Below are 50682 nucleotides of genomic sequence, written 5' to 3' on the forward strand. Positions count from 1 at the left end.
GAACTCAGAATCGTCGAACGGATCCAGCAGGAACTGGGTGTCGTCATGCAAGCGGTCCGTTTGTTCAAGGGCCAGGTAGTAGCTGAAACCAATCAGGATAGCAGGTAGAAGAACCTGCTGATTCATTCTCGGGAGGTAACTATTCAGGTGCATTTCCCGGGAATCAGAATTGTAAATTTTAGAAATTTAAGAGATTTAAGAAATTACAGGCGGTTAGCGTGCAGGTCCTTAATTTCTAAAATTTCTGAAATCCTTAAATCTCTAAAATTTACGGGCTGGCACTCAAATTTAACATTACATTGCAGTCTGTTGCGCCTGATAAATTTTGACCTGAACAGTTACCTCTGGAGGAAAGAATATGCCGTCGTTTGATATTGTCAGTCAGGTGGATTTGCAGGAAGTGGACAATGCCATCAACAATGTGAAGAAGGAAGTGGATTCCCGGTACGATTTCCGGGGAGTGGCCACGGAAATAAGCTTCAACCGGAAGGACAAGCGGATACATATCCTCACCGGGGACGAGATGAAGATCAAGGCCCTGCGCGATATGCTCAGCGCCCATGCCGTTCGCCGCAAGATTGATCCCCGGATCATGGATTTCAAGGAGCCCGAGGGGACCTCCAAAGGGCAGCTTAAGCAGCAGGTCAGCCTGCGGGAAGGAATCGACAAGGAAACGGCCAGGAAATTGGTCAAACTGATCAAGGGATCCAAACTCAAGGTCCAGGCGGCCATCCAGGATGATCAGGTTCGGGTGACCGGAAAGAAAATCGACGAGTTGCAGGCGGTTATTAGCTTGATCAAGGAAGAGGAATTTGAGCAGCCCTTCCAATTCGTCAACATGAAATAGGGTTGTGAAAATTTAAGAGATATAGGAAATTTTAGGAATTTCAGAGATTTTAAAGCGTTAAGAAGGTTGGGAGAGTTGAGAGATTGGAGAGATTCTGATGCGGTGTGCAGTGATTTCCATCGTTTTGAGATTTCTCCCAACGCCTGAAAATGAAGCCGGAGTCGGTCCGGTGTACCGGCTGGAGACATGCTGAAGGGAAGGGCAAGAGTACCTTACTCGTGAAAGTCTGCCATAAAAAACAAGAAAATTTTATAACCGTTTGAACTTAAAACCTAAAACTGCGGCTTGGCCGCATGAGATTGTTTGTGGTTGCGCTCGGCATCGGCCAGGGCGAGGTAAAAGGCTCCCACAGCCAGTTCGGCACAGTGGAAATGGTCGTCAGGCAGTGTTTCAAGGTACGCGACAACGGTTTCCGGGTGAATGTCCCAGGCCTCTTCCAGTTTTTTGCCTTCGCTTAAAATGGCAACGGTGTTGGCTGTAGCACTGGTATGCATACACCCGTCAATATCCAGGGAGATATGGGTGATCCGGTCATCTTCCATGGTCAGGAAAAATTCGATGGTGTCACCGCACTGACCGGTTTTTTTGCCGTATCCGTCGGGATGTTCCAGCCGTTCCCTCCGTTCGTGACTGAGTGCCATCTTGAGGTAGTTGTCAGAATGATCCTGCCAAAAGTTCATGGATTGTTGGGTGTCGCTCATGATTCGTCCTTAATATCTGCATGTTCCCGTATAATCAAAACTTTTTCATGCCCACGTGGAGCCGAGCCGAAGCCTTGTACCTTTTGTGATCCTTGTGGGCAATAGAAGAATGAGGGGTAGAAAAGAATAATCGCGTCATGCTTGCCATCGCTTTGATATTTGGGCATACAGAAACACAATTTTCGTATGATTTTTCTCGTCTCATCCGGAGCAAAAGCAAGAGTCAATTACTGGAGTATTCTATGGATACAAAACCCTTGAGTCTGAAATATTCTTTGAGTGAGGAGATCGCCAGCAGTGTCATCCACGGTCTGGGTGTTCTCTTTTCCATTGCAGGATTGGGGATTTTGACCGCCTTTGCAACGGCCTTTGGCGATGAATGGCATATTGTCAGTGTGAGTATTTTTGGCGGGTCCATGATTATCATGTACACGGCCTCCACCCTGTATCACAGTATTTCTTCGCCCAAGGCCAAGACGGTCATGCGGGTTCTGGATCATTCCTCCATTTTTCTGCTCATTGCCGGAACATATACGCCGTTCACCCTGGTCAGTCTGCATGGGCCATGGGGCTGGACCCTGTTCGGCATCATATGGGGACTTGCCCTTGCCGGAATCGTGCTCGAACTGTCACCCTTTCGCAGATGGCGTATTTTTCAGGTCAGTCTCTACCTGGGCATGGGCTGGGCCATTATTGTGGCTATCAAACCCCTCCTGGCCAGTGTCCCCTCGGGTGGGATCAGGCTTGTTGTGGCAGGTGGGTTGTGCTATACATTCGGGGTCATTTTTTATGTGTGGCGAAGATTGAAGTTCAACCATGCCATCTGGCATCTTTTTGTTCTTTCCGGAACAATTCTGCATTTTTTTGCGGTTCTTTTATACGTGATCCCTGTGGTTTCCTCCTGAGATTTTTTTGTTTGTTATCGTTCCCCATTCCAAACGGGACACACCTCTTGGTACCTCATGTCTTTTTCCTCGTTTTCCAGTGATCCCTCTTCCCTTCCCAACGATGCCCTTTCCCTTGAGCTGTCCGCTATTGTTGAAGATTTTTGTGATGTTGTCTTATACGTCGATCCCGCTGGATCCATCGTGGCCACCAAAGGCCATGTGTCGACTTTTTTCAGGACGAAACAGGTACTTGGCAGAACAGTCTGGTCGGTTCTTGGCCTTAATGTGAAGAATGTTCAGGAAATGCTTGCCAAGTATCCTCCCGAAGATATTCAGGAAATCTTTTCAGCCCATGGCAGTGAAAGTTTCTGTCTCCGGGTTATCCCCCTGCCGGAACCGTTCTGTCCCTCCGGGGGATTCGTGGTCGTGGTTACCAGCAATTCCCCTTTGATAGATTTACGTGAGGCCTACGAACAGCGGCTTTCTGACAACATTACGGCCTGGGACGACAGCATGGCCCTTTTTCATGCTCTTTTTGAGACCACGGCTGATCCGACCTTTCTTGTTGATGCCAAGCAGCGGATGCTCTCAGCCAATAAGGCTGCCAAGAGCCTGTATGAGCAATCCTATTCGCCGGGCAAGAACTATCTTGAGATCATCCGTCCCACAGAGCCGGATATCCTCCGCGATGCCATGCGTACTCTCAGATCCGGAAAATCATGGACCAGTGAGATGTACGTCCAGGATGGCCCTGATGGACGTCTCCCCGTGGAACTGACATTGAGAAGGGTGGATCTCAACACCTCGCGGGTCTATCATCTCGTGCTTCGGGATCTTTCGGAGCTGAATACGCTGGAAAAGGGGCTGCACAAGACAAAGGCCCAGGTCGAGGGGATGAATGTGACCCTGCGCAATGTGCTTAATTCTGTTGAAAAGGAAAAGCAGGGACTGCGTGAAGAAATTTCCAAACAGGTCAAGGAGCAGATACTGCCTGCCCTGGATAGAATGGCGCGGGAGAAATGTCCCGAGGTCAGGGATGAGTATCATACCCTTCTCAAGGAACGATTGGGCGCAGTTACTCACGATCCTGCAGACCCTCTGGATGCGCTCATTCTCACCCTGACCCCCAGGGAACTGGAGATCGCCAAACTTATCGCCTCGGGGCAGAGCAGCAAGCAGATTGCAGAGCTTCTTGGCTCCTCGTTTGATACCATCCAGACCCACCGCAAGAATATCCGCAAGAAACTGGGCATCCGGGGTAAATCCGTCTCCCTGTATGCCTACCTGAACAGCCAGGGGTATCTTGGCGAATCCTGATCCATGTATTCAGATCATCCCCCTCGGACAGATCGTGGTTGTATCCGGCTGGATCGATCCCTCCGCACAGAGAATAAATACCTGATCGGGTAGAGACTCCTCCCCGATTCCTCCCCCATATATCACCTTGTTGGCAGGACTATTTCCTGTTCTTATCCCTATGCTCAAAATCTCGAAATTGAGGTAGATGGATTGTATTATGGTTGGAAAGTATCCACCATAATATGTTTTTCATCCATTGTGGAGTGCCTTCAAAACAAGGAGTTTTTCATGAAATACCGCGCTATTTTGTTGACCATGATTGTGTCATTGTCCCTTTGTATTGCTGCGTGTTCCAATGAACCTGAGAATTCACTTGAGCGGGTCACCAAGGCCGGCGAAATCAGTTTTGCCATGAGCGGTGGATATCCGCCTTTCAATTTCTACAATGACAAGAATGAATTGGTCGGATTTGATGTCGATGTGGCCAAAGAGGTAGCCAAACGGCTGGATGTGGCCTTCAAGCCGGTGACCACCGAATGGAGCGGAATTATCGAGGGACTCCGTTCAGGTACATATGATGGGATTCTAGGAAGTATGGCCGTGACAGCCAAGCGGCAGGAAGTAGTCGATTTTTCCGTACCGTATTATTTTTCAGGCGCCCAGATCGTTGCTCGGGCCAATGCCCCGGAAACGAGTCCGCAGGACTTCAAGGGACAGACCATCGGACTGGTAACCGGTACCACGTTTGAAGATGATGCCAGGAAACTCGGGGCCGGGGAGATCCGTCTGTACAAGGATGACACCCAGACCTTGATGGAATTGAATAACGGGGTCATCGATGCGGTCATCACCGACCGGGTCGTAGGAGCCAATGCCGTGAGAAGAGGTGCCTTTGACATCAAGCTTGTCGGGACTCCCGTCCGCAGTGAAGATATCGCAGTTGCCTTTCGCAAGGATGATACCGAGCTCAAGAACAAGGTCAATGCCATTCTCACCGATCTGCACGAAGAAGGGGTGCTTACGGAGTTGAGTCTGAAATGGCTTGGAGTGGATATTACTGTTCGGTAGTATAAATCAGATTGCAACTATTCAGGATGTCTGCTGTGTCGTAAACGGTGGGAAACGACCTGTTTCCCTTTACCTCACACAGGGCACGACGCATTGCTCTTCCTCTCGTGCCATCAAAGGATGTTCTGGATAGTTGCAGGTCTTTCACATTCTCATCCTCCCATCTCCTCATTACGTAAGGAAATATATCGATCATGCAATATGACCTTTCGGCAATAGTCAATTACTTCCCCTATTTTTTACCAGCCGCATGGATGACCATAGAGATAACCGTTCTCGGCATCGGCTTGGGGCTTGTTTTGGGATTGATTACGGCATTTATGCGTATTTCCACGAACAGGTTTTTTTTGTGGCCATCCCTTGCCTATATCTATCTGATCAGGGGAACCCCGCTTCTTCTGCAGCTTTTATTCATCTATTTCGGGATGCGCGGTCTGGTCGGTCTGGAGGCTCTTCCCTCGGCGGTTCTGGCCCTTGGCCTGCACAATGGGGCGTATATCGGGGAGATCTTTCGGGGAGCCATCGTATCTGTTGCTACCGGACAGATGGAGGCGGCCAGAAGCATCGGCATGTCCTACATGCGGGCCATGATCAGAATCATTCTGCCTCAGGCGTTCAAACGGGCTGTTCCATCTTTGGGCAACCAGTTCATCATTGCCCTCAAGGATTCATCCCTGGCCAGTGCCATTACCATCAATGAATTGTTGCTCAAATCCCAGCAGCTGGCGTCATCCAATTTCATGATGATGGAGATGCTGAGCATTGCGGCCTTTTTCTATCTTTTCTACACAGGCCTGTTTACCTGGCTGTTTCATCGTATCGAAACACGTCTCGATGTCAGCCAGTCCGGATAACACAAGGAGACGTCATGAATATTCAGCAACCAGCCATTGAAATTTCCGGTCTGCACAAGTGGTTCGACGATCATCATGTCCTCAAGGGTGTGGATATAACGGTTGACCCCTCTGATGTGATCGTAATCATTGGTGCCAGCGGTTCAGGAAAAAGCACTTTGCTTCGTTGCGTGAACCGGCTGGAAACATATGAAGAGGGTATCATCAAGGTCTATGGCGACGAGGTGCTCGAGGACGAACGATACATCAATAAATTGCGTGCCCGTCTGGGAATGGTTTTTCAGAACTTCAATCTCTTTCCCCATATGACCGTGCTTGGAAATGTCATCGAGGGACCCACCCAGGTGAGGGGGATGAAGCGAAAACAAGCCATTGAGATCGGTCGTCACTATCTCGACAAGGTGGGCATGTCGGACAAGGAGGATGCCTATCCGGCAACGCTCTCCGGCGGTCAGAAACAGCGCGCCGCCATTGCCCGGGCCCTGGCCATGGAACCGGACGCCATGCTGTTCGACGAGCCGACCTCGGCCCTTGATCCGGAGCTTGTGGGCGAGGTCCTGGGGGTCATGCGCAATCTTGCCGACGACGGCATGACCATGATCGTGGTTACCCATGAGATGGGGTTTGCCCGTGAAGTCGCCGATATGGTCGGTTTCATGGAAGAAGGCTCCATTCTCGAATCCGGGACCCCGGAAGAGATCTTCAGCAACCCCCGGGAACAGCGAACCCAGGAGTTTTTGGGTCAGATTGTGTAAAATTCGTTTTTTCTCCGGATTCGGCAGTTCGCTTTCCAGAAGATAGCTGGCGGCATATGATGAATATGCCGACTCAGCCAATTATTCCGGTTCGAGGATATCGGATCAAAAAACCCGGCTCATTGCGACGAAACGTCCACAGATGAGCCGGGTTTTTATTTCGAATTGCCAGGCCGGCGCGCTTGGTGAAACAGGAAGGTCCTAAAAATATAGTCCTTCAGAGCGTTCGGATCGATAGCCGGCAGGTAAGGAGGGTCCCTGGTCCATAATCTCCCGACAGTCGATGCAGTATGTAGTGTGCGGCATGGCCAGCAGACGTTTGATCCCTATGGGTTCCCCGCATAGCTTACAATGTCCATAGTTGGCATGTTCCATGTCGTTGAGGGCGGATCTGATCTGCTCGATGGTCTTTTTGTTTCTTTCATATTGGATCAGAGAGAGATCGTTGCACAATTCACTTCCCGCCTGGTCGGCAATGTCCGCATAGGCCATTGAAGAATTTGTGGCGATGCTGGCGGCAATCCTTGCATTGTCCTGTTCCAGGCCGGCGAGTCGCGCGGATAGGGCCGAGTGTATCTGATCGTGGAAGGTTTGTTTGGAAGACATGCTCATTCTCCTTAAAGGCAATGGGTCAAAGAGATGCTTGTATGTTACCGGTAAACGAGGCAAAGACATTTCATCGCGTCATTCTGCACACCTCTAGTCATGTTCTGTGGCGGTTGTATGTCCTAGTGGTTACGCTTTGATGGATTATGGTGAAAAATGGAGGGGTAGATGGTCAACGATGTGATGAAATGCATACTGGATAGTCTGGTCGAACCCATTGTTTTCATTGATACCGATCACATCATCCGGTATATGAATCCTGCGGCCTGTGTGCAGCTGCAAAAATACGGTGGTAGCAGCTGGCTGGAAAATCCCTGTTTGACTGTCACAACCAGATCTCGTGTCGTTCAATTAGTGAGTTTGAACTCGGATGCGGGATGTCCTTGAGGAAGCATATAGACCAAAGACGGCAATCGTACTTACATGCGGGCTATGCATGTGTGATGAACAGGGGAAGTTGTCCGGCTACTACGTGCGGTATAAAGGGATTGTTGACGATTGAACCGCCGGCCTGATCAGATTGAGCCGATGGTTCCCCTAACTTTGAACATTTTTTCCAAGTACCTGGAAAACAGAGCCACGCTGAAGGTCATGGCAAAATAGATCATGGCTACGGCTAGGTAAATCTCAAAGGGTCGGAAGGTACGGGAGTAGATCATTTGGCCGCTACGGGTCAGTTCGTTGATGGCCAACACCGAAACTAAGGACGTTTCCTTGAGCTGGGAAGCAAAGGCGTTCGTGATGGGGGGGATAGCAACCCTTACTGCCTGAGGAAGCACCACGTATAGCAACGTCTGCAAGCTGCTCAGTCCTGTGGATCTGGCTGCTTCCTCCTGTTCCCTGGGCACGGCCATGAGTGCGGCCCGGATGATTTCCGAGATATAGGCGCCTCCGCAGAGTCCGATTCCCACATAGGCTGCGGTCATGTTCTGTAGGGTCAGCCCGGTTGCCGGAAGGGCGTAATAAATGAAAAAGAGCTGGATAAGAAGCGGGGTGCCTCGGAAGAATTCCACATAGGGGGCAAGGAAGTAGCGCAATTTGCCCGGTCTTGAGCGGGCCACGCCCACGACGATGCCGATGGCAAGAGAGATGAGGAAGGAGACAAAGGTGATGTTGAGGGTGATCAATGCACCAGCTTTGAGCTCGGTCCAGCCCATGGTGATGATGCTGAACTGGAAATCGTTCATGGCATACGTCCCTTATGAGTGGTTGCGCAGCAATTCCCTGCTGACATTATCCAAGACCAGATAATCTCAGAAAAATCCGTAGAGGCAATTCCCGAATTGCCCGTTTTCTCGAGACCCGGTCAGCAAGAGAAAACAAGAGAATATTGCCTGAATCGGGATATTGCTGTTGGTTGTGGAGATATGCAAAGCCGACAAGGTGGTTATGGCCTTCCTTGTCGGCTTTGATTTTCAGACCCAGGAGCGGACAGCCCGGATCACGGTTTTTGCATCTTCCTATTTGACCACAAGCCACTTGTCGTAGATTTTTTGATATGTGCCGTTCTGCTTGATGTGGGCGAGTGCTTTGTTGATCTTTTCGGTCAGGGAATCGTGCCCCTTGGGAAGGACCATGACGATGTCGCTCTTTTTCAGCTTGTCATCGACGATCTTGAACGAGGGATCTTTTTTGAGCTGCATGACGGCATAGGGTTCTCCGCAGATAACCGCGTCGATGCGATGATATTTGAGATCCAGAAGGGCCTCTGTCGTATAGTTGTATTTCTTGATCTCCTTGCACAGGCCGGGCATTGATTCCACGGTATGTTCACTGCTCGTGGACATCTGGACTCCGACAACCTTGTCCGCGAGGTCCTTTCTTGATGAAATGGTGATGTTGTCCTTGGGAACCAGAATGATCTCGGGATGGTCGTAGTAGGGATCACTGAAGTTGGCGTTGTTCTTCCTGGCATTTGTCCTGCTCATGCAGGTGATAAGCATGTCGTAGTCCCCCTTGTTCATCCCGGCTATGAGACCGTGCCATTCACCGTCCTTGAAGGTTACGGGGACACCGAGATAGTTTCCCAGGGCCTTGCCGAGATCCACGTCGAATCCGTCGAAACTGCCCGAGGCTGTCTTTGACTCGAAAGGCGGGTACTGGGCGCAGAAACCGATGACTAGATCATTTTTCTGTTTGACGGCATTCCATGAATCATCCGCTGCCTGGACAAGGGGACTTATGCAGACAAGAAGGAACAGAGTGAAAATCGTTGTACGTATGGTGTGCATCGTGGCGTCTCCAATGGTTATGTGTGTTCTATCAAAGTCGACGGATTTTCCTCGTCAACGGCCATGAAAGGGGGATTGATGCCGTTTTCCGCGAGCATGGCCTTGAAAATGCGCATGAACACGCCCGTGCCCTCGGCAAAACGGCAGCTTTTGCTTTGATCGGGATCGGCACACCACATCCCGACTTCGCCTCCAGACAGTCCCACGGGAATCTTGGTGATACCGCAATTGGGGCTGCCGTCGGCACCGATGACGCCCACGATTTCATATCCCGCATCCCGGAATGCCTTCAATGTGTCCATGGTCGGGGCAAGAATCTCTCTGCAATGCTGTCTGAAACGGGAGTGATCGTATTGTTCCAGGCTCATGCCCCAGCGGTTCATGCCCAGATAGGAGGTTTCCGGGCAGGGCAGCTGGAGAATCCCGACGCCCTTATCGATGTAGGGTTGGACGACTTCCTTGAGGACCCCGAGATATGATCCCAGGGGAATGATCTTGGCGTTTGCATTGAGAATGCAGTTGGCAAGGACGATGATTTTTTTGCTTCTGTTCATGAATGCTCCTATATGGATAGTAGTGCGAAAAATCCGTATAAATTATCGTAAAAATAAATCAAATAGTAAGTTTTGATCTATTTGATTTCAATGAATAGGAAAAAACGATAGATCGGCAAAAGAGGTTTGCTGATTGCTCTTTCAAACTATAGGGTAGCCGACTCAAGAAGGCGGCTCAGAACTTCGTCACCAATAACCATGGGAGGATATTTTTATGAACATAGCCGATTCCATTCTGGATCTGGTAGGACGGACACCCCTGGTGCGATTGAATCGTCTGGGTGCCGGGACTGGTGCCCGGATTCTGGGCAAGCTGGAATTTTTCAATCCCTGCGGTTCGGTCAAGGACAGGATCGCCCTGAACATGATCGAAACGGCCATGGGCCGGGGCGATATCGGTCCGGATTCGGTGATCATCGAACCGACCAGCGGAAATACAGGGATCGGCCTGGCCTTTGTCTGCGCGATCAAAAAGCTGCGACTCATCCTGACCATGCCCGAGAACATGAGTCTGGAGCGCAGGAAACTGCTCAAGGGGATGGGCGCTGAATTGGTGCTGACTCCGGCCGAAGAGGGGATGCAAGGGGCCATTGCCAGGGCCGGGGAATTGCTGGCTGAGCACCCTGGCGGATTCATGCCCATGCAGTTTGAAAATCAGGACAATCCAGAGACCCATTATCGGACAACAGGACCGGAGATCTGGGCGGATACGGAAGGGAGTGTCGATATCCTGGTAGCCGGGGTAGGATCCGGGGGAACGATTACCGGAACGGGCAGGTATCTTAAAGAGCGTAATCCGGATATCCGGATCGTTGCGGTCGAGCCAGAGGATTCGGCTGTTCTTTCCGGGCACAGGCCGGGACCTCACCTGATCCAGGGAATCGGTGCCGGGTTTGTGCCCGGGATCGTGGATACGAAGGTGATTGACGAGATCATTGCTGTCAGCAATGACGCGGCCATTGAAACGGCCAGACAGCTGATGCGCAAGGAAGGGATCGTGTGCGGTATCTCTTCGGGGGCCAATTGTTTCGCAGCCCTTGAGCTTGCCAACCGTCCCGAAAACCGGGGCAAGACCATCGTTTTCATTGTCTGCGACACGGGTGAACGCTATCTGAGTACGCCTTTGTTTGAAGAGGATTAAAACCTTTCTTTACGCAAACCGCCAAGCAGTAGTTCATTAGAGCCACTGAAACTGAAAAAAACCATTTTTTATTCCAAACACCCAAAGCTGTGCCTGGAAGGAATGCATGACCAAAGAAAAAAATCCGACCACTCTCGATGCCATAGTCCACGCCCTGTGTGAACAAAATGCGGACAGCAAAACCTGCTTGCGTGAACACGGGGAAGCCCCCATGCCGTCGGTGGATGTGCTGGCAGACCTTGTTCAGGATCTCAGGTCTGTTCTTTTTCCCGGCTATTTCGGGCCTTCGGATATTTCCCACGCGACCACGCCCTATTATATCGGAGCGAGTCTGGATCGGGTGCACACGACGCTTGGAGAGCAGATTTTGCGGGGGGAATGCTTTGTCTGCCGCAATGAATCCGCCTCCGATTCCGAGTGCGCGCAATGCAAGGTGCGGTCCCGGGATCTTGCCTGGGAGTTCATCCGCTCCCTGCCACGAATCCGTCATCTGCTGGCAGAGGATGTGGACGCCGCCTATGTAGGGGATCCTGCAGCCAAAACTCCGGGTGAGACCATCTTCTGCTATCCCTCCATCAGGGCTCTGACCCACCACCGTATCGCCCATGAGCTCTACAACCTCGGTGTGCCCATCATCCCCAGAATCATCTCGGAAATGGCCCACTCCCTGACCGGGATCGATATTCATCCAGGGGCGTCCATTGGCGAGCATTTTTTCATTGATCACGGAACAGGAACGGTCATCGGCGAGACCTGCATCATTGGTAAAAATGTCCGCATCTATCAAGGGGTGACCCTGGGGGCCAAAAGTTTTCCCAAGGGGGAGGACGGATCCCTGGTCAAGGGTCTGGCCAGGCATCCCATTGTGGAGGACGATGTGACCATCTATGCGGGTGCGACCATCCTGGGACGGGTCCGGCTGGGTAAAGGTGCTACCATTGGAGGCAATGTGTGGATCACCCGTGATATTTCTGCTGGTGCACAGATCAGGCAGTCCCTGTCTCTGGATGCAACCTGCGAGCAGGAGGGTGGCTGTTGATCAACGTTGTCCTTGGGTATCAGACTCTTCAGGGAGCTACTTTTTAGTACCTTACTTGTGAAAGTCTGCCATAAAAAACAAGAAAGTTTTATAACCGCCTGAACGTAAAACTTAAAACCTAAAACTGCGGTTTGGCCGCATTAACCTGAATAGTTGCCATTTTTCTTGACATTCGTATAAATCTCGGACAGGCAAATTTCATGATCAAGGCAACGACTACCCATACAGTTTTGAACATTTCGTGGTGGTGGCTCTGGAATACAGGGCCGCGGCAATCCGGTATGGCGTAGATCAAGGCAGTACATCGAAAGAATAATACCGCGGCAGTGCAGACTGACCGCGGTTTTTTATGTGCAGTCCGCACCGCCCAGACCAAGGAGGAAACCATGCAGTCCACACCTGCCACAGAGGGGTTTTTCGGCGAGTACGGCGGACAATTTTTGCCCGAGTCCATCAAAAACATCTTAAACGATCTGGCCGCGACATTTTCCGCGTGCAAGGATGATCCCGCTTTCATCAAGGAATTCGAGTCCTATCTCAAGGACTATTCGGGTCGGCCAACACCTTTGTATCTTTGTGAAAATCTGACAAGGGCCCTGGGCGGGGCCAAAATCTATCTCAAGCGCGAAGACCTCAATCATCTGGGTGCGCATAAGATCAACAACACCATCGGTCAGATCCTCCTGGCCAAGCGGATGGGCAAGAAAAAAATCATCGCCGAGACCGGTGCTGGACAGCACGGGGTGGCCACCTCGGCCACGGCCGCGCTCATGGGCATGGAATGCACCGTCTACATGGGCTCGGAGGACATCAAGCGGCAACGGCTGAACGTCTTTCGCATGGAGATGCTCGGAGCAAAGGTCGTTCCGGCCCAAAGCGGGCAGCAGACGCTGAAAGAGGCGGTTGACGAGGCCATTGCGGCATGGGTCGAGGATATCGACTCCAGCTATTATCTTCTAGGCTCGGCAGTTGGGCCGCATCCCTATCCGACCATGGTTAAGTATTTCCAGTCGGTGATCAGCAAAGAGGCCCGGGAACAGATCCTGGAAAAGGAAAACCGGCTGCCCGACTATCTGGTTGCCTGTGTAGGCGGCGGGTCCAATGCCATCGGCATGTTCGCCGAATTCATCCGTGACGAATCGGTCAGACTCCACGGGGTGGAACCCGCGGGACGCTCCTTGAACCTCGGGGATCATGCGGCCAGTCTGACAACGGGTACGCCCGGCGTGCTCCACGGATTCAATTCCTATATGATCAAGGACGATGCAGGTGGTCCCGGCCCGGTTTATTCCATTGCTGCGGGATTGGATTATCCGAGCGTCGGGCCAGAACACAGCTTTTTGAAAGATCTTGGCCGCGCCGAATATTTCACGGTCAGTGATCAGGATGCGGTGAACGCCTTTTTCGTTCTTTCCAGAACCGAAGGGATCGTCCCGGCCCTGGAATCCGCCCACGCCCTTGCCCACGCCATGCGTCTCGCCCCCACTCTGGGCAGGGAGCAGATCATCGTGGTCAATCTTTCCGGAAGGGGGGACAAGGACGTGGCCCAGATCGAAGAGATGCTCGCCCAGGGCATCATCGCCAAACCCGAATAGACCGCTCCCACATGGTATGAACGGATGCGTGCACAAAAAAGAGTCATCAACAGTCTGAACTGTTGATGACTCTTTGGTTTTACTGGTGCCCCCGCCAAGACTCGAACTTGGGCTAACCGGGATTAGGAATCCCGTGCTCTATCCGCCTGAGCTACGGGGGCAAGGTCTCGAAAAATGAGGAGATCCGATTATACGTATGGGTTCCTGCTGTCAAGAAAATTGGCGAGAATACCCTCTGTGCGGGGATGGAATTTTTGGTTATCCGGCCACGAATTGGGTCCCGATGCCACCCTTGGTGAACATTTCCAGGATGATGGAATTTTCAAGGCGTCCATCCAGGATATGGGCCTTTTCAACCCCTGATTCCACGGCCTCCATGCAGCATTTGACCTTGGGGATCATCCCGCCGGTTATGATGCCCGAATCTAGGGCCCTGGCAGCTTCTCGTCGATCAAGGGTGGAAATTCTCTGGTTTGTGCCATCCAGAATGCCAGGTACGTCCGTGAGCAGGACAAGTTTTTTGGCCTGCAGGGCAGCTGCCACGCTGGAGGCCACGGCATCGGCGTTGATGTTGTAGGTTTCGCCGTATTCGTCAACGCCTACCGGAGCGATGATCGGGATGAATCCTTCCCGTTCCAGAGAGCGGATGAGTGATGTCTGGATATCGACCACTTCACCGACCTTGCCCAGATCGATGATCTCGGGTGGGGCGTCCTTTCGTTCCACGGCCATTTCCAGCTTTCTCGCCCGGATGGTCTCCCCGTCCTTTCCCGAGATTCCTACAGCCCGCCCCCCGTTCAGGTTGATCAGATTGACGATCTGTTTGTTCACCTTGCCGACCAGAACCATCTCCACAACATCCATGGTCGCCTGATCAGTGACCCGGAGTCCTTGCTTGAACTGGCAGGTGATGCCGAGCTGATCGAGCATGTTGCCGATCTGCGGGCCGCCGCCGTGAACAATGACCGGATTGATACCTATGTATTTCAATAGGATGATGTTCAGGGCGAAACTTTTTTTCAGCTGTTCGTCCTTCATGGCGTGACCGCCATACTTGATGACAACGGTCTGCCCGTAAAACTCCCGGATGTAGGGCAGGGCCTCCAACAAGACCCGTGCCTTGAAAATATCCTGCTCCACCCTGACACTCCTTTGAGTACCTTACTCAGCATGTTCTGTTATAAAAAACAAGAAAATTTTATAACCGCTTGAACTTAAAACTTAAAACCTAAAACCTAAAACCTAAAACTGCGGCTTGGCCGCATCAGAGAATATATCGCGACAAGTCCCTGTCTTCCTTGACGTCCTTGAGCTGTTCGCGAACAAAGTCCGAATCGATGAGCACCTTTTCACCCGATCTGTCCGGGGCATTAAAAGAGAGATCCGAGAGGATCTTTTCCATGATCGTATACAACCTTCTGGCACCGATGTTTTCGGTTTCCTCGTTGATTTCCTGAGCAAATCCGGCCAGCTCGAGCAGCGCCTCGTCCGTGAACTCGATTTCCACCTGTTCCGTGGCCAAAAGACCGATGTACTGGGTGGTCAGGGCATTCTGAGGTTCTGTCAGGATGCGATAAAAATCCTCTCTGGTCAGGGCCCGTAGTTCCACCCGCAGAGGGAAACGGCCCTGAAGCTCGGGAACAAGGTCCGAGGGTTTGGACATGTGAAAGGCCCCGGCGCCGATGAACAGAATATGGTCCGTGCGGATCATGCCGTACTTGGTATTGACCACACATCCTTCGACAATGGGCAGAAGATCCCGCTGAACGCCTTCGCGGGAGACATCCGCCTTGGAAGTGGCCTGGCTTCCTGAACAGATCTTGTCGATCTCGTCGATGAAAACGATCCCGGATTCCTCGACCCGTTCCTTGGCAATTTCCGTGACCTTGTCCATATCCACGAGCTTTTCGCTCTCTTCCTGGATCAGAATGTCATAGGCATCCTTGACCCGGACCTTTTTGGACTTGCGTTTTTTGGGAAAAACCCGGCTGAACATGTCCTGCATCTGCATTTCCATGCCTTCCATGCCCGGTATGGCCATGACCTCGATATTGGTGCCGGATGTGGTCACGTTGATTTCGACCATGCGCTCGTCCAATTTGCCGTCACGCCAGAGCTTTCGCAGTTTTTCCCGGGTGGAGTCTTCGCCGGCATCCAGAGGAATGGCATCTTCCGAATCAGAAGGTCCGGCTCCGTAAGTCGGCTGAGAAGGCGTGGATTTCTTGCGTGGAAGGAGGAGGTCCAGAAGTCGTTCCTCGGCGTTGGCCTCGGCCTTGACCGTGACCTTTTCTGCCTCTTCCTTGCGGACCATGGTGATCCCGATCTCCATGAGATCACGGATCATGGATTCCACATCCCGACCAACATAGCCGACTTCCGTGAACTTGGTCGCCTCGACCTTGAAGAAGGGCGATCCTGCCAGCCGGGCCAGCCTGCGGGCGATTTCCGTTTTTCCCACGCCGGTGGGTCCAATCATGATGATATTTTTGGGCACGACCTCGTCGCGCAATTCATCTGACAATTGACGCCGCCGCCAGCGGTTGCGGAGGGCTATGGCGACCATCTTTTTGGCCTCTTTCTGGCCGATGATGAATTTATCAAGTTCGGAAACGATTTCTCGTGGGGTAAGTGTACTGCTCATGAACATCCTCATTACTTCTTTTTAGGGGCCACTTCGACGATAATATTGTCATTGGTAAAGACGCACAGCTCGGCAGCAATGGCCATGGCTTTGGTTACGATTTCTTCTGCAGAAAATTCGGTATTGCGTACCAGAGCTCGGGCAGCGGACAACGCATAGGGTCCTCCCGAACCAATGGCCACAACGCCGTCATCGGGCTCGATAACATCTCCTGTACCTGTCAGGATGAGAACATGCTCGGCATCTGCGACCAGAAGCATGGCTTCCAGGCGCCGCAGATATTTGTCCATTCTCCAGTCTTTGGCAAGCTCCACGCTGGCTCGAACCAGATTGCCGGCGAACTCTTCCAGCTTGGCCTCAAAACGTTCCAAAAGGGTGAAGGCGTCCGCAGTGGCCCCGGCAAATCCAACAATGACCCGGTCTTTGTACATCTTGCGAACTTTTCTGGCTCCATGCTTCATGGCTATGGCCTGACCAAGAGTCACCTGGCCATCACCGGCCATGGCAACACCGTTTTCGTCCAGGACCGCCAGAATTGTTGTTCCGTGCAGTGCTTGTGTCAAAATCTCTCCTCCGTCGAATCTAGGTCGTCTCTCCATGAGATTGTGAAGTTTCAACTCTATTCTGCTCCGAAAAAACCCGTGCAGATTGTGTGCAGATGCGAAGGGATATCTGTTATCACGAAGCCGCAAATGTCAATGATGAATATCTTCCAGGGCTAGAATTTCAATGGAATCATGGCGACCTCGAATCTGCTGTTTTCCCTTGGGGATGAGGTCAAGAGGAAGAGAGGCAAGCCCTTTGATTACGTCGTGAGAGAGTACGAGCCGGGTTGCAAGCTGCCGGGTTTTTGTTTCCAACCGGGCCGCCACATTGACGCTGTCTCCGATGACCGTGTATTCGGAACGATCAGGCGATCCAATGATTCCGGCCAGGGCGGGACCGGTATGGATACCTATGCTGTTGATCAGTTTGAAGTCACCGGTAAGACAAAGTTTTTTATTGAGTTGATCACACTTCGCGAGCATTTCCCGGGCTGCATCCAGGGCTGCCTGCTGTTCGTTTGCAAGAGGAACGGGATGGCCGAACACCGCCATGACCTTGTCGCCGATGAATTTATCAACCATACCGCCGTGGGATTCAATGATTTTGACCATGGCGGAGAAATACTCGTTTAAGAGGCCCACGAGCATGGAGGGCGGCAGGTTTTCACTCATAGCGGTAAATCCTCTGAGGTCGCAGAAGAGAACCGTGACACTGACAACCTCGCTTCCCCGGGTGAAATCCGAAGCGAGCATCCGCTCAACGATTTCAGGGGGAACGATCTTGCCGAAGTTCGACTTCATCAGGGCCTTTTCCTTGAGTTCTCCGACCAGGATGTTGAAACGGTTGACCAGATCCCCGATTTCATCCTTGGACGCTGGTTCAAGAACAACGTTGTAGTCTCCTTCGGCCACGCGGTGAAAGGCATCCTGGAGTGACTTGACCGGTTTGACCACTTTGCGGCTGAAGAAAAATGTCAGGATGCAGGCCAGAAGCGTGGTCAGAGCGAAAGAAAAAATTCCAGCCTTTTCGATTTTTTTCAGTTTTTTAGCCACTTGAGTGATACTCATATCGATTCCCAGAAGCCCGACACCCCGTCCTGAATCATCCAGGACCGGCGCGTACCCAGAGAGCGTCCATCCCCATTTATCCTCATAGGGTTGATCATCAGCACTCGGCTGCAGAAATCCGTGCATCAGACTCGGAACCGGATTCGGGTACAGGGTGCCGATGTCCTCAGGAAGTTCCATGTCCGAAATTTTTCCGTCCCCATCGTTGTCAGCAGGTGGGGAATCGACCACAAAGCGAACCTCTCCTTTTGTCAGACGCATGGTGTATGCATAGAGAAAATCCGGATTGGAATCGACTACGGCCCGAAGAACTTTCTGTATTTCTTTGTAGGGTTGTGATTTCGCCTGTTCAGGAACGATCAGACTGTCGAGATCGTTTCCCTTTATGAGCCGGGCTGCGGAACGTGCTGTACTCATGAGTTCCTGTTGAAGCGTATGCATGACCGCATCACATGACTGTGTATAAAAATAGGAGCCTGTCGCCCCTGAAACCAGAAAAGCGATTCCGAAAATTCCCAAAAAAAGTTTTGTTCGCAATTTCATGCCGCAACTCTCTTTCAGAAATGAATGAGCATCGATCCTTGCCCGCTCAAAAAAAGTCATCCAACCATGCATCACAAAATGTAAAACATTCAATGTCATCACAGAAAAAAAAACAATTTTTTATTTTTTTTCTTGACTAAACGCGAACTCCCTCCTACTTACCTCTTCCTGTCGCGCCCGTAGCTCAGCTGGATAGAGTATCTGACTACGAATCAGAGGGTCGTAGGTTCGAATCCTGCCGGGCGCACCAAAGAAAACAAGGACTTACAGATTTTTTTTCTGTAGGTCCTTTTTCTTTTCGGGTGGAGCTCCGGGTCCTGTTTCCCTCAATTTCAGCCATTTTCATCCCGGGGGTAAGCGGTCACCTGTTACGAAGGCATCTGCCTCCAGGCACATACATTCCAGCCCACCAGCAAAAGGGGGTACAGCCATGAAGCTGTACCCCCTTTTGCTGGTTGAACCCATTGAACATGGTATTTTATTTTCGGGATGAGACGGTTTGCAGAAAGAGTTGCACGAGACAAGGGTCGAACCGCGAACCCGAGGCATTTTTGATCTCTTCCAGGGCCTCGCTTTCGGAGAGGGCACTTCCTTTGAGATGGGGATTGACCAGGGCGTCGAAGGATTTCACGATGTCCATGATCCGGCATTCAATGGGGATATCCTTTCCGGACAGGCCCAGGGGATACCCTCTGCCGTCCCATTGTTCGTGATGGAGAAAAATGAGGTCGGCCACATCTTCAAGATCCTTGCAGGTCAGGGCTATGCTCTGACCCTTGTAGGTATGGTGGCGCAGGATGTCCTGATCCTCTTTTGAAAGCGTCTGGTTCGGGCTGGAACGGACGATATGCTCCGGGGCTGAGATCATGCCCAGGTCATGCACCCGGACCAGCATAATGAGTCTGGAGATCTGATAGGAGGTCAGACCCGCCTTGCGGCCCATATCTGTGCAGATGGCCTCGATCCACTGGATCCGTTTTTGGGAAAGTGCGTGCAGATGGTTCAGCTGATCCATGAAATAGGTGACCAGCCTGGATCTGATTCCCTCCTTGCTCCCCAGCTTGTTGTGGTACATCTGGTCGTCCGCCTGTTTGAACGTTTCCTCCAGAAAAGCATTGGCATCCATAGCGGTTCCCAGGCCCAGGGAAATATGCACGGGGGGCTGTTCGGGATGGCCGGCCCTGTGTTCGGCAGCCGCTCTGTTGATTCTTTCTACAATGGCCCTGCCGTCCTCGGGTCCGGTTCGCGGCAAGAGGGCGACAAATTCATCCCCTCCGATCCGGGTGAGGATATCTGAATCCCGAAAGCATGCCTGCAGCGTCTGGGCGCAGGTCTGCAACAGGAGATCTCCGTGATGATGGCCCAGGGTATCGTTGATCAGTTTGAGACCGTCTACGTCACAGCAGATGATGCTGATGGGAAAGTCACGGCTTTTCTGCAGTCGGATCATCTCGTTTTCAAAATAGGTCCGGTTGTACAACCCGGTCAGCTGATCGTGAAAACTCAAGTAGCGCAGTTGTGATTCCCGCTCCCTGCGTATGCTGATATCGGAAACAGTTCCCGTTATGCGGACAGGATTGCCTTCATTGTCGTAAGCGACGATTTTCCCCCTGGCAGCCACCCAGATCCATGAACCGTCTTTGTGTTTCATCCGGTATTCGACCTGGAACTGTTCGTGGCCCCTGTGAAAATAGTCTTCCAGGAGGGTAAATACGTATTTTTTGTCCTCGGGATGGCATAAGTGTTCCCAGGTTGAAACGCTGACCGGTCCTATTTCCTCGAGAGCGTATCCCAGGATCTGGGCCCATTTTCCATTGACCGTCATCTCACCGGTCTGGACATACCAGTTCCAGAATCCGAGTTCAGCGGCCTGCATGGCCATGTCCAGACGTTCAAGCGCGGTTTCCAGCCGGGCCTCGATACGTTTCTGTCTGGAAATATCCCACAGGATGCCTTCATAGTGCGTGATTTGACCGCTGCCATCCGTACACGCCCAGGCACTCTCCGTCAGCCAGGAGATACTGCCGTCCCTGCGCCGGGCCAGATATTCGTAGTTGTCGATGCGTCCCTGCTCTGCGAGAATCTGTGTGAAGATTTTTCTGTCCTCCGGCTTGAGGAAAAACTGATTCTCGATATTGTCAATTGCGGCGAGGAGTTGCTGGGGACTGTCGTAGCCGAGAATCCGGGCAAAGGCCGGGTTGACCTGGAGGAATCTGCCGTCCGGGGTGCTTTGAAACATGCCGTAGGTCGCGTTTTCAAAAATACTTTGAAAAAAGTTCTCACAGGGATTCGTCACCAGGTTCAGGGGGTCCGGGGCAAAGGAGATAGGTGGAACAGACGACCCGGACGACACAGTCTTTCTGCTTTCCAGGAATTTTTTTTGAAGTTCAAAAGTTACCATTTCAAAGGGGTCCTTGAAACACAATGACTTACAGGGTGGTGGAACACGCCTGTCGTCTGCTGGCTGAGTAGGTTGTGGACAACGATTTCTTAAATCTAAATCCGCTGTCAATCATTCGGAGAACCGCATCTGACACTATGAAAAATTTGTATGGACACGTATCACATCTCAACAATGTTGTTAACAGGTTCGAACCTACGGCATTTTTTTAAAAACCCTACCATGAGACCCTACCATCATTTATTCCGGAACAGGGGCAGAGAAATGCAGCCGGTGAATCGTTCAAAAGCACATGCCTTTTGAAGGCGTGAGCGTAATATTTTGAAATACCTGTTTGAATTTTGAGATGCAGTTCCTGTCTGACCTGAGAGATTTCGAAACAGGCGCGAAAATTTTTTGAAGACTGCTGGGGAAACCCTACCTGTTTTTTCAAAAACCCTACCATCAAACGATGCCAAAAAAGAGAAAATAAAATTTCATCCCTGAAAAAAAAAGTATCCTCGGCCGAATCCGGCCGAGGGTACTTTTTTTTCAGGGTGCTTTAGTACCTTACTCGCGAAAGTCTGCCATAAAAAACAAGAAAATTTTATAACCGCTTGAACTTAAAACCTAAAACCTAAAACTGCGGCTTGGCCGCATTAGTCTGTTATTTCTGATTGTCCAGAAAATCCGCAAGCCTTTCCAGGGTCCCCAGGGTGCCGTACCGCTCTTCAGGGATGTCGCAGCCAAATTGTTTGCTGATCCGGATCATCAGGTTCAGGAAGTCGTAGGAATCGATTTCCAGGGTCTGCTGGATGTCGGCATCCATGGGCAGAGCGGTCAGGTCCTGTTCCGGGGCGATGGTCGCCAGAATTTCCCTGATGGAGGTGACAATGTCGGCGCGTTTCATGGGTTCCTCGACATGGTGATGTTGCTGCTCACAGGCTGTCCGGCTTTTGGAGCAGGCGGTTCAGGGTTTCCAGAAACCGGGCTCCGGTACGGCCGTCCGTGGCCCGGTGATCCCCTGAAAGGGTGGCCTCGACCACGGGCCTGACCGTGAGCATGCCCTTTTCCGCCCAGGGGCGGTCACTGATCCTGCCGAATCCGACCAGGGCCAGCTGGGGCGGGTAGATCACTCCATAGACCGTCTCCACGCCCAGATCCCCGAGACTGGTCACGGTCAGGGTGGCATCGCGCAGTTCCGATTCGCGCAGCCGTCCGGCCCGGGTTCGGGTGATCAGATCGTGGAGGTTCTGCATGAGCCCGTGCAGGGATTTTTTATCCACATCGTGGATGCACGGGGCGATCAGTCCGCCGCCGCGCAGGGAAATCGCGAATCCCAGATGGATGTTCGTGCTCGTCTCGGCCCGGTCATCTCTATAAAAGCCATTCAGGTCCGGAACCGCGCACAGGGCCAGGGCCACACCCTTGAGCAGGGGCACGACGGGAAGTACCCGCTCGGCGATCGTGTGGTCCTGATTGTATTTCTCCAGCCAGGTCAGGGTGGCGTGCATGTCGATGGACGTCCTGACGAAATAGTGGGGGATCTCCCGGTTGGACAGGCTGGTGGCCCGGGCAATGGCCTGGCGCATGGCCTGCCTGGCTCCCACGTCGCCCTTCGCGTTTCCGTTCCCGGGTGCGGGTTGTTTCGCCTGCTTGAGGGGTGTCTCCTGCCGTGTCCGTGCCCCTTCGATATCCGCCAGGGTGATGGCGCCATCGGGTCCTGTTCCCTGCACGGATGCGGGATCGATTTCCCATTGTTCTGCCCGCGATCGGGCCAGGGGGGATATGTGCAGGTGGGAAGATTGCGGGACGGTTGTCGTCTCGGCACCCGGCGGTTTTTGAACCGTTTCATGAGCATCCGGCGATTTTTCGGGAGGCTCTCTGTCGGGTCGGGATGATCCGCTGGTCGTGGCGGCGGGCTGCCCGGTCCGGATTTCGGCCAGAGCCGTGCCCACGGCAACGGTCTCGCCGGGGTGGACCCGGAAATCCTCCAGGGTCCCGTCTTCATAGACCTCGATGGCAATGACCCCCTTGCCGGTCTCCACCTCGGCCACCACATCGCCCCGACGGACCTCGGTCCCTTCTTCGACCAGCCATTCCACCAGGGTTCCCTCGGTCATGTCCGCCCCGAGAGTGGGCATGGTAAAGGCTCCCATCAGCCCACCATCCTTACGGCCTGCTGCACGATCTCCTCCACCTGCGGCAGGGCCGCCTTTTCCAGATGACCGGCATAGGGAATGGGAACCTCGGCCGTGCAGACCCGTTGCACGGGCGCGTCCAGGTCATAGAAGGCATGTTCCATGATCCGGGCGGAGATTTCTGCGGACAGGGAACCGCTGCGCCATCCCTCGTCAACGATGATCGCCCGGTGGGTGGTGCGCACGGAATCCAGAAGGGTTGTTTCGTCCAGAGGACGCAGGGAACGCAGATCAACGACCTCGGCCCGGATGTTCTGTCGGGCCAGGATGTCGGCTGCCTCCAGACATTTGAACAAAGAGCCCCCGTAGGTGATCAGGCTCAGGTCGTGACCGGGCCGGCGAACTTTGGCCGAATGGATGTCCGCGGGTTCCGGGTTTTCGGGCACTTCTCCCTCCCTGTTCAGCAGGCCCACATGTTCGAAAATGAGCACGGGATCGGGGTCGTCCAGGGCACCCCCGAGCATGAAGCGGGCGTCTTCCACCGTGGCCGGAGCAAGCACCCGGATGCCGGGGATATGGGCGTACCATCCCTCCAGACTGTGGGAATGCTGGGCCGCGAGCTGGTTGCCGCCTCCCGTGGACATGCGGATGACCAGGGGAACGTTGAACTGTCCCCCGGACATGTGCAGAAACGTGGCGGCCGTATTCATGATCTGGTCCAGGGCCAGCATGCTGAAATTGCAGGTCATGATCTCCACGATGGGACGCATCCCGCCCAGGGCCGCCCCGATGCCCGCGCCGGTGAATCCGGATTCCGAAAGGGGGGTGTCCCTGATCCGCTCGGGTCCGAACTCCTTGAGAAGTCCCTTGCTCACGGCAAAACATCCCCCGTATCTGCCCACGTCCTCGCCCATGAGAAAAACCCGGTCGTCCCGGTGCATGGCCTCGCAAATGGCCTCGCGGACGGCTTCCCTGTAGGTCATGGTCCGTGTGTGCGCGCTGTTCATGGGGTCCTCCCTTCTGAAAGCACGAATCGGGTCAAATCGCTCACCGGCTCCCAGGTTCCGTTTTCGGCAAAGGTTACGGCCTCCCGGATCTCCTCATCCACCGCTTTCTCCATGGCCTCGAGATCGTTGTCGGCGATCAGTCCCGTGTCCAGAAGATGTGATCTGAGCCCGTCGATGGGACACCGCTTCTTCCATTCCTCGACTTCGGCCTTGCTCCGGTAGAGCTCGGGATCGAACATGGAATGGGCCCGGAAACGGTAGGTCCGGCATTCCAGGAAACCGGGCCTGTTTGTTGTTCGAACATGTTTTGCTGCCTGCCGGGCGGCCTCTTCCACAGCCAGGACGTCCATGCCGTCAACGGCACGGGCGGTGAGTCCGTACACGGCAGCCTTTTTCGTCAGATCGGTCTCGGATTCCGAGAGGTCCAGTGCCGTGCCCATGGCATAGAGATTGTTCTCGCATACAAAGAGGATCGGGAGTTCCCAGAGTACGGCCAGATTCATGGATTCGTGAAATTCCCCCTCGGCCATGGCCCCCTCGCCGAAAAAGCAGGCCACTATGTTTGTGGTGGAGCGCATCTTTTCGGCCAGTCCCAGGCCCACGGCCAGAGGGAGACCCCCGCCGACAATGGCATTGCCCCCGTAGAACAGGGCCTTTTTGTCAAACAGATGCATGGAACCGCCCCGTCCGCGACTGCACCCTTCCTGCTTGCCGTACATTTCGGCCATGATCGATCCGGCTGCTATGCCCCGGACCAGGGCGTGTCCGTGTTCCCTATACGTGCCGACCACGGGATCTTCGGGGCCGAGAACCTCGGATACCCCCACGGCAACGGCTTCTTCCCCGATGTACAGGTGCAGAAACCCGCGTATTTTCTGTCGGGTGTACAATTCGGCCGCCTTTTCCTCGAAACGGCGGATGCGCATCATCCGGGTGAGCAGGTGCAGCCCGTGTTCCCGGGTCGGTTCGCGCGATGATTTTTTGAGTGGTCGTTCGTTGGTCATATCATCTCCTGAATCAGACCCGGTTCGAATACGAAGTTTGAGAGCCCAAAGCATCCTTCTTCCGGGAGCGCGGGCGTCCCGCCCGCATGTACCCGGTTATTTCCCGAGTTCCGTTCCGACCTGACAGTCAAGAAGCGGGCGGGACGCCCGCGCTCCCGGATTGGGGTTCCTGTTCCAGGGTCGAGGTGTCTCCTTCGTCCAGACCCAGTTCCCTGGCCTTGAGCAGTCTGCGCATGATCTTTCCGCTCCGGGTCCTGGGGAGATCGTCGACTATGACGATTTCCTTGGGCGCGACGCCCGGGCCCAGTCTTTTGCGGGCAAATCCGATCAATTCCAGGGGCAGGGCGTCCGACGCTTCCACGCCTGGCTGCAGGGCCACGAAGCCCTTGACGCGTTCGCCGATCAGGGGATCAGGGATGCCGATCACTGCGGCCTCGGCCACGGCAGGGTGCTCCATGAGCACACTTTCAACCTCAAAGGGTCCGACCATGTGCCCTGAGGTCTTGATGATGTCATCCCCCCTGCCCACGAACCAGAAATAGCCGTCCGCATCCCTGGAGGCGAGATCGCCCGTGAGATACCAGCCATGGGCAAAGCATCGGGCATAACGTTCCTCTTCGTGCAGATATTCCCTGAACATGGACGGCCAGCCGGGCCGAAGGGCCAGGTTGCCCTGGACCCCGGGAAGATCGATTTTCTCGACCCCGCCGTCCGGCAGGGTCCGGACAATGGCCGCGTCGATCCCGGGCAGGGGCTTGCCCATGGAACCGGGCCGGATGTCCATGCACGGATAGTTGGCGATCATGATCCCCCCGGTTTCGGTCTGCCACCAATTGTCATGGATGGGCAGACCCAGGTGTTCCCTGCCCCACCAGATCGCCTCGGGATTGAGGGGTTCGCCCACGCTGTGGATGAGCCGCAGGGCGCTCAGATCGAACTCCTCCCTGGGATTCAGGTTCGTGCGCATCAGCCGGCGGATGGCCGTGGGTGCGGTGTACCAGATCGTGACCTGATGTTCTTCCAGAAGTGTGTACCAGCGTGCTGCGTCGAACTCCCCTTCGTCGATGATGCTGGTGACTCCGTGGACCAGGGGGGCGATGATCCCGTAGGAGGTGCCCGTGACCCAGCCCGGATCGGCCGTGCACCAGAAGATGTCCTCGGGATGGAAATCCAGCACGTATTTTCCCGTTATGTAGTGGGTGAGCACGGCCTCGTGCACGTGGACCGCTCCCTTGGGCATGCCCGTGGTCCCGCTGGTGAAATGCAGAAGTGCCCGGTCTTCGGGATCGGTAGGGGGGATGGAGAATATATCACCGGCCTCGTTCATGAGTCCGGGCAGGGAGCAGACGCCCCGGTCGGGATAGTCGTCCGCATCCACCAGAAGAATATGCTCGAGACGAGGCAGACGATCCATCAGTGCGGCCACCTTGGATTCATACAGCCCCCTGGTGGTCACCAGAATCCTGGCGTCTCCCCGGTGCAGCCTCTGGAAGATGGGTTCGGGTCCAAAGGCGGCGAACAGGGGGCAGACCACCCCTTTCATCTTCAGGGTTCCCAGGGCGGCGATGTACAGCTCCGGGATGCGACCGGCCAGAAGAAAGACCCGGTCCCCGGGCTCTACGGCCAGCCGTTTGAGCACATTGGCAAAACGGTTGGATTCCCTGTCCAGGTCTTTATAGGTGTATTCGCTGATATCCCGGTTTCTGGCGATGAAGCGCAGGGCGACATGATCACCATGCGGCCCCATGGCATGGCGGGTGACTGCCTCATGGGCGATGTTCAGTCCCGCCCGGTCGGGAAGGCCGTCGAGTCGTGAGCGGATTGTTTCCCAGGAAAAGGACGTACGGCAGAGATCGTAATCCGAGAGATTGGGCTGGACCGCGAACCCGTCGATGTGTTTGTGGATGATTGGGGATGACATGGGAATTCCGGGATGAGGTGTTCAAATCATGGTGTCCGTCCGAAAAAACCGGAAACACGGCCACCCTGACCCGGATGCAGCAAGAGATGTACCTGATAGCGGCACTGGGCACGCAATCGTTCAGGATCCCATGGTACGGACAGAAGAATCCTTACAAACACAAAGGGGCTGCGCTTTTAAGCGCAGCCCCTTTGTACTTGCTATAATCCTGACAGTCTCGGATGAGTGTCAGATCCGATCGTGATGGAAAATCAAACCTGGATGGCCGGATCCGAAATCCTTATGCGACGCATTGCGCCCTGTGATCAGTCCTTCTTTTTCTTCATGGGTTCGCCACAGCAGACCAGCTCTCCTGCGCCCGATTCCTTGACCTCGACGACATTCCCGCAGATTTCACATATGTAGATTTCTCCAACCTGGGTCATGATGCTCCTCCTTTATTCAAAAGGTTGATATAAACTCTATGCTAAACAACTCTATAAATAAAAACAAGTTTACCGGTGCGTTTGGAGCCGTAGCGCCAACGGGAACACCCTTGAAAATTTTGTCGGACGCTTTGTGTATGCCTTTGCTTAGTATCTTACTCGTGAAAGTCTGCCATAAAAAACAAGAAAATTCTCTAACCGCTTGAACCTAAAACTTAAAACCTAAAACTTACAACTGCGGCTTGGCCGCATTAGTTGGTTACTCGGACAGTGCCTGGATGATCGTTCGCATGAATGCGGGAAGATCGTCCGGTGTTCGGCTGGTGATCAGGTTGCCGTCTCGTACAACCTCTGCATCTGTCCAGTCCGCACCGGCATGGATGAGATCGTCTTTAATGGCGAAAAATGAGGTGACCCTGCGTCCCTTGAGAATTCCTGCCGAGGCGAGCATCCAGCCCGCGTGGCAGATTGCCGCGACCATTTTGCCCTCTTCACAGGTTTCCCTGACCAGCTGAACCATTGCGGGGTGCCGGCGCATCATATCCGGGGCATAGCCGCCCGGAATAATCACTCCGTCAATATCCGGAATCTTCACGTCCCCGGCGACGGCATCGGCCTGGGCCGGGATACCGTATTTCCCGGTATAGCCGGATTTCCCGGAACCAGCGATGATCACCTCGGCTCCGGCTTCCTTCAAACGGTAGTAGGGATACCAGAATTCAAATTCATTATACATGTTCTCGACCAGAATGACGATCTTTTTTCCTGTAAGTTCCATGGTTGCCTCCCGGGTTTTCAAACCCATAGCACATCTTTAAACCGTTGACCATGTCTGTCTGCACGAGCGGATCAGCCCCGCTTCGAGTTCCCGCATCCCCGGGTCAGGTCGGCCTGCGCGTGCATCCCTTCTTGGCATCCGAAAACATGTTGTGATGCGCTCAGACATGTGCAATGAAGACCATACTTGTCATCAGAAGCTGATTGCAGGTAATGAATAATTTCCCATCCCGGAATACTGTCATCATTTCCGGTAGGCTATGATTCGTGGAATCAGTTCTATTGTAGTAACATACTTGCTTTTATCAAGATATCGTCTGGTGTGAGATGGTTTTTTCAATCATTCTTGTCATACCTTGAAGCATCACATCGAGGAGAACGCTCCCCATGTCCCGGCACACAGATTGTCCTTTCGAGCAGTGCAGTGATTCTCTGAGAAAAAGCCCCGCCTTTGTCCATGCACCAATCCCTATGTTTCTCATTAACCGGGAGGGTGTCATAGCTGCCGTGAACACGGCCGGATCGGCATTTTCCGAAAAAAGCGATTCCGAGATCGTCGGCAGCCGGGTCGGCAACGGATTGAACTGCCGCAATGCGGCCACAGGGACCATCTGCGGCAGTTCCGGTCCCTGTTCCTCCTGTCCTCTGAGACTCGCACTGGTGGATGTGTTCGGTTCCAGCGAACCTGCCAGAGAACGCAAAGTCGTTCTGGATGTCCTGCGAGCAGGATACATTGAGCCCGTGAGTCTTTCCCTGACAGTTATTCCGGTCTCAGATGGACACAACGATTTCGTGCTCATCGCCTTTACCGATGAAACCGGACAGAAACAGACGGAAAGGGAGCTTCGGGAGAGTCAGGCCGATTATCGGCTTCTTGTGGACAGTCTTACGGATCTTCTGGTCAAGGTGGACACTGAAGGACGATTCATCTTTGCCAGTCCCAGCTATTGCGATCTTTTCGGAAGGCCTCAAGAACGTCCGTTCCCTGATGGAGCGTTTTTCAGACGGGTTGTCCGCAATCGAAAAGCGTCCTGACAAACGGCGTTTGGCTGTTATGGTCATGAATCTGGCGGTGGAATGCTGGGTGCAAGTCAGTGGAGAGACCAAGGCCGATTTGGCCAAGACATCCAGGATATGGAATGTGTACATGGAAAAGGACGGCTACCTGCGCACCCAGACCCTGGACAAATATCTCAGCGAAAACACCCTGCCGGCCCGGCCCCGATGGCTGAAAATTCATGCCACAGCGGAGTTTGTTCTGGCCGCATGCACGAAAAACGTGCCCGTCCGCACCGAGCTCAGGAAACGTCTTGGCGAATTGAAAGCCCTTGCCTGAGGGCAGGGGGAGTGAGAAACAAGGCCGGCGTTCAGGAGGATGAGGGATGATTGCACAAGCCGCGAAAAACCCAGCGGAGCATGCGATCGTCAATTTTCTGCATCAAGAGATCTTCATAATCCCTTTCAGGGGTTTCAGGCTGTTCGTAAAAGCTGGTCGTTTCGGGTCGGGTCACCGTGAAAACATCTCCGGGATCATCGGCAACAGGCACATATCCCCGATGATTCTCTATCCATTGGTGGCAATCATCGTGAGACCCCGCATAAAGAAGATGGATATGCGTTCCCTGCTGCACCGTTATCAGACGGTATCCACCCCCCAGATCAAATTTTTTACAGTTCTTGATTCTCAATTCACCGTGTCTGGTCAGCTTGCGGTGCACAGGACGCTGTGCCCCCTGTTTCATGGCGCTGACAAGTTGGCTGGCCCGATAGGCAGCCTTGCATCCCTGTGTGCAGGTACGTTTCAATTCCTCAAATCTTTTTTGCAGGTTATGAATGTTGTGAATATGCGAAATCATGGTATTTCCTTGAGCAGCCCCCGGCGTGTTTTCTCCCTTTGTACAGTATGTGAATGAGCGTACCGGGGAGGGGTGCTTTCCTCGGTTACAGTAAGCGGTCGTGTGGAATGTAAAAACAGGCTGAATGGTGTTGATTGGGGTCAATGGGGGTAGGGGAGATCTCTGTCTTCGATTTTGTGTGCGTTATATTCCTGTTCAGCCAGTTGAAATTCCTCGGCCATGTGTCTGAGCAGTTCGAGGGACTCCTCGGCTTTTTCGACATCGAGAGTATGCAGGGCAAAACCGGCATGGACAATGACATATTCTCCCACGCAGGGTTGTTTTTCCAGAAGCATGGTCGATACCTGCAAAAACGTGTCGCCCCCGCCGATCCGGCATCGGGCAACGCCGTTTTCAAGAGATTCTATTTGTGCTGGAACCGCGAGACACATACGCTACCTCCCTGGGGAATATCGGAAATCCGCGGATCGTATTCACCGCCAAGATTTTGAATCTCTTCAAGAACGCGAACAGCCATCACGGGTATGCGTTTTCTGACCAAGGATGAAAGTTCAATGGACATGGTTTCCATGTCCCGGGGTTCCATGCCGATGATAACCGCATCAGGGCATTTCCCTGCCAGTCTGCAGAAAATCAGGGTGTCCACGAGATCGGTCTGGTGCATGGAGTTTCGGAAAGAAATGCTCTTTCGCAGATCCTCCCCGGTAAGTCGGTAGATACTGCCGGGCGGTTCGTCACCCAGCACGGCGTCCAGCACGACAAGCTGGTCGCATTGCATGATCGGGTCCATGAGCTCAATACCCAATGTGCTTCCGTCCCTCAATGTCACATTGTCGGAAAAAGTGAATTTTTCAATCAGATAGTTCACTGCCCTGACTCCGATACCTTCATCGGTGAACAGGATATTGCCAACACCAAGAATCAGTATGCGGGGTGTTTGTTCCGGGAATGCAGTCACCATGACTCCCTTTGTGCTTGCGTCATATCCCCCGGCAGCCATGCTGCCGGGGGATAATGGATTTATAGAATTTTGAATTTGTGCACTTCATTGGTTTTGGAATCGATCACATGCACGCCGCAGGCGATGCAGGGATCAAAAGAGTGCACCGTACGCAGAATTTCCACCGGCCGGGCAGCATCAAAGACCGGGGTATTCATGAGCGCCTCTTCGACCGCACTCGGTTTCCCTGCGGCACACCGGGGACCGAGATTCCATGTCGAGGGCACAACCAGCTGGAAGTTGCCTATCTTGCCATCCTCGATGCGGATCCAATGACTCAGACCGCCTCGAGGCGCATTGACAAAACCAACGCCCCTGGCTTCCTTCTTCATATCCCAACTGGCACAGATTTCATTTTTGCCTGCAGCCAGGTTTCCCTTGAGCTCGATAATCCATTTGCCCATTTCCTGGGCGGTGATCAAGGTCTCGATACCACGGGCAGCGGTCCGGCCCAGCGTGGAAAAAAGTGCCTCCTTGCCGACTCCCAATTTGCCCAGCACCATATTCACAGCGTCAACCGAGGGTTGGTGTCCCCGACCATAGGCAACCAGGATGTGGGCCAGTGGACCGACTTCCATGGCTTCTTCCCTGTATCTGGGTGCTTTCATCCAGGAATAGCGTTCCTTGTCTTCCAGGCTGGTGTACTGAGGATCGGTAACGCCTTCGTAGGGATGCGATGCCTTGCTTCCCTTGTACCAGCTATGGGCGAGATGCTCTTCGATATACTGCGGTTCAAAGGGATCCACCTGACCCAGATTCCGGTCCATGATCACTCCCGGAGGAAAGTACCGGCTCTCGAGATCGTATTCATCGGTGGGAAAGTCGCCAAAACTCATGAAATTGGTACATCCTCCGATGGAAGCCCAATCCTTGTACGCGCCCCCGATGACCAGAAGATCGGGAATATAGACCTGTTCCACGAAGGTTGTGACCTCGTTGTGCAGGTCTTCGAATTCCTGGATTCTTTCCGGCCGCAGGCTATCGTAACAGGTTACACCGCCGACTACCGTGAACTGGGTATGGGGGTTCTTGGCCCCGAAAACGGCCATCATCCGGGCCGCCTTTACCTGCAGCCGGAGGGCCTGGAGGTAATGGGTCGTTGCAATGAGATTGACTTCAGGGGTCAGGTAATAGGAGGCGTGTCCATTGAGAAAATATGCGTTGGTAAAAATACCCAGCTGGCCGGAATCGACCAGGGCCTTGAGCTGTTTCTGAACGGTCCTGAACTCTTCTGCCGAATGCCTGCCCGGATAGTTCTGCGCCGCGATGGTTGCAGCCTTGACCGGGTCGGCGTTGATTGCAGCGGCCACATCCACCCAGTCCAGAGCGTGAAGATGATAGAAGTGGACGATGTGATCATGAAGATACTGAGCCCCAAGGACCAGATTTCTGATCAGGGTTGCATTTTCCGGAATATGAACATCCAGGGCATTTTCGACACAACGCGTGGATGCCAGGGCATGTGTGTAGGTGCAGACCCCGCAGGTACGCTGGGTAAAATGCTGAGCGTCCTGAGGGTCGCGGCCCTTGAGAATGATCTCCAGGCCACGGAAGAGCTGGGCACTGGACCAGGCCTTGGAAACCCTGCCATTGTCTACCTCGACTTCAATACGCAGGTGACCCTCGATCCTGGTGATGGGATCGATGACAATAGGGCCGCTAAAATTACCTTTTGGTGGAACAGCGGCCGCCGGAGCGGCTTTGGGATGACAACCGGACATAAATGAATCCTCCTTGAAATGTGGATCTTTTTTCAGTTTCCCGGCCATGCCGGGAAAACATGCAGGATGGTCAACGTGTTACACGCAGTTTTCCGAAGAACACACCAAAGAACACCGGGGGCAGGAGATCAGCATGAAACATCCTGCAGGAGTCTTTTTGTCTCTGAGCGTCCCAGACATGGTTTTTCGGCATCCCGGAGCAGAGCGAACATGCATGATCGCTTCGTCCGTCCCTATCCTTCCTCGTAGAAGGGACTCATGGCATCCCAGAATTCGGGCTCGCTGCAGCCGATGCAGGGATGACCGGCTTCAACGGGCCAGTTGGTCTGATTGAACTTGACCTTGGGGCAGTTGTTATAGGTATACGGACCCTTGCAACCCAGTTCATACAGGCACCATCCCTTGCGTGCCTCTTCTGAATCAAAGGAGGGTGCAAACTCTCCATTTTCGAAATGTTTCAGCCGGGGGCACATTTCATGTACCGTTGTACCGTAGAACATGACCGGTCGACCCAGGCTGTCGAGTTCCGGCATTCCCTTGGTCAGAAGATGGACCACCGTGCCCACGAAATTGTAGGGATTTGGAGGGCAACCCGAGATATTGATGGGTTTGACTCCGAGGTGTTTCAATGCGTCACCGATCCCCTTGGCCCCTGTGGGATTGGGGGATGCAGCCTGAACACCGCCATACGTTGCACAGGTGCCCATGGCGATAACCGCTTTTGCCCCTGGGGCGATCCTGCTGCAGATATCCAGCATGGTATGCCCGGCGATTTTTCCGTAGATGCCGCCGTCTTTCGTGGGAATGGCCCCTTCAATGACACAGATATACCCTTCAGGATTCGAAACCGCCTGTTCCAGCGCCTCTTCGGCGGCATGACCGGCTGCGGCCATCAGGGTTTCGTGGTAATCCAGCGAAATCGTGTTCAGAATCAAATCATCGATGTACGGGGCAACCGTACGCAAAATCGCCTCTGAACATCCCGTGCATTCGGCGTTGTGAAGATAGACCACCGAAGGGCGTTTTTTCCGGGTCAAGGCTTCAGCCACCCGGGGTGCAAAAGATGCCTCCATCCCCATGACTGCAGCCACTGCGGTACAGAATTTCATGAAATCACGCCGTGAAACTTCTCCATTGGCAAGGTGTGCTTCGGCACAGCCTTTTCCAAGCCCGTTGAGACACGTCATGTCTTCCCCCTTGTTAAAGGTACAAAATAATCTGAAAACAAACGACCAGCATGAGTTGCTGTTACGATTGTACTGCTGCGAATGCTTCTGAATGGGATAAAATACAAAATTATCACATCTGTATTCCAAAGAATAAAAAGATGCAATAGGGTTTTGCAATATAGCATGCGTCTATCATGAAATATATGTTTTATTAGGAATGACTATGCGTTCTGCTTACAAACTTGCGGGAGTTTCGATTGAAAGTATTCGGTCGGGTAGCAGAACCTGAGCAACACGGAAAAACCATTCTCGTGCAAAGGCGCGGTGGCGCAGAGAAAAACACGGGAGAAGGTGGGAAAGGAGGAGGGAGAAGGGAGAAGGGGAGGAGGGAGAAGGGGAGGAGGGAGAAGGGGAGGAGGGAGAAGGGGAGGAGGGAGAAGGGAGAAGGGGAGGAGGGAGAAGGGGAGGGCGGATAGGATTATGCTCGTGGAAATATGAGGAAAGGAAACGTGGAGGATCTTTCGAGGGATTTGGGGACTGAGGCTGCCGCTAGCATTGAGTGAGCAGCTGAAAATGGAGAAACAGATTCAGGTAACAGAACCTGATCAAAAAGGAAAAACCATTCTCCCGCAGAGATGCGGTGGCGCAGAGAAAGGCAAGGGGGATGTCGGGTTCTGAAAAAAAGCTGCCGATTTTGGAGCCGGGTTTGTGGTAATCGCCGTCATCCCGGATCAGGTTCGGGATGACGCTTGTTGATTGCCTCCTGTCTCCGTTCAACCGTTTTCCCTCTTCCGCCACAACAATTATCCCACAAAACATTCTTTTCGATGCCAGACCAGATTTTCCTTGGACGGGTACATGTCATGATCCCGGGGAAGGATGATGTCCCGATCCTGAAAGGACGCCAGATGACCGGGAAGGTTCGGGTCCTGTCTGACCACGCTGGAAACCTCGATACGCAGGGAATCGTTGACCGTGACCAGTCCATTATCGAACGACCAGTGGCAGAGCTTGCACAGGGCAAACCCATTGGTGGGATGGTCGTTGTGGGAGATGGCCCAGTCCTTGATGTGGGCCGCATCAACAGCAGTGTGGCCGTCCGGAGTGATCATGCGGATACCGCACAGGGCGCAGCGGTTGGAATAGACCCGAACAACTGCACGTCTGAATCCCTGATCCTTGACCGGACGGGAAGGCGGATCGTTTTCCGGACGATACTCCCGGGTGTTCTCGGAGGCCATGAGGATCCGGGCATATTGGAGTGAATCAGCCGTGGTTGTGCCCAGTTTCCATACCTTCGCCTGGATCTCCGGGACAAAATAGGTCTCGACAAGCACTTTTCGTAGACTCTCCCGGGCTACGGGATCCAGAAGCAGCATGAACAGATCCTGATCCAACCGGGCGTATTCATACGTTCTCTGCAGTTGGGGTGCAGAAGACGGCGCCCCGGTCCCCCCATCAGATCGTCGTACCGGATGCCAGAATCCCTGTGTTGCCAGATGATGAAACGGCAACCCGATATTCACCGGCCGAATCGGCCCCATGATCCCATCCCAATAGACGAGAAAATTGTCGATCAAATCCTGGTCAGGCACGAATCGATTTTCGGAAACAAGCCCCCCGGCCACCAGATCCATGATCGCCAGGAGCAGAAACGGCTTGTGCGGCGCCCCATGCCGCGTGGTCGCCGGAAACTTGTGCCGGTTCTTATTGGGATTGAGTTTGGCAAAGAGGTGCTGGTAGTGGGGGAGTTTGGACATCATCTTTCTGGAAAAGCCCCATGGGTTGCTTAATTGACTATTACGCCTTCTTTTTTAGCTTTTTCTAAAATTTCAACCAATAGTTTACTCTGTTTTTCCGTCGGAATTTTCAATGGAATTTGTTGTGCTATCCTCAGCAGATTAGCTTCTTTCGGAGTTAGAAATTTATCTTTAAGCCCAACTTTTAGAACCATTTCCCAAGTGGCACGAGATGTTTTGACGACCTTTGTTTGAGCGTTAATCCCGTTATCAATTTTTTGGGTTGTTTTTGCATCGTTAGCTTGTGTGGCCTCTTCTTTGATGGGGATCGCATCCATTAGAAAATCATCAGGGAGATCTGCTTCGAGTGCTGGAATAAGAGTTTGAAGTCGTGACCAGCATCCCTCTTTTTTACACCATTCCCCGATGTTCGAAGTGCCTTCGGGGGGATGAATGATGTCGTCATTTACAACTTTTGCGGTGATCGTAATCATTTCTAGAAGAGACGGGTAAACTCTCTGCTTATTCCATATTTTTAATTGATCTATGGCTACTTTTTGTCGCTTGCATATTTCGTTTATCATGGCCAGTGTATTGGCAACAATCTGCGCACGGTAGCCTCCGTCATACCAAGGTTGAGCAGATACAATCTTTTCAGTAGTGCGGAATATGATCCCACGCGCAATAAGCCGCTGGTAATAAAATTCGTTGAAATTGTTTGGAGACAAAATCCATTCTTTGCCGATACGTTTTGCAAACTCTGCAAAATTTTTTTGTGCTCCGAGGCAGACAAATCTGGGATGCTCTTCCCAAACGTTTTCGAACTTGGCGAGATCAGTTTTGGTAAACATCTGCGGGCGTGGGTTCTCGGCCTTAAATCGTTTTTTTTCGGCCTCGGTGAGTTTGCTTTGTTCGTCGGCATATTGACCTCGAGCTCTTTCGTAAAACCATTTAGTTTCTCGCTGTTCTCCTTCTTTGGCGGGCACATACTTTCGCCTTGAGAAACCTTCTATGCGGATGTGAAAGGGATGATTGGAGAAGAAATCTGAAGCACTGACTTTGTTTTGAGTGTTCGCATATTCCGAGATCAAGGGAACGATGGCTTCGCTGTCCTCGCTAGAGATGACGGAGAGCTTCATCTGAACAAAAATTTTATCCAGTGTGATATCTTTTTTGTTCTTGTTGTATGTGTGGAATAAGGAAGCGGTCGTCTGTCCTCCGTTGACGATCTGGAGGTCTTTGATTCGGGTGATCTGAATTCCATATTTACATGGGTGGGTTTCAACGGATTGAGCTGTGGCTGTGATCCCGTTGTTATATGCGAAGAACATCTCCGGTTCGTTGATGATCGTGTTCCTGATGCCTTTGTTTACGTTTCCACGTGCCTGCAGAAATGTGCGCACATTTTGCTCAAGAAGTCTGGCTCCATGCCTTTCGTATAGTTTTGAAAGAATCTCACCAGGCATAACAACGAGGAACGAGGGAAATGTATCTTCTCCAAGGTGGGCGGGAAGACAGGATAGTCCAGTGCCAAACAGTTCAACCAGATCGAGGTTTAGCGGCTCTTTCTGACCTTTTGAGTTTTGTTGACGAAAAAGCCTGGACATATCCCAGATGTGGAAAGTCATCGGGATGAAAGAATCTTTAGGGGCATCGTAGCTTTTAAATCTGTCACTGAGAGTACGTTCTGATAGCAGAAAGAAATTCACTCTACGGATGTTTCTTTTTCTGTCTGCAATTTCGCGGGAAAGCCCATATTCTGGAGTTGTCTCGTCCAGGCTCTCAAAGAGTTTTTTGTTTATACTTGATTCAAAAAAATTGGTAACACGTTTGAATATCGAATTAATTTCAGTTTTTGTAAGTGATTTTAGATCATCTCTGCACTTAAAATCTGCCACGATAAGATTAAGTACTCCTTCATCGTTCAGCCAGTAGCCATCAACTTGGATTCCTTTTGCGCGATAATGGCAAAACTCAAAACCATCCATAATGTTGGCTTCAACGAGATCTTGGGCAATCATTTCGACAAAGGACTCGAGCTGAAAACTACTGTTGGCTTCAGCGTCTGCCATAAAACTCTGTCGGAAATCATGGTAAAATTCTTGAACAGACAACAAACTACCTCCTGTTAGATGACTCTACCTATTTCGCTCTTAAAGGCTGTAATGCTTTCAAGTTTGATCTCATAGCTAACACGAATAATTCCATTTGGCAGGCTTGACCGAATCAGCCGTGGGAATTCTTCTGTAAGTTGATAGGGTTGTATCTCGACAACCTGCAGACTTGGGGAATTGTATTCCTGCAATTCAACATATCCGGCTGCTATCAACTTCAACGAAAAGGTTTCGATCGCTGAGCTTTCGGATAGTTCATCATAGATCAGTTTGATGAGGTCGTTAAGCGACTGACCGTTGGATGTACTGGAGACAAGCTTGAAGGTCACTAAAAACAGGCTGTCGCACTGCGTTTCGAGTTGATCTTCTGATGAAATTCGGACGGAGTTCCTTTCGTGCCCTGATAAGGATTTGATTTCCACCGCAGTGTTTTCATATATAAAATCCTGGTGCGAACCCGCCGGTCCGCACCAAGCTTCCATCGCAGAATCCTGGGTGAACCTACCTTGATACAAGAGCCTAAGAAAATGGAGCTCGGCGAACAGTCCTCTTACCTCCTCAGCCGTAAGAAGATTTCTTCGCTGACCAGCAAAAAAAACTTTCCAGCGTTTGATATGCGTGAGAGCTATTACAAGAGCTTCAGCAGAAGCAGACACTGGCTCTAAAGAGGAAACTAAAGTGCTACACAGACTTTGAAATAAATCTGCATCAACGCGTTGCTCCAAGGTTATAACTAGGCGTTGTTTATTCTCCTCTCTGTCCTGCCTCAGATCGATACTGAGTCCTTTTATAGATGTTGTGTTGGCCCGAAAGTAATCAGAATGATCGCCATCCAACTCTAAAATAAATAAGCATTTGCCGGCACTGTTTTTCCCCCAGAATGCTTCAATAGGATAGCTGTTAGGAATATGACGGACGTTATAATCAGATTTAGGAGTCTGGATGTCATCCCATGGTGTATATTTACTCATCGTAGTCATCCTCATCATCCGGGCTGTCGATAATCTCTCCATGCATTTTGTTGATCCATACGCTGTTGGCCACAACTTCGACTTCAGTTTGGTAATTGCCAGGCGGAAAACTGACTCCGAATGCAGGCACGCGGTTCTGGGGATTCTCTTTACCGACAGGACCAAGGATGTGGATCATTAACAGCGGCTTTTGGCGTACTGCTCTGTAATGATAGTCGGAGGTGGTCTCGTCTTTACTGGCGGCATCAGACTCGGCTTTTTCCTGTTGGGAATCTGATAAGCCGAGTTTTTCATCCCCTCGGCTCGCCACACGGTATTTGCTGGCCTGCCACGCATCTGCAACCCGCTTGGCACTCGGTCTTCCTTGAGTCCCGAGCATATATTGGGATGAGTTTTCTCCATTGCCTCTAATCGAAATCAAAAGGACGTCCCCCTCAGGGTACTGATCCGAAATAGCTTGTAGGTAGTCAATGATTGCGGATTTTTTTTCGGCAAATGAATGATGTGTTTGAAATCTTGTTAAGAATTCCTCAATCAGAGCTACGGAAACATCCTTGACTACCCACCCTTTAGTGGTCGCCTCGATGTCTTTCCCGAACCCTTTTTTCCAGAACTGCGAGATAAGTTCTTCATTTTGTCGGTTAATATCGACATCTGTTGGGAGGATGTAGCTTTCTATCAATTTTCCACTGAGGTTGTATTTAAATGTTATCTTTTCACCTGAACGCATTTTGTTTGGTGCAGTTATCAACAGACTGTCTTCATGGGCTCTGACATACAATCCAAACTGCTTGGGACTCAGCTTTGCTCGACGCATTCTTTTAATCTGCATACGTAGCTCTTCCGAAGCTTCTGCAATGTGTGCATACCAGTTTATCGAATCTTGGGCCAAGTAGACTCGGCAAAGGTCTTCGAATCCCGGGCGATAGCCAAACCAGCGTCCCATTTGCATGAGCGTATCATACATCCGCGTATTGCGATATATATAGCTTACGCATAGGCCTTCAATGGTGAGTCCGCGTGAAAGGCTCAATCCTCCGACTGCGATTGCGGTCAGACTGCTGCCTTCATTCTCATATTTTTTGTAGTCTAAAACTTCATCTGACTTGCTGTTGACTACAAAAATCCTCAATTTTTCAGTGGCTTCATATAACGAAGCTTTGACATCACCCCACTCGAATCCACATGAAACATATTCATCAAGAAAGACTTTCTTCATCTTCCTCATGTAGCTGTTTTGATTTGAGACTTCTTCCGGCATCGCATAGTTTGTTTTTACGGCATCTTTCAGATTGTTGACAAATACACTAATGAAGTCTCGTACTTGATTCTGGATAACGACAAATCTGGATACATTTACCATCATCGAGCAGTGTTTGTTGGATTGTCCTCTAATGTTACGAATGGTTCTCGCAAGAACAAACTGGTTGATAGCAGTGTAAAGGCTTGGAGGAAGAGCGGTTATGATATCATCCTTATTGTGTTTAAATGGAATATAATTTTCGCAATCAAAAATTGGAGATAAAATTCGTTCACTTTTTTCCTCTTCCAAGAACACCTTGTCGGGACCGAAATATGTGGTGGGAGCATCCAGACAGTATATGAAATCGCGGGGGAACAGCTCTTCATATACTTCTTCGTCATAGGATTCCGGATTAATAAAAATATTTGCAAAAGGTGTGGCCGTATAGCCAATGTAGCAGGACTTTGCGAAGAGTCCTAAAATACTTCTTATTTTTGAGTTGGTTTTCGTTGGGTCCAAATCGGGTTTATTGGTGTTGATAGATGCGTGGTCTGCTTCATCGTCGATCATCAGCATTGGGACGTCAGCAATTTTGCCGTCACCCTGAGCATTCATTTCTTTGAGCCAGTTAAAAAGAGTAGTTAGTGTTGAAACGTTTTTTTTGATGACAAGAATGATCGGTTTGCTGAAGTCATTGATCTTCCAACCACTTTGATTGGCTGTGTCTTTACGGAAATCGTTGTGAATATTGGTTAATGTTGCTGGATTCGGGAAATCTGGAATAAGTCCGACACCGATGGGAACTCTATTTTCCGGATCACTGGACCTTCCCACAAAACCTTGATCGATACGCTCCTGAGTTTGTTTTCTCAGGTTGTTATGGATACCCGCAATTACGATAATGAATTTGTATCCAGCGTCAGCAGCTTTCGCAATGACCCCCATATAATTTGCGGTTTTCCCTGATTGAACATGCCCAATCACCAGTCCCCTTCGATCCCAGTATCCTTCGCTTTTGGGGTCCTGAAGGTGTCCAAGGATTTTATCCCCGACATCACTTAAGGATTGAATAACATCGGGGCTCCACCTCTCACTTCTAAGAAAATTAGAATAGGCGTCTGAGTAAGTCCATTGGATGTCATCTTTCTTCAAATGCCATTCATCATCGTGATCAGCTTCAACATCAACCAGAGATACGCCAGTACCCATCCTGGTGTCGATGGCTATCATTACATCTGTTATGATTGGTCCAAGATTACCTGTATAGTTGAGCAGCGCTGCAAACGCCTGTGCTACTTCTTCGACTTTGGCTTTTGTTGGTGTCCCTTCGAGTATGTGTAAGGCATTGATAACTGAGCTAGTGAAACTTTTTTCGTTCTCGAGTTGGTTCATTCGAACTCCTTTTGGATGAATTCATCAACTAGGCCTGCGTGATCGTCGAAAAGTTTTGTAGAATTGAGAATCTCTTTGAAATCAGCTGGTGTCGAAATGATCGACGGAACAAGTGTTTTCTTGAAAGTTCCCAATTTTTCAAGGATATCTACGTCTTTTTGGCTAAGCTTGGACATGCTTTTGGGGCAGGTTGAAAAATCCGAATAGATCATCTCAAGAGGCAGGGAGGAGGGGATTGCATCGAGAAGCATCTTGAACATGCACCGGTTTGCTTCATCGAGGCCGTTGATTAAACCCTGTACTAGTGGGTGATCGGCATTCAAATCGTACCGTATGCCGCCTTGGTCCACATATCTTTCCCAGATCGGGGTTTTTACTTCATCGAATAGCTTCTGTCCGCGTCCACTGTGCACCCGAGTACTGCGAGTGGTGATTCTGGGAATTATCTGCCGAAGCCTGTTTCGAACAGATAGAGGTGGGCGGGCACGTGATTTTTTAATATCGATGGTCCAAGCTTCATCAAGGTCGTTGCTGAAGTCGATTTGTACCCTTGCGAGTTTGGTTGCTTCTCCTTTGGGAATAAGTCGGAACCAGTCACCCCAAGCCATTAGTCGGCCATTGCGATAAATGTATGCTCCCTGATTTGAGATGAAGTCGCTTCTATCTTTGTAAAAGTTATAGTCGTCTGCTGTCAGCTTACTGTGATGAGGTAAGATATACGGTTGCATTTTAACTGTTGAGCCGTTGACCATGACAATTTCCTCAGGGAGTACCTGAGTCGTGCTGTAACTCCGGCAAAAGGGATCGAAAGGGACCACCTTGTGGCCGTTTATGGAGATTGATATTTTCTTGTGTTTTGTGATGTTCCCGGACAGGTATCGATGGAAAACGAGGGCTAAGTGCTTTTCTGCAGCGTTGAGTTTTTCGCTGACCAGCTCCTGCCGTTTTGTGCCGGTTTCCTCTTCGTAAAACCGATCAAGGTTGCGCCAGATGACAAGAGTTCCCCCGTATCGAATTCGATCAATATACGGGAGATTATCCACTTCTATTGAATCGAGCTCCGTGACCACCCAGTCGTCTTTGCGGTCAACAAGGTCAAGATCCCATTCGACAGAGCCTCTAAGTCCGTTTTTGATGCTTGTGACCGTCAGACGTCTGCATTGAGATAATGACGCCGTTTTAAGTCCGAGCCCGAAGCGGCCAAGGTCATGAGGTGCTCTTTCCGTTCCAGGGTTGGTTGCTCCGTGTTTCATGGCATTCATAACTTCAGCGGGACTCATTCCCTCGCCGTTGTCAGCGATGATTAATGTATCCCTGGTCTGATCGTAGATGATTTCAATTTTGGTAGCGAGTGCTGTTATGCTGTTGTCGATCAGGTCAGCAATCGCTGCCTCGAATGAATAGCCAAGGTCACGCATTGATGCCGAGAGTGAGGACGCGCTTGGTGGGAGACGGTGCTCTAGGGCCATGGTCAGATCTTTTTCAGTTGGTTTTGAACTTCTGCAAGAGTCCTTTGAGGTGCATCCTTAAGCTGACATTCCCATACTACGATCACATTCCAGCCGAGTTCTTCCAGTTCAGCCTGTTTTTTCCGATCTCGCTCAACCGTTGCAGCAAATTTGTTAAGCCAGAATGTAGTCCTCGTCTTGGGTGTCGTGGCTCTTGGACATCCCTGGTGCCGATGCCAATAGCATCCATTAACGAAAATAACTGTGTTATATTTTTTCAGAATAATGTCCGGACGTCCTGGGAGGTTAGGGTCGTGAAGTCGGAATCGAAATCCGGCACGATGAAGAAAAGATCGTAGGATTAACTCCGGGCCGGTATTCTTTCCTTTGATGCGGGACATGTTCCAGCTTCTTCGTTTTTTTGAGATAGTGTCAGCCATTATTTCTATGAAATATGTTCCAAATTACTTCCGCTATCTGGTGAGCTAGGAAGGGCGGAACAGCGTTTCCAACTTGAGAGAACTGGGCAGTTCTAGGGCCTTCGAAAAAATAGTTATCAGGGAAAGTCTGTAGTCTCGCAGCTTCACGGACAGTCAGACTTCTGCATTGCTCCGGGTCGTAATGGATGAAGAAGTGACCATCCTTGGCAAGATGGCTTGTAATGGTTGAGGAAGGCTGGTCGGCGATTTGAACTCTGAATCGGTCATCGAAGTGGCCTGATTTCGCGTTAGCATGTTCCGGAAGAAGAGCTTCCGGGAATTCAGAAAGCTTCGGGCTTACGCCAAATATTTCAGCAAAGACGGAAGCGAAAAGATACCTGTAAAGATCCAGCAGTATGTGGGTTCTTGTTGTTGAATTGCATACAAAGTTGAGTTTCCCGTCCTGATACCAACCATCGAGTGCGTCACACTGTGGTTGGTGGTTGACAATCTCTGCACCCGTTTCAGGGAAAGGATTGGGAAGTTTGTGGGCGACTGCCTGTTCAATGCGACTCCGCATGCGGTGCTTGACTTCATCCGGAAAGTTCATTGACAAAATTTCTTCGAACCAGTTCATCTCAATCGCTTCGTATAGCTGGTTACAATAAGAAAATGGCTTCTTGCCTTCCCCTTTGGAGAGTTGGCTTTCAAGAAATGGAAGATCCTTCAGAACGTCTCGAACAGTTGTTCGGTCTCGTTTGGAGAGCAAGGGAATTGTCCCGGTATCGATGTCACTGCGGACTCCTACAACGAATACTCGATGCCGCGCCTGAGGGACACCATAGTCTTCGGATTTGATGAGAAATTCGTTTGGATCAGGATTCTTTTCAGCGTGAGATGACCATGATTTGTGTCGATCAAGAGAATACAGATTGTATTTTAGTTCATTGGCGGTAAGAGTTGACAGCTGCGAGCCATTATAAGGTCGAGCAAGGTCCTTAAGTATTTTTGGAAAAATTTTTTCTCCATTGATCTTTGAGGAAATGATGCCTCGAACATTTTCCATAACAAAAATTGATGGCCTGTGAGCTTTGATAATCCTGAGGTACTCCATGTAAAGGAAGTGCCTATCATCTTTTTCTGCTACATAATCGACCTTACCTTTGTTTCTAGATCTACCAACAATCGAGTAAGCTTGGCATGGAGGACCGCCAATGAGAACCCAGTGTTTGTTTGAACCTATCGCTTGGGAAATTCGAAGGTCGATCTGATCATTCAGGCATGAATCTTTGCTGCCGAGTTCGGCCAAGAGTGTTTTGTTTGAAGCAGCAATTTTTGCATAAGGATGCTTCTCAAATAAATCTTGGCGACTGATTTCTCCACGTAGATAACTATAGTAAGAGTCTTTGTCCTGATGGTTTAAAGCTCTGAAAAATGTCCGCAGCTGAAGAGTTTTAAATGCATGTGGATCTTTCTCTATTGAGAGTCCCAATTTGAATCGGTTTGTGTTTTTGCTTTGAAATGTAGAAAAACCTTCCGCCAGGCCGCCCGAGCCGGCAAAGATGTCAATTACTGTGAGATCGTTAATCATGCTAATCAGTTTTGGTTGCTAGGTTGAAAATATGTTGTTGGGAATAGTGTAGTCCTTTTGTTGATACCGGGGTCGGACCTCAGTATCTATCTGGGATATCGCCACAAATCATTCCCAAAAGGCCCTTTTATCCGCTTAAACAGCCCATTTTAACTATAAAATGGATGTTTTAAGCTGATTGTACTCGCTTTCATTGGCTCATCTAGGCTTGCCACTCCCAAGAAAAGGCAATTATCCATCATGCCCTGGGCATCCCGGGCCTACCACCTCTCTCGCTTATGTTTCTCATCTTTCCAACAAGATCCTTCAGCTCATCCCGTTTCTCGTGCAGCCATTCCGCAACCTCGAGCAGTCGGTAACGGTTCGTCGTGTGGGCAGGTGATACATCTCGTCCCTGGTTCAGTTGCTGATAGCTGATTGAAAAGTGGGCATGTTTTCGAAAGAAATGGCTTCTGGTCTTCAAAATCCAGAGTGCAATTTCAATATCATGAGAGGAGACATCGATTTTTGGCGGCCTTTGTCCATGTCCGTCACAACTGAATGTCATTTTGATGTCGATATAATTGAGCCATCTGACCAGGCCGGCCATGTAGGTGTCCATGATCTCGAGATCATCCGCGCGGCCGCTCTCGGCTCCGGAATGGAGATTTTCAACGGCTGCAAGCCAGATGGCCTCGTCGATTTGTGCTTCATTTGGCATGAAAATGTTTTCTCGTATCTCCCCGAATTGACCTTTTGCAAGAATTTTATCCAGGTAATTTCGATTGCCCGGGGTTTCCTCTTCCAGAGAGAACCCCGCCTCCTGCTCCCGGCCGAGGAATCCGCTTCTTACGAGGATGCGTTTCCAGGGCATCGTTGCATCCTTGGCTTGGCAAGTCATTTTTCTGCGACTTGTAATAGCGCCTTTTGTTGTCTTTTTCGTAATGCCAATTTCTCTGTTCAACAATGTAATCAAGATTTTGTTTCTATCTTTTTCTTTGCTGTTGATCGCTATAATGCCTTCATCATATTTTTTTGCGAGTTCTTCATATAATGATATTAATTTTTGCTCTGTAATATTATTCGATTGAAGATAAATATCCAAATCAGATTTGTTAATATTTTTTCTTTTTACATTAATTCTAAATGTACTGCATGAAGCATCAAAAAAGCCCAAAAATCCATAGGCAGATTCGTATAACTTTAACCTTGATTTTGCCCATTTATCTTTTTTTTCGGGATATATTTTTGCCAGTAAATGATGAATTTCATATCTGGAAAATCCTTTGTTGATCAATTTGACGATTACAATTGTCTGCTTATCTTTGTATTGCTTTAAATCTTCGATCAATACATCTTCTTCTGAAATCTCATCTTCCTGATAAAGAATCATTGAACTCCTAATTATATGCGGTAATGGCCCAGTGCATTTTGTTCTGAACCGTTTTGAAGAATTCGATACTGATATCCAGCGTTGGGTCGTAGTCGATACTGGTGGCGTAGATATCGGTGATTTTTTGATAAAAACGACGCTCAGAGGTTCGGATATCCTGAATACGCCGTTCCAGCTCTTCAAAATAATCAAAGGGCTGATCCGGATTCTTCAGGCGCTCATCATCCAGTAGAAAACCTTTTTTGATAAACTCAGTGAGCTGTTGGGTCGCCCAGATACGAAATCGAGTCGCTACATGGCTTTTTACCCGATAACCGACCGAGATAATCATATCCAGATTGTAGAAATCGACCATGCGGGCAACCTGTCTCATGCCCTCCTTTTGAACTATCCGGAATTTCCGGATAGTTCCCTTCGGCATTAATTCGCCTTCGTCGTAAACGTTTTGAATATGTTCACTTATGGTCCGCACATCTTTCTGAAACAATTCAGCCAACAACCGTTGCGAAAGCCAGACAGACTCATCTTCAAACCGCACATGCAGCTTCAGTTTGCCATCTTCTGCCTGATAAACCAGAAACTGCCCTTTAGCCGGTCCCAGTCCGTGTTCATCGGGATTTAACAGTGGTTCTATTTTTGATTGATCCGGCATTTATATCTTCCTCTCTGATATCGGGGTTGGACCTGGGTGATCCTGCTACAAACTTGTGTACTCGGAGTTAAGCCACTATCCTGACAATCAAACAGGAGGAGTGGATGAGCAGCACACGTAGAATTTATGATCCGGAGTTCAAACGCAATGCTGTTATGCTAGGCTAGCTGAGGATTTGAGATTTTGGGCTTCATCGTTGACTAAGTTGATACCGGGGTCGGACCTCAGTATCTATCTGGGATATCGCCACAAATCAATCCCAAAAGGCCCTTTTATCCGCTTAAACAGCCCATTTTAACTATAAAATGGAGGTTCTAAGCTGATTGTACTCGCATTGGCTCATCTAGACGTGCCACTCCCAAGAAAAGGCAATTATCCATCATGCCCTGGGCATCCCGGACCTACCACCTCTCTTGTAACGCTCATGGGGTCTGACCCCTCTAAATTCCTACTACTATTGCTTTTATCGCTAAAAAAAACCCATTTTTCGGCCTTAGAATCAACCAGGTTCAGCCCAAGATACGCCAACCATCTGAAATCAAGGATAATTTACTACAATTTGCATCCATCGAAAATCTTCCATCCCAAACATTTCTCAAATACCGCCTCAACCTGACCATAGGTCACAGGCTCTTCCTTCACATTCACCCTGCTTAAAAACGGCCGGTACCTTTCTTGATCCTCTCGACAAATCCTTCGTCTCGAACTGCAAGATTCACCGTTCAGATGTCGCCTATCGGCAGTCTGCAATGAAATTTTTTGATTTCCCGTTCAATTTTTTCACTATTTCTCTCCTTCCAGCTTCTTAATCCCTGCATCTTCTGTGAGTAAGCGCATCTGCTGGATTGCGGTATTGTTTAATAAACGTAACCTTTCCGATTGCTGTAATTCCTGCTGAATCAGGTGAGCATTGAGTGTCTCAAGATTTGCCAGACAGACCAGCTGTGAGACATTGGCATAATCCCGAATGTTACCCTTATCCTTTGGATGCTTGTCACGCCATTGTTTTGCAGTCTTTCCGAACAATGCCATGTTGAGAATGTCCGCCTCTGAAGCGTAAACATGACGTATTTGCTGCCTGGTCAATTCAAGAGGAATAAGGTTTTCATTGATGGCCCCGGTGTGAATACGATAGTTTATTTTGGTGAGCTGGCGTTTAACGTCCCAACCAAGCTGTTTTTGTTCCTCTTCCTTAAGTCGCTGAAATTCTTTTACCAAATATATTTTGAACTCGGCACTGATCCACATACCAAATTCAAAAGCAATATCAGGGTGAGCATATGTCCCTCCGTAACGGCCGGCTTTTGCCTGTATTCCTATGGCGTTGGTTTGGGCAACCCACTCCTTAACACTAATCTTATAACTGTTCAGCCCTGCCTGACTTTTAATTATGGCGAATTCGCCATAATTAAAATCAGGATTATGGACTCGTTCCCATATACCAAGGTATTCAAGGGTATTACGATTTCTAAGCCAATCCGTAATAAAGAAATTGCCGTCTTTTGAGCGAAGCATATCGGTAAGGGAGATATAATTTTCCTTAGTAATTCTAATTTCTTTGCTGAGAACGGTAATGGTTTTAGCCTTGTCCATAGTTTATCTCCCTATTCCAACCCCCTTGAATTCGAGGGGATTAAATCTGCGTCCATTTGCGTAATCTGCGGATAAAACCGATCCAATGCGGGCGATAGCCCGCATTGGTCTTTGATAATTCTTTATAACATACAGTTTGAATTCGGCAGATATCCAGGATGCAAATTTGAAAGCGATATCTTTCCTGACACAGGGGGTTGACATGCTCACGCCGTGATATGTCCGTATGAGGACATGAAGCGTCCCGATTTGTAAAACGAAATTCCAAGCCCGGTATCACAATCATGATTCGATGTTAATCTGTAATTTCAAACGGTTTTTCACAACCCCTACCATGAGACCCTACCATGGTTCGAGTTGTATTTTTTGAAAGGGGAGGGCGGGTGATTTGGATAATTTAAAAATGAATAGATAGAATTGGCAATACAACATTTCGTAATGATGGGTTTTTTTAGATATAATCAAAAAAAGGTCACGATTTGCTGCCGCGAAAATACGGGCAAGGGGCAGGGGGGATTCTTGAAAAATCTGTAGTTGATTTTTCAAAAACCCCCATATGGACGAAGAATAAAGAGGGGATAAAAAAGTGTAAAAAAGAGAGGGAAAAGGATATGGATGCAGTCCCGTCAGCTACCTTGTTCCAGTCGTTCAAAGTTGCTTTTGGTCATCAATATCCCCATCTGCTCTCCGGCGATCCGAGTACCCTTTTCCCGGAGGAACCATTTTTTTGATCATTTGATTTTTTCATAGCGTGAAAAACGAGTATTATCCATGAAAAATAAGTAGATAAAATATATTCTATGAAAAATGATTTTCGACGCAATTTTTTTTTTCGGAACCCGACAACACGATTCTTCAGACAGATTTCCGGGCCCGTCGGCGTTGTCTGTTTTTTTCGTAGCGCATCTGCAGGATTTCAACACCTAAAGCGAATCCCATGGGCAGGTAGATGTATCCCTTGGGAACATGTTTGTGCATGCCTTCTAGAAAGATGGTCACCCCGATGGTGATCAAAAAGGAGAGGGCCAGGATTTTCAGGGCCGGATTGTGGAGGATGAAGTCACCGATAGGCTTGGCAAAGATGAGGATGATCACAAAGGAGAGAATCACGGCCGCAATGATGACCCATATCTTCGAAGTCAGGCCCACTGCGGTTATCACCGAATCGATGGAAAAGATCATGTCCAAGAGGACGATTTGGGAAATCACACCGATAAAACCGTTGCGGGCAGCGGCCCCGGACACATGTTCCTCTTCCTCGCGCAGTTCCACGGTATGATGGATCTCATGAACCGCCTTGAACAGGAGAAAGAATCCTCCGGCCATGAGCACAATATCGCGGACCGAATAGGTGAGAACGACCGGATTGGTCAGGCCGGTCAGGGCCAGAACCAGCCCGAGCATGACCAGCCGTCCGACCATGGCCAGGATCAGCCCGAGCACCCGGGCCTTCTGCTGCATGGCCTCGGGCAGTCGGCCAACAAGAATGGCGATAACCAGGACGTTGTCCACACCAAGTACCAGTTCAAGACCCATGAGCAGGGCGAGCAGGCTGAGCGCATCGAGCATGACGGCCTTCCTGAGGCAGAAAGTTGGTGGAAAAAGAACTGCCCGGTATTCTCTTCGAATTGTCCCAAAAAGGCAAACCTTTCAGCACGATTTCGGGTCGGTATCTGGAAAGGAAACTCAGGTTGGATAAAAAAATAAGGGATTACGCTTGAGTAGCGTAATCCCTTGTTTCTCCTGGTGCGCCCGGCACGATTCGAACGTGCGGCCAATTTTCTAACTTATTAATATGATATAAAAAGATATCAGCACAATACCACCTCCGAATTACCATTGGAACGAATCGATAGGGGTATTGTCAATGTATGCAAGAGCGCAATTAAGCAGTTTTTGCCAGATCATGAATTTTGGCGGCACAGGATTGGGCATATGTCTTTGGCATACAATGGCAAAGTGATTCCAGATCGGAAAAAGAAATTCCTTGTTCGTTGAGCAGCCGCAGCAAATGCTGATCCGGAATTTCCGTAAACAGACTATGCAGATGGGCTACCCAGGGAGCAGGGTCCGACTGGCCAAGCAAAATCGACACAAGGGTGGCCTCGTCAATTTTGGTCTTGAACCGGATATTGGTCTGGATAGTAGCTGATTTCAGGGCACTGAACATTGATCTCACCTCAGTAATTTCCGGTTAGGTTTTTGCATCAACAAATTGTAATTTTTGCTCTTTTACATTTGACTCGTCAAAATCATCATCCGGCATTGAACGCAACTCGTTTTCAATGGCTGTGCGCAACTGTCTGACCCGGCGGATAGAGACCTTTTCCTGGTAGTTCTTGTGGCAATGAATGGCCAGCAACAGATAGGTGA

49 protein-coding genes, 2 tRNA genes and 1 pseudogene (1 of these 52 cut by a window edge) are annotated in these 50682 nt (G+C 50.6%); 16 read left to right on the plus strand and 36 right to left on the minus strand.

The features are described 5' to 3' along the window. Window positions 1–108, plus strand: the end of a protein-coding gene (locus ACTVJH_RS05920; RefSeq protein WP_455988453.1) for a DEAD/DEAH box helicase. Its footprint begins 1044 nt before the window's first position; 108 of the gene's 1152 nt are visible here — the last part of the coding sequence; the start codon falls outside the window, past its left edge; it ends in the stop codon at window positions 106–108. Between the two features lie 250 nt (window positions 109–358). After that, window positions 359–847, plus strand: a complete 489-nt coding sequence (locus tag ACTVJH_RS05925; RefSeq protein ID WP_455988455.1) for a YajQ family cyclic di-GMP-binding protein — start codon at window positions 359–361, stop codon at window positions 845–847. 272 nt (window positions 848–1119) lie between these two features. Here ACTVJH_RS05925 and ACTVJH_RS05930 read toward each other — a convergent pair whose 3' ends face one another. Next, window positions 1120–1548 carry an iron-sulfur cluster assembly scaffold protein gene (locus ACTVJH_RS05930; RefSeq protein WP_455988457.1) on the minus strand — a complete coding sequence of 143 codons (429 nt, stop codon included), beginning with the start codon at window positions 1546–1548 and terminating at the stop codon, window positions 1120–1122. A gap of 242 nt (window positions 1549–1790) precedes the next feature. On the opposite strand from ACTVJH_RS05930, the gene trhA reads away from it, so the two are divergent. The 5 genes from trhA to ACTVJH_RS05955 all read left to right on the plus strand — a co-directional run bounded on the left by trhA (window position 1791) and on the right by ACTVJH_RS05955 (window position 6411). Then, window positions 1791–2453, plus strand: coding sequence for a PAQR family membrane homeostasis protein TrhA (gene trhA / locus ACTVJH_RS05935; protein ID WP_455988459.1), 663 nt, complete (start codon window positions 1791–1793; stop codon window positions 2451–2453). Between the two features lie 57 nt (window positions 2454–2510). After that, window positions 2511–3752: a LuxR C-terminal-related transcriptional regulator gene (locus ACTVJH_RS05940; protein ID WP_455988461.1), complete on the plus strand. Its 1242-nt coding sequence runs from the start codon at window positions 2511–2513 to the stop codon at window positions 3750–3752. Between the two features lie 270 nt (window positions 3753–4022). Continuing rightward, window positions 4023–4802, plus strand: coding sequence for an ABC transporter substrate-binding protein (locus tag ACTVJH_RS05945; RefSeq protein WP_455988463.1), 780 nt, complete (start codon window positions 4023–4025; stop codon window positions 4800–4802). A 194-nt stretch (window positions 4803–4996) separates the two neighbouring features. Next, on the plus strand, window positions 4997–5656 hold the full coding sequence (locus ACTVJH_RS05950; protein ID WP_455988465.1) for an amino acid ABC transporter permease: 660 nt from the start codon (window positions 4997–4999) through the stop codon (window positions 5654–5656). Between the two features lie 14 nt (window positions 5657–5670). Next, window positions 5671–6411, plus strand: coding sequence for an amino acid ABC transporter ATP-binding protein (locus ACTVJH_RS05955; protein WP_455988467.1), 741 nt, complete (start codon window positions 5671–5673; stop codon window positions 6409–6411). A gap of 201 nt (window positions 6412–6612) precedes the next feature. Here the strand turns inward: ACTVJH_RS05955 and ACTVJH_RS05960 are convergent, their stop codons facing one another. Next, window positions 6613–7017: a TraR/DksA family transcriptional regulator gene (locus ACTVJH_RS05960; RefSeq protein ID WP_455988469.1), complete on the minus strand. Its 405-nt coding sequence runs from the start codon at window positions 7015–7017 to the stop codon at window positions 6613–6615. A 168-nt stretch (window positions 7018–7185) separates the two neighbouring features. Between ACTVJH_RS05960 and ACTVJH_RS05965 the strand changes: the two genes are divergently transcribed. Then, a complete protein-coding gene (locus ACTVJH_RS05965) occupies window positions 7186–7404 on the plus strand; it encodes a hypothetical protein (RefSeq protein ID WP_455988471.1) in 219 nt (72 codons plus the stop codon). A 128-nt stretch (window positions 7405–7532) separates the two neighbouring features. Here ACTVJH_RS05965 and ACTVJH_RS05970 read toward each other — a convergent pair whose 3' ends face one another. The 3 genes from ACTVJH_RS05970 to ACTVJH_RS05980 form a co-directional block, all read right to left on the minus strand. Next, window positions 7533–8204: an amino acid ABC transporter permease gene (locus ACTVJH_RS05970; RefSeq protein ID WP_455988473.1), complete on the minus strand. Its 672-nt coding sequence runs from the start codon at window positions 8202–8204 to the stop codon at window positions 7533–7535. Between the two features lie 273 nt (window positions 8205–8477). Further along, window positions 8478–9248: an ABC transporter substrate-binding protein gene (locus ACTVJH_RS05975; RefSeq protein ID WP_455988475.1), complete on the minus strand. Its 771-nt coding sequence runs from the start codon at window positions 9246–9248 to the stop codon at window positions 8478–8480. Window positions 9249–9265: 17 nt separating this feature from the next. Beyond that, window positions 9266–9802, minus strand: a complete 537-nt coding sequence (locus tag ACTVJH_RS05980; protein ID WP_455988477.1) for a CD3072 family TudS-related putative desulfidase — start codon at window positions 9800–9802, stop codon at window positions 9266–9268. Between the two features lie 214 nt (window positions 9803–10016). Here ACTVJH_RS05980 and cysK point away from each other — a divergent pair, with 214 nt between their 5' ends. From cysK to trpB, 3 genes are all read left to right on the plus strand, one after another. Beyond that, a complete protein-coding gene (gene cysK / locus ACTVJH_RS05985; protein ID WP_455988479.1) occupies window positions 10017–10943 on the plus strand; it encodes a cysteine synthase A in 927 nt (308 codons plus the stop codon). Window positions 10944–11049: 106 nt separating this feature from the next. After that, the gene (gene epsC, locus ACTVJH_RS05990) at window positions 11050–11982 is read left to right on the plus strand and encodes a serine O-acetyltransferase EpsC (RefSeq protein ID WP_455988481.1); all 933 of its coding nucleotides are present in this window, start codon (window positions 11050–11052) and stop codon (window positions 11980–11982) included. A 386-nt stretch (window positions 11983–12368) separates the two neighbouring features. Then, the gene (gene trpB, locus ACTVJH_RS05995) at window positions 12369–13577 is read left to right on the plus strand and encodes a tryptophan synthase subunit beta (RefSeq protein ID WP_455988483.1); all 1209 of its coding nucleotides are present in this window, start codon (window positions 12369–12371) and stop codon (window positions 13575–13577) included. Between the two features lie 83 nt (window positions 13578–13660). Here the strand turns inward: trpB and ACTVJH_RS06000 are convergent. The 5 genes from ACTVJH_RS06000 to ACTVJH_RS06020 all read right to left on the minus strand — a co-directional run bounded on the left by ACTVJH_RS06000 (window position 13661) and on the right by ACTVJH_RS06020 (window position 18374). Further along, window positions 13661–13738 (minus strand) — tRNA-Arg (locus ACTVJH_RS06000). A 97-nt stretch (window positions 13739–13835) separates the two neighbouring features. Beyond that, on the minus strand, window positions 13836–14717 hold the full coding sequence (gene argB / locus ACTVJH_RS06005; protein WP_455988485.1) for an acetylglutamate kinase: 882 nt from the start codon (window positions 14715–14717) through the stop codon (window positions 13836–13838). 124 nt (window positions 14718–14841) lie between these two features. After that, window positions 14842–16218 carry an ATP-dependent protease ATPase subunit HslU gene (gene hslU / locus ACTVJH_RS06010; protein ID WP_455988487.1) on the minus strand — a complete coding sequence of 459 codons (1377 nt, stop codon included), beginning with the start codon at window positions 16216–16218 and terminating at the stop codon, window positions 14842–14844. An 11-nt stretch (window positions 16219–16229) separates the two neighbouring features. After that, window positions 16230–16781 (minus strand): ATP-dependent protease subunit HslV, encoded by a 552-nt coding sequence (gene hslV / locus ACTVJH_RS06015; protein ID WP_455988489.1) that lies wholly within the window; start codon window positions 16779–16781, stop codon window positions 16230–16232. 132 nt (window positions 16782–16913) lie between these two features. Beyond that, entirely contained in the window at window positions 16914–18374 is a 1461-nt protein-coding gene (locus tag ACTVJH_RS06020; RefSeq protein ID WP_455988491.1) for an adenylate/guanylate cyclase domain-containing protein, read from the minus strand. A 173-nt stretch (window positions 18375–18547) separates the two neighbouring features. Here ACTVJH_RS06020 and ACTVJH_RS06025 point away from each other — a divergent pair. Beyond that, a tRNA-Arg gene (locus ACTVJH_RS06025) sits at window positions 18548–18624 on the plus strand. 228 nt (window positions 18625–18852) lie between these two features. Here ACTVJH_RS06025 and ACTVJH_RS06030 read toward each other — a convergent pair. The 8 genes and pseudogenes from ACTVJH_RS06030 to ACTVJH_RS06065 all read right to left on the minus strand — a co-directional run bounded on the left by ACTVJH_RS06030 (window position 18853) and on the right by ACTVJH_RS06065 (window position 28030). Continuing rightward, complete coding sequence (locus ACTVJH_RS06030) at window positions 18853–20775, minus strand: sensor domain-containing diguanylate cyclase/phosphohydrolase (RefSeq protein WP_455988493.1); 1923 nt, start codon at window positions 20773–20775, stop codon at window positions 18853–18855. A 646-nt stretch (window positions 20776–21421) separates the two neighbouring features. Then, entirely contained in the window at window positions 21422–21664 is a 243-nt protein-coding gene (locus tag ACTVJH_RS06035; protein ID WP_455988495.1) for an acyl carrier protein, read from the minus strand. Window positions 21665–21692: 28 nt separating this feature from the next. Continuing rightward, window positions 21693–22913, minus strand: a complete 1221-nt coding sequence (locus ACTVJH_RS06040; protein ID WP_455988497.1) for a dihydrolipoamide acetyltransferase family protein — start codon at window positions 22911–22913, stop codon at window positions 21693–21695. Continuing rightward, window positions 22913–23902 carry an alpha-ketoacid dehydrogenase subunit beta gene (locus ACTVJH_RS06045; protein WP_455988499.1) on the minus strand — a complete coding sequence of 330 codons (990 nt, stop codon included), beginning with the start codon at window positions 23900–23902 and terminating at the stop codon, window positions 22913–22915. The genes ACTVJH_RS06040 and ACTVJH_RS06045 overlap by 1 nt, the downstream gene beginning before the upstream one ends. After that, complete coding sequence (pdhA, locus tag ACTVJH_RS06050) at window positions 23899–24906, minus strand: pyruvate dehydrogenase (acetyl-transferring) E1 component subunit alpha (protein WP_455988501.1); 1008 nt, start codon at window positions 24904–24906, stop codon at window positions 23899–23901. The genes ACTVJH_RS06045 and pdhA overlap by 4 nt, the downstream gene beginning before the upstream one ends. 127 nt (window positions 24907–25033) lie before the next feature. Further along, window positions 25034–26827, minus strand: coding sequence for an acetate--CoA ligase (acsA, locus tag ACTVJH_RS06055; protein ID WP_455988503.1), 1794 nt, complete (start codon window positions 26825–26827; stop codon window positions 25034–25036). Between the two features lie 308 nt (window positions 26828–27135). After that, window positions 27136–27252: pseudogene (locus ACTVJH_RS06060) on the minus strand (desulfoferrodoxin FeS4 iron-binding domain-containing protein); the annotation flags it as partial. A gap of 259 nt (window positions 27253–27511) precedes the next feature. Beyond that, window positions 27512–28030 carry a type 1 glutamine amidotransferase domain-containing protein gene (locus ACTVJH_RS06065; RefSeq protein WP_455988505.1) on the minus strand — a complete coding sequence of 173 codons (519 nt, stop codon included), beginning with the start codon at window positions 28028–28030 and terminating at the stop codon, window positions 27512–27514. Window positions 28031–28416: 386 nt separating this feature from the next. Between ACTVJH_RS06065 and ACTVJH_RS06070 the strand changes: the two genes are divergently transcribed. Together ACTVJH_RS06070 and ACTVJH_RS06075 are read left to right on the plus strand one after the other, a co-directional pair. Further along, window positions 28417–29064 carry a PAS domain-containing protein gene (locus tag ACTVJH_RS06070; protein ID WP_455988507.1) on the plus strand — a complete coding sequence of 216 codons (648 nt, stop codon included), beginning with the start codon at window positions 28417–28419 and terminating at the stop codon, window positions 29062–29064. Then, window positions 29039–29365 carry a hypothetical protein gene (locus tag ACTVJH_RS06075; RefSeq protein ID WP_455988509.1) on the plus strand — a complete coding sequence of 109 codons (327 nt, stop codon included), beginning with the start codon at window positions 29039–29041 and terminating at the stop codon, window positions 29363–29365. The genes ACTVJH_RS06070 and ACTVJH_RS06075 overlap by 26 nt, the downstream gene beginning before the upstream one ends. Window positions 29366–29396: 31 nt before the next feature. On the opposite strand, the gene ACTVJH_RS06080 is transcribed toward ACTVJH_RS06075, so the two are convergent. The 5 genes from ACTVJH_RS06080 to ACTVJH_RS06100 form a co-directional block, all read right to left on the minus strand. Beyond that, on the minus strand, window positions 29397–29885 hold the full coding sequence (locus ACTVJH_RS06080; protein ID WP_455988511.1) for a hypothetical protein: 489 nt from the start codon (window positions 29883–29885) through the stop codon (window positions 29397–29399). A gap of 140 nt (window positions 29886–30025) precedes the next feature. After that, a complete protein-coding gene (locus ACTVJH_RS06085; RefSeq protein WP_455988513.1) occupies window positions 30026–30316 on the minus strand; it encodes a HypC/HybG/HupF family hydrogenase formation chaperone in 291 nt (96 codons plus the stop codon). Continuing rightward, on the minus strand, window positions 30289–30846 hold the full coding sequence (locus ACTVJH_RS06090; protein ID WP_455988515.1) for a HyaD/HybD family hydrogenase maturation endopeptidase: 558 nt from the start codon (window positions 30844–30846) through the stop codon (window positions 30289–30291). Before ACTVJH_RS06090 ends, ACTVJH_RS06085 begins: the two co-directional genes overlap by 28 nt. Window positions 30847–30905: 59 nt before the next feature. Continuing rightward, window positions 30906–32606 (minus strand): nickel-dependent hydrogenase large subunit, encoded by a 1701-nt coding sequence (locus ACTVJH_RS06095; protein ID WP_455988517.1) that lies wholly within the window; start codon window positions 32604–32606, stop codon window positions 30906–30908. A 233-nt stretch (window positions 32607–32839) separates the two neighbouring features. Beyond that, window positions 32840–33793, minus strand: a complete 954-nt coding sequence (locus tag ACTVJH_RS06100; protein ID WP_455988519.1) for a hydrogenase small subunit — start codon at window positions 33791–33793, stop codon at window positions 32840–32842. A 239-nt stretch (window positions 33794–34032) separates the two neighbouring features. On the opposite strand from ACTVJH_RS06100, the gene ACTVJH_RS06105 reads away from it, so the two are divergent. Then, a complete protein-coding gene (locus ACTVJH_RS06105) occupies window positions 34033–34251 on the plus strand; it encodes a hypothetical protein (RefSeq protein WP_455988521.1) in 219 nt (72 codons plus the stop codon). A 73-nt stretch (window positions 34252–34324) separates the two neighbouring features. On the opposite strand, the gene ACTVJH_RS06110 is transcribed toward ACTVJH_RS06105, so the two are convergent. The 11 genes from ACTVJH_RS06110 to ACTVJH_RS06160 form a co-directional block, all read right to left on the minus strand. After that, complete coding sequence (locus tag ACTVJH_RS06110; RefSeq protein WP_455988523.1) at window positions 34325–34573, minus strand: hypothetical protein; 249 nt, start codon at window positions 34571–34573, stop codon at window positions 34325–34327. Between the two features lie 5 nt (window positions 34574–34578). Next, on the minus strand, window positions 34579–35538 hold the full coding sequence (locus tag ACTVJH_RS06115; protein WP_455988525.1) for an HNH endonuclease: 960 nt from the start codon (window positions 35536–35538) through the stop codon (window positions 34579–34581). A gap of 26 nt (window positions 35539–35564) precedes the next feature. Next, on the minus strand, window positions 35565–37628 hold the full coding sequence (locus ACTVJH_RS06120; protein ID WP_455988527.1) for an AIPR family protein: 2064 nt from the start codon (window positions 37626–37628) through the stop codon (window positions 35565–35567). Window positions 37629–37642: 14 nt separating this feature from the next. After that, the gene (locus ACTVJH_RS06125) at window positions 37643–38599 is read right to left on the minus strand and encodes a PD-(D/E)XK motif protein (protein ID WP_455988529.1); all 957 of its coding nucleotides are present in this window, start codon (window positions 38597–38599) and stop codon (window positions 37643–37645) included. Beyond that, entirely contained in the window at window positions 38592–41234 is a 2643-nt protein-coding gene (locus tag ACTVJH_RS06130; protein ID WP_455988531.1) for a Z1 domain-containing protein, read from the minus strand. Before ACTVJH_RS06130 ends, ACTVJH_RS06125 begins: the two co-directional genes overlap by 8 nt. Then, on the minus strand, window positions 41231–42703 hold the full coding sequence (locus ACTVJH_RS06135) for an ATP-binding protein (RefSeq protein ID WP_455988533.1): 1473 nt from the start codon (window positions 42701–42703) through the stop codon (window positions 41231–41233). The genes ACTVJH_RS06130 and ACTVJH_RS06135 overlap by 4 nt, the downstream gene beginning before the upstream one ends. 2 nt (window positions 42704–42705) lie before the next feature. Beyond that, on the minus strand, window positions 42706–43122 hold the full coding sequence (locus ACTVJH_RS06140; RefSeq protein WP_455988535.1) for a very short patch repair endonuclease: 417 nt from the start codon (window positions 43120–43122) through the stop codon (window positions 42706–42708). Further along, the gene (locus ACTVJH_RS06145) at window positions 43115–44692 is read right to left on the minus strand and encodes a DNA cytosine methyltransferase (protein WP_455988537.1); all 1578 of its coding nucleotides are present in this window, start codon (window positions 44690–44692) and stop codon (window positions 43115–43117) included. Before ACTVJH_RS06145 ends, ACTVJH_RS06140 begins: the two co-directional genes overlap by 8 nt. Window positions 44693–44930: 238 nt before the next feature. Next, window positions 44931–46064 (minus strand): hypothetical protein, encoded by a 1134-nt coding sequence (locus ACTVJH_RS06150; protein ID WP_455988539.1) that lies wholly within the window; start codon window positions 46062–46064, stop codon window positions 44931–44933. Window positions 46065–46071: 7 nt separating this feature from the next. Next, the gene (gene rhuM / locus ACTVJH_RS06155) at window positions 46072–46716 is read right to left on the minus strand and encodes a RhuM family protein (RefSeq protein ID WP_455988541.1); all 645 of its coding nucleotides are present in this window, start codon (window positions 46714–46716) and stop codon (window positions 46072–46074) included. Between the two features lie 783 nt (window positions 46717–47499). After that, window positions 47500–48309 (minus strand): KilA-N domain-containing protein, encoded by an 810-nt coding sequence (locus ACTVJH_RS06160; RefSeq protein WP_455988543.1) that lies wholly within the window; start codon window positions 48307–48309, stop codon window positions 47500–47502. Between the two features lie 479 nt (window positions 48310–48788). Here ACTVJH_RS06160 and ACTVJH_RS06165 point away from each other — a divergent pair, with 479 nt between their 5' ends. Further along, entirely contained in the window at window positions 48789–49040 is a 252-nt protein-coding gene (locus ACTVJH_RS06165) for a hypothetical protein (RefSeq protein WP_455988545.1), read from the plus strand. 124 nt (window positions 49041–49164) lie between these two features. On the opposite strand, the gene ACTVJH_RS06170 is transcribed toward ACTVJH_RS06165, so the two are convergent. Both ACTVJH_RS06170 and ACTVJH_RS06175 read right to left on the minus strand, forming a co-directional pair. Then, window positions 49165–49878, minus strand: coding sequence for a TerC family protein (locus tag ACTVJH_RS06170; protein ID WP_455988547.1), 714 nt, complete (start codon window positions 49876–49878; stop codon window positions 49165–49167). Window positions 49879–50194: 316 nt separating this feature from the next. Continuing rightward, on the minus strand, window positions 50195–50479 hold the full coding sequence (locus ACTVJH_RS06175; RefSeq protein WP_455988549.1) for a hypothetical protein: 285 nt from the start codon (window positions 50477–50479) through the stop codon (window positions 50195–50197). Window positions 50480–50682 lie beyond the last annotated feature (203 nt).

The sequence above is a fragment of the Desulfoplanes sp. PS50 genome, assembly GCF_053851535.1.

What these genes read in the sequence shown, in the direction of transcription:
- ACTVJH_RS05925 (WP_455988455.1), top strand. Translation starts at nt 359, where the DNA reads ATGCCGTCGTTTGATATTGTCAGTCAGGTGGATTTGCAGGAAGTGGAC.
- ACTVJH_RS05930 (WP_455988457.1), bottom strand. Translation starts at nt 1,548, where the DNA reads ATGAGCGACACCCAACAATCCATGAACTTTTGGCAGGATCATTCTGAC.
- trhA (WP_455988459.1), top strand. Translation starts at nt 1,791, where the DNA reads ATGGATACAAAACCCTTGAGTCTGAAATATTCTTTGAGTGAGGAGATC.
- ACTVJH_RS05940 (WP_455988461.1), top strand. Translation starts at nt 2,511, where the DNA reads ATGTCTTTTTCCTCGTTTTCCAGTGATCCCTCTTCCCTTCCCAACGAT.
- ACTVJH_RS05945 (WP_455988463.1), top strand. Translation starts at nt 4,023, where the DNA reads ATGAAATACCGCGCTATTTTGTTGACCATGATTGTGTCATTGTCCCTT.
- ACTVJH_RS05950 (WP_455988465.1), top strand. Translation starts at nt 4,997, where the DNA reads ATGCAATATGACCTTTCGGCAATAGTCAATTACTTCCCCTATTTTTTA.
- ACTVJH_RS05955 (WP_455988467.1), top strand. Translation starts at nt 5,671, where the DNA reads ATGAATATTCAGCAACCAGCCATTGAAATTTCCGGTCTGCACAAGTGG.
- ACTVJH_RS05960 (WP_455988469.1), bottom strand. Translation starts at nt 7,017, where the DNA reads ATGTCTTCCAAACAAACCTTCCACGATCAGATACACTCGGCCCTATCC.
- ACTVJH_RS05965 (WP_455988471.1), top strand. Translation starts at nt 7,186, where the DNA reads ATGGTCAACGATGTGATGAAATGCATACTGGATAGTCTGGTCGAACCC.
- ACTVJH_RS05970 (WP_455988473.1), bottom strand. Translation starts at nt 8,204, where the DNA reads ATGAACGATTTCCAGTTCAGCATCATCACCATGGGCTGGACCGAGCTC.
- ACTVJH_RS05975 (WP_455988475.1), bottom strand. Translation starts at nt 9,248, where the DNA reads ATGCACACCATACGTACAACGATTTTCACTCTGTTCCTTCTTGTCTGC.
- ACTVJH_RS05980 (WP_455988477.1), bottom strand. Translation starts at nt 9,802, where the DNA reads ATGAACAGAAGCAAAAAAATCATCGTCCTTGCCAACTGCATTCTCAAT.
- cysK (WP_455988479.1), top strand. Translation starts at nt 10,017, where the DNA reads ATGAACATAGCCGATTCCATTCTGGATCTGGTAGGACGGACACCCCTG.
- epsC (WP_455988481.1), top strand. Translation starts at nt 11,050, where the DNA reads ATGACCAAAGAAAAAAATCCGACCACTCTCGATGCCATAGTCCACGCC.
- trpB (WP_455988483.1), top strand. Translation starts at nt 12,369, where the DNA reads ATGCAGTCCACACCTGCCACAGAGGGGTTTTTCGGCGAGTACGGCGGA.
- hslU (WP_455988487.1), bottom strand. Translation starts at nt 16,218, where the DNA reads ATGAGCAGTACACTTACCCCACGAGAAATCGTTTCCGAACTTGATAAA.
- ACTVJH_RS06020 (WP_455988491.1), bottom strand. Translation starts at nt 18,374, where the DNA reads ATGAAATTGCGAACAAAACTTTTTTTGGGAATTTTCGGAATCGCTTTT.
- ACTVJH_RS06030 (WP_455988493.1), bottom strand. Translation starts at nt 20,775, where the DNA reads ATGGTAACTTTTGAACTTCAAAAAAAATTCCTGGAAAGCAGAAAGACT.
- ACTVJH_RS06035 (WP_455988495.1), bottom strand. Translation starts at nt 21,664, where the DNA reads ATGAAACGCGCCGACATTGTCACCTCCATCAGGGAAATTCTGGCGACC.
- ACTVJH_RS06040 (WP_455988497.1), bottom strand. Translation starts at nt 22,913, where the DNA reads ATGGGAGCCTTTACCATGCCCACTCTCGGGGCGGACATGACCGAGGGA.
- ACTVJH_RS06045 (WP_455988499.1), bottom strand. Translation starts at nt 23,902, where the DNA reads ATGAACAGCGCGCACACACGGACCATGACCTACAGGGAAGCCGTCCGC.
- pdhA (WP_455988501.1), bottom strand. Translation starts at nt 24,906, where the DNA reads ATGACCAACGAACGACCACTCAAAAAATCATCGCGCGAACCGACCCGG.
- acsA (WP_455988503.1), bottom strand. Translation starts at nt 26,827, where the DNA reads ATGTCATCCCCAATCATCCACAAACACATCGACGGGTTCGCGGTCCAG.
- ACTVJH_RS06065 (WP_455988505.1), bottom strand. Translation starts at nt 28,030, where the DNA reads ATGGAACTTACAGGAAAAAAGATCGTCATTCTGGTCGAGAACATGTAT.
- ACTVJH_RS06070 (WP_455988507.1), top strand. Translation starts at nt 28,417, where the DNA reads ATGTCCCGGCACACAGATTGTCCTTTCGAGCAGTGCAGTGATTCTCTG.
- ACTVJH_RS06080 (WP_455988511.1), bottom strand. Translation starts at nt 29,885, where the DNA reads ATGATTTCGCATATTCACAACATTCATAACCTGCAAAAAAGATTTGAG.
- ACTVJH_RS06085 (WP_455988513.1), bottom strand. Translation starts at nt 30,316, where the DNA reads ATGTGTCTCGCGGTTCCAGCACAAATAGAATCTCTTGAAAACGGCGTT.
- ACTVJH_RS06090 (WP_455988515.1), bottom strand. Translation starts at nt 30,846, where the DNA reads ATGGTGACTGCATTCCCGGAACAAACACCCCGCATACTGATTCTTGGT.
- ACTVJH_RS06095 (WP_455988517.1), bottom strand. Translation starts at nt 32,606, where the DNA reads ATGTCCGGTTGTCATCCCAAAGCCGCTCCGGCGGCCGCTGTTCCACCA.
- ACTVJH_RS06100 (WP_455988519.1), bottom strand. Translation starts at nt 33,793, where the DNA reads ATGACGTGTCTCAACGGGCTTGGAAAAGGCTGTGCCGAAGCACACCTT.
- ACTVJH_RS06115 (WP_455988525.1), bottom strand. Translation starts at nt 35,538, where the DNA reads ATGATGTCCAAACTCCCCCACTACCAGCACCTCTTTGCCAAACTCAAT.
- ACTVJH_RS06125 (WP_455988529.1), bottom strand. Translation starts at nt 38,599, where the DNA reads ATGAGTAAATATACACCATGGGATGACATCCAGACTCCTAAATCTGAT.
- ACTVJH_RS06130 (WP_455988531.1), bottom strand. Translation starts at nt 41,234, where the DNA reads ATGAACCAACTCGAGAACGAAAAAAGTTTCACTAGCTCAGTTATCAAT.
- ACTVJH_RS06135 (WP_455988533.1), bottom strand. Translation starts at nt 42,703, where the DNA reads ATGGCCCTAGAGCACCGTCTCCCACCAAGCGCGTCCTCACTCTCGGCA.
- ACTVJH_RS06140 (WP_455988535.1), bottom strand. Translation starts at nt 43,122, where the DNA reads ATGGCTGACACTATCTCAAAAAAACGAAGAAGCTGGAACATGTCCCGC.
- ACTVJH_RS06145 (WP_455988537.1), bottom strand. Translation starts at nt 44,692, where the DNA reads ATGATTAACGATCTCACAGTAATTGACATCTTTGCCGGCTCGGGCGGC.
- ACTVJH_RS06150 (WP_455988539.1), bottom strand. Translation starts at nt 46,064, where the DNA reads ATGATTCTTTATCAGGAAGATGAGATTTCAGAAGAAGATGTATTGATC.
- rhuM (WP_455988541.1), bottom strand. Translation starts at nt 46,716, where the DNA reads ATGCCGGATCAATCAAAAATAGAACCACTGTTAAATCCCGATGAACAC.
- ACTVJH_RS06160 (WP_455988543.1), bottom strand. Translation starts at nt 48,309, where the DNA reads ATGGACAAGGCTAAAACCATTACCGTTCTCAGCAAAGAAATTAGAATT.
- ACTVJH_RS06170 (WP_455988547.1), bottom strand. Translation starts at nt 49,878, where the DNA reads ATGCTCGATGCGCTCAGCCTGCTCGCCCTGCTCATGGGTCTTGAACTG.
- ACTVJH_RS06175 (WP_455988549.1), bottom strand. Translation starts at nt 50,479, where the DNA reads ATGTTCAGTGCCCTGAAATCAGCTACTATCCAGACCAATATCCGGTTC.